Source organism: Erythrobacter sp. NAP1 (genome assembly GCF_000152865.1).
GTDB lineage: Bacteria > Pseudomonadota > Alphaproteobacteria > Sphingomonadales > Sphingomonadaceae > Erythrobacter.
Genome location: NZ_CH672390.1, coordinates 2,644,770 through 2,699,354, shown reverse-complemented (window position 1 = coordinate 2,699,354; position 54,585 = coordinate 2,644,770). Strand labels below are relative to the sequence as shown.

The 54,585-nt window shown below is 59.3% G+C and carries 61 protein-coding genes (1 of these 61 cut by a window edge); 31 read left to right on the top strand and 30 right to left on the bottom strand.

What is annotated here, in order from left to right; genetic code table 11:
* The first annotated feature begins 196 nt into the window (after positions 1–196).
* The 3 genes from NAP1_RS12915 (at position 197) to rpsI (ending at position 1,967) form a co-directional block, all read left to right on the top strand.
* On the top strand, positions 197–757 hold the full coding sequence (locus tag NAP1_RS12915) for a hypothetical protein (RefSeq protein ID WP_156777274.1): 561 nt from the start codon (positions 197–199) through the stop codon (positions 755–757).
* A gap of 233 nt (positions 758–990) precedes the next feature.
* A complete protein-coding gene (gene rplM, locus NAP1_RS12910; protein WP_007165757.1) occupies positions 991–1,440 on the top strand; it encodes a 50S ribosomal protein L13 in 450 nt (149 codons plus the stop codon).
* A gap of 50 nt (positions 1,441–1,490) precedes the next feature.
* The gene (rpsI, locus tag NAP1_RS12905) at positions 1,491–1,967 is read left to right on the top strand and encodes a 30S ribosomal protein S9 (protein WP_040465037.1); all 477 of its coding nucleotides are present in this window, start codon (positions 1,491–1,493) and stop codon (positions 1,965–1,967) included.
* 81 nt (positions 1,968–2,048) lie between these two features.
* On the opposite strand, the gene NAP1_RS12900 is transcribed toward rpsI, so the two are convergent.
* The 3 genes from NAP1_RS12900 to NAP1_RS12890 form a co-directional block, all read right to left on the bottom strand.
* Complete coding sequence (locus NAP1_RS12900) at positions 2,049–2,246, bottom strand: hypothetical protein (RefSeq protein ID WP_007165754.1); 198 nt, start codon at positions 2,244–2,246, stop codon at positions 2,049–2,051.
* Positions 2,247–2,401: 155 nt separating this feature from the next.
* Positions 2,402–3,148 (bottom strand): metallophosphoesterase, encoded by a 747-nt coding sequence (locus NAP1_RS12895; RefSeq protein ID WP_007165753.1) that lies wholly within the window; start codon positions 3,146–3,148, stop codon positions 2,402–2,404.
* Between the two features lie 47 nt (positions 3,149–3,195).
* Positions 3,196–3,522, bottom strand: coding sequence for a hypothetical protein (locus tag NAP1_RS12890; protein ID WP_007165752.1), 327 nt, complete (start codon positions 3,520–3,522; stop codon positions 3,196–3,198).
* 175 nt (positions 3,523–3,697) lie between these two features.
* Here NAP1_RS12890 and NAP1_RS12885 point away from each other — a divergent pair, with 175 nt between their 5' ends.
* Complete coding sequence (locus NAP1_RS12885; protein WP_007165751.1) at positions 3,698–4,006, top strand: UrcA family protein; 309 nt, start codon at positions 3,698–3,700, stop codon at positions 4,004–4,006.
* A gap of 131 nt (positions 4,007–4,137) precedes the next feature.
* On the opposite strand, the gene NAP1_RS12880 is transcribed toward NAP1_RS12885, so the two are convergent.
* The 3 genes from NAP1_RS12880 to fumC form a co-directional block, all read right to left on the bottom strand.
* Positions 4,138–4,908, bottom strand: coding sequence for a LytTR family DNA-binding domain-containing protein (locus NAP1_RS12880; protein WP_007165750.1), 771 nt, complete (start codon positions 4,906–4,908; stop codon positions 4,138–4,140).
* A gap of 21 nt (positions 4,909–4,929) precedes the next feature.
* Entirely contained in the window at positions 4,930–6,186 is a 1,257-nt protein-coding gene (locus NAP1_RS12875) for a sensor histidine kinase (protein WP_040465035.1), read from the bottom strand.
* A 136-nt stretch (positions 6,187–6,322) separates the two neighbouring features.
* A complete protein-coding gene (gene fumC / locus NAP1_RS12870; RefSeq protein WP_007165748.1) occupies positions 6,323–7,774 on the bottom strand; it encodes a class II fumarate hydratase in 1,452 nt (483 codons plus the stop codon).
* A gap of 237 nt (positions 7,775–8,011) precedes the next feature.
* Between fumC and NAP1_RS12865 the strand changes: the two genes are divergently transcribed.
* The 5 genes from NAP1_RS12865 to NAP1_RS12845 all read left to right on the top strand — a co-directional run bounded on the left by NAP1_RS12865 (position 8,012) and on the right by NAP1_RS12845 (position 13,236).
* Positions 8,012–8,611 (top strand): protein-L-isoaspartate O-methyltransferase, encoded by a 600-nt coding sequence (locus NAP1_RS12865; RefSeq protein WP_007165747.1) that lies wholly within the window; start codon positions 8,012–8,014, stop codon positions 8,609–8,611.
* On the top strand, positions 8,608–10,083 hold the full coding sequence (locus tag NAP1_RS12860) for a TolC family outer membrane protein (protein ID WP_156777273.1): 1,476 nt from the start codon (positions 8,608–8,610) through the stop codon (positions 10,081–10,083). Before NAP1_RS12865 ends, NAP1_RS12860 begins: the two co-directional genes overlap by 4 nt.
* 50 nt (positions 10,084–10,133) lie before the next feature.
* Positions 10,134–10,604: a DUF2497 domain-containing protein gene (locus tag NAP1_RS12855; protein ID WP_007165745.1), complete on the top strand. Its 471-nt coding sequence runs from the start codon at positions 10,134–10,136 to the stop codon at positions 10,602–10,604.
* Between the two features lie 185 nt (positions 10,605–10,789).
* Positions 10,790–12,826 (top strand): S9 family peptidase, encoded by a 2,037-nt coding sequence (locus tag NAP1_RS12850; RefSeq protein ID WP_241761219.1) that lies wholly within the window; start codon positions 10,790–10,792, stop codon positions 12,824–12,826.
* Positions 12,823–13,236, top strand: a complete 414-nt coding sequence (locus tag NAP1_RS12845; protein WP_007165743.1) for a ferredoxin — start codon at positions 12,823–12,825, stop codon at positions 13,234–13,236. The genes NAP1_RS12850 and NAP1_RS12845 overlap by 4 nt, the downstream gene beginning before the upstream one ends.
* Here NAP1_RS12845 and NAP1_RS12840 read toward each other — a convergent pair.
* Complete coding sequence (locus tag NAP1_RS12840; protein ID WP_007165742.1) at positions 13,233–13,547, bottom strand: hypothetical protein; 315 nt, start codon at positions 13,545–13,547, stop codon at positions 13,233–13,235. The two genes, NAP1_RS12845 and NAP1_RS12840, sit on opposite strands and share 4 nt — an antisense overlap.
* 149 nt (positions 13,548–13,696) lie before the next feature.
* Here NAP1_RS12840 and NAP1_RS12835 point away from each other — a divergent pair, with 149 nt between their 5' ends.
* The 3 genes from NAP1_RS12835 to xth are packed head-to-tail and all read left to right on the top strand — an operon-like array spanning position 13,697 to position 15,363.
* Positions 13,697–14,128 carry a CBS domain-containing protein gene (locus NAP1_RS12835; protein ID WP_007165741.1) on the top strand — a complete coding sequence of 144 codons (432 nt, stop codon included), beginning with the start codon at positions 13,697–13,699 and terminating at the stop codon, positions 14,126–14,128.
* A gap of 49 nt (positions 14,129–14,177) precedes the next feature.
* Entirely contained in the window at positions 14,178–14,507 is a 330-nt protein-coding gene (gene erpA / locus NAP1_RS12830) for an iron-sulfur cluster insertion protein ErpA (protein WP_007165740.1), read from the top strand.
* 49 nt (positions 14,508–14,556) lie between these two features.
* On the top strand, positions 14,557–15,363 hold the full coding sequence (xth, locus tag NAP1_RS12825; protein WP_040465031.1) for an exodeoxyribonuclease III: 807 nt from the start codon (positions 14,557–14,559) through the stop codon (positions 15,361–15,363).
* A gap of 63 nt (positions 15,364–15,426) precedes the next feature.
* Here xth and NAP1_RS12820 read toward each other — a convergent pair whose 3' ends face one another.
* The 10 genes from NAP1_RS12820 to NAP1_RS12775 all read right to left on the bottom strand — a co-directional run bounded on the left by NAP1_RS12820 (position 15,427) and on the right by NAP1_RS12775 (position 21,979).
* Positions 15,427–15,975 (bottom strand): cell wall hydrolase, encoded by a 549-nt coding sequence (locus NAP1_RS12820; RefSeq protein ID WP_007165738.1) that lies wholly within the window; start codon positions 15,973–15,975, stop codon positions 15,427–15,429.
* A 317-nt stretch (positions 15,976–16,292) separates the two neighbouring features.
* Entirely contained in the window at positions 16,293–16,628 is a 336-nt protein-coding gene (locus NAP1_RS12815; protein WP_007165737.1) for a DUF1491 family protein, read from the bottom strand.
* A 16-nt stretch (positions 16,629–16,644) separates the two neighbouring features.
* A complete protein-coding gene (locus NAP1_RS12810; RefSeq protein ID WP_007165736.1) occupies positions 16,645–17,112 on the bottom strand; it encodes a PaaI family thioesterase in 468 nt (155 codons plus the stop codon).
* Positions 17,102–17,563 (bottom strand): PTS sugar transporter subunit IIA, encoded by a 462-nt coding sequence (locus NAP1_RS12805; protein WP_007165735.1) that lies wholly within the window; start codon positions 17,561–17,563, stop codon positions 17,102–17,104. Before NAP1_RS12805 ends, NAP1_RS12810 begins: the two co-directional genes overlap by 11 nt.
* Before the next feature lie 164 nt (positions 17,564–17,727).
* Complete coding sequence (hpf, locus tag NAP1_RS12800) at positions 17,728–18,291, bottom strand: ribosome hibernation-promoting factor, HPF/YfiA family (protein ID WP_007165734.1); 564 nt, start codon at positions 18,289–18,291, stop codon at positions 17,728–17,730.
* A 27-nt stretch (positions 18,292–18,318) separates the two neighbouring features.
* Entirely contained in the window at positions 18,319–19,023 is a 705-nt protein-coding gene (dnaQ, locus tag NAP1_RS12795) for a DNA polymerase III subunit epsilon (RefSeq protein WP_007165733.1), read from the bottom strand.
* 52 nt (positions 19,024–19,075) lie between these two features.
* A complete protein-coding gene (coaE, locus tag NAP1_RS12790; RefSeq protein WP_007165732.1) occupies positions 19,076–19,684 on the bottom strand; it encodes a dephospho-CoA kinase in 609 nt (202 codons plus the stop codon).
* A complete protein-coding gene (gene aroE / locus NAP1_RS12785; RefSeq protein ID WP_007165731.1) occupies positions 19,681–20,544 on the bottom strand; it encodes a shikimate dehydrogenase in 864 nt (287 codons plus the stop codon). Before aroE ends, coaE begins: the two co-directional genes overlap by 4 nt.
* On the bottom strand, positions 20,541–21,137 hold the full coding sequence (locus NAP1_RS12780) for a nucleoside triphosphate pyrophosphatase (protein ID WP_007165730.1): 597 nt from the start codon (positions 21,135–21,137) through the stop codon (positions 20,541–20,543). The genes aroE and NAP1_RS12780 overlap by 4 nt, the downstream gene beginning before the upstream one ends.
* Positions 21,134–21,979, bottom strand: a complete 846-nt coding sequence (locus tag NAP1_RS12775; RefSeq protein ID WP_007165729.1) for a pyruvate, water dikinase regulatory protein — start codon at positions 21,977–21,979, stop codon at positions 21,134–21,136. Before NAP1_RS12775 ends, NAP1_RS12780 begins: the two co-directional genes overlap by 4 nt.
* Before the next feature lie 330 nt (positions 21,980–22,309).
* Between NAP1_RS12775 and hemE the strand changes: the two genes are divergently transcribed.
* From hemE to rho, 3 genes are all read left to right on the top strand, one after another.
* Positions 22,310–23,338 carry a uroporphyrinogen decarboxylase gene (hemE, locus tag NAP1_RS12770; protein ID WP_007165728.1) on the top strand — a complete coding sequence of 343 codons (1,029 nt, stop codon included), beginning with the start codon at positions 22,310–22,312 and terminating at the stop codon, positions 23,336–23,338.
* 2 nt (positions 23,339–23,340) lie between these two features.
* Complete coding sequence (locus NAP1_RS12765) at positions 23,341–23,796, top strand: CopD family protein (protein WP_007165727.1); 456 nt, start codon at positions 23,341–23,343, stop codon at positions 23,794–23,796.
* A 245-nt stretch (positions 23,797–24,041) separates the two neighbouring features.
* Positions 24,042–25,307: a transcription termination factor Rho gene (rho, locus tag NAP1_RS12760; RefSeq protein ID WP_007165726.1), complete on the top strand. Its 1,266-nt coding sequence runs from the start codon at positions 24,042–24,044 to the stop codon at positions 25,305–25,307.
* A 43-nt stretch (positions 25,308–25,350) separates the two neighbouring features.
* Here rho and NAP1_RS12755 read toward each other — a convergent pair whose 3' ends face one another.
* Together NAP1_RS12755 and NAP1_RS12750 are read right to left on the bottom strand one after the other, a co-directional pair.
* On the bottom strand, positions 25,351–25,755 hold the full coding sequence (locus NAP1_RS12755; RefSeq protein ID WP_007165725.1) for a nuclear transport factor 2 family protein: 405 nt from the start codon (positions 25,753–25,755) through the stop codon (positions 25,351–25,353).
* The gene (locus NAP1_RS12750; protein ID WP_040465029.1) at positions 25,752–26,450 is read right to left on the bottom strand and encodes a dienelactone hydrolase family protein; all 699 of its coding nucleotides are present in this window, start codon (positions 26,448–26,450) and stop codon (positions 25,752–25,754) included. The genes NAP1_RS12755 and NAP1_RS12750 overlap by 4 nt, the downstream gene beginning before the upstream one ends.
* Before the next feature lie 138 nt (positions 26,451–26,588).
* Between NAP1_RS12750 and NAP1_RS12745 the strand changes: the two genes are divergently transcribed.
* From NAP1_RS12745 to NAP1_RS12705, 9 genes are all read left to right on the top strand, one after another.
* Positions 26,589–26,858 (top strand): DUF6489 family protein, encoded by a 270-nt coding sequence (locus tag NAP1_RS12745; RefSeq protein WP_007165723.1) that lies wholly within the window; start codon positions 26,589–26,591, stop codon positions 26,856–26,858.
* A gap of 24 nt (positions 26,859–26,882) precedes the next feature.
* Entirely contained in the window at positions 26,883–28,169 is a 1,287-nt protein-coding gene (gene mnmE / locus NAP1_RS12740) for a tRNA uridine-5-carboxymethylaminomethyl(34) synthesis GTPase MnmE (RefSeq protein WP_007165722.1), read from the top strand.
* A gap of 62 nt (positions 28,170–28,231) precedes the next feature.
* Entirely contained in the window at positions 28,232–30,085 is a 1,854-nt protein-coding gene (gene mnmG / locus NAP1_RS12735) for a tRNA uridine-5-carboxymethylaminomethyl(34) synthesis enzyme MnmG (protein ID WP_007165721.1), read from the top strand.
* Entirely contained in the window at positions 30,082–30,723 is a 642-nt protein-coding gene (gene rsmG / locus NAP1_RS12730) for a 16S rRNA (guanine(527)-N(7))-methyltransferase RsmG (RefSeq protein WP_007165720.1), read from the top strand. Before mnmG ends, rsmG begins: the two co-directional genes overlap by 4 nt.
* 62 nt (positions 30,724–30,785) lie before the next feature.
* On the top strand, positions 30,786–31,562 hold the full coding sequence (locus tag NAP1_RS12725) for a ParA family protein (protein ID WP_040465028.1): 777 nt from the start codon (positions 30,786–30,788) through the stop codon (positions 31,560–31,562).
* Positions 31,559–32,545 carry a ParB/RepB/Spo0J family partition protein gene (locus NAP1_RS12720; RefSeq protein WP_007165718.1) on the top strand — a complete coding sequence of 329 codons (987 nt, stop codon included), beginning with the start codon at positions 31,559–31,561 and terminating at the stop codon, positions 32,543–32,545. The genes NAP1_RS12725 and NAP1_RS12720 overlap by 4 nt, the downstream gene beginning before the upstream one ends.
* 244 nt (positions 32,546–32,789) lie before the next feature.
* The gene (locus NAP1_RS12715) at positions 32,790–33,329 is read left to right on the top strand and encodes a DUF4402 domain-containing protein (RefSeq protein ID WP_007165717.1); all 540 of its coding nucleotides are present in this window, start codon (positions 32,790–32,792) and stop codon (positions 33,327–33,329) included.
* Between the two features lie 251 nt (positions 33,330–33,580).
* Entirely contained in the window at positions 33,581–34,372 is a 792-nt protein-coding gene (locus NAP1_RS12710; protein WP_007165716.1) for a molecular chaperone, read from the top strand.
* A 30-nt stretch (positions 34,373–34,402) separates the two neighbouring features.
* Positions 34,403–37,183: a carboxypeptidase-like regulatory domain-containing protein gene (locus NAP1_RS12705; RefSeq protein ID WP_007165715.1), complete on the top strand. Its 2,781-nt coding sequence runs from the start codon at positions 34,403–34,405 to the stop codon at positions 37,181–37,183.
* A 9-nt stretch (positions 37,184–37,192) separates the two neighbouring features.
* On the opposite strand, the gene NAP1_RS16045 is transcribed toward NAP1_RS12705, so the two are convergent.
* A complete protein-coding gene (locus tag NAP1_RS16045; RefSeq protein ID WP_156777272.1) occupies positions 37,193–38,014 on the bottom strand; it encodes a hypothetical protein in 822 nt (273 codons plus the stop codon).
* 252 nt (positions 38,015–38,266) lie between these two features.
* Positions 38,267–38,764 (bottom strand): GAF domain-containing protein, encoded by a 498-nt coding sequence (locus NAP1_RS12695; protein ID WP_007165713.1) that lies wholly within the window; start codon positions 38,762–38,764, stop codon positions 38,267–38,269.
* Positions 38,765–38,853: 89 nt separating this feature from the next.
* Between NAP1_RS12695 and NAP1_RS12690 the strand changes: the two genes are divergently transcribed.
* Positions 38,854–40,338 carry a sorbosone dehydrogenase family protein gene (locus NAP1_RS12690; RefSeq protein WP_040465024.1) on the top strand — a complete coding sequence of 495 codons (1,485 nt, stop codon included), beginning with the start codon at positions 38,854–38,856 and terminating at the stop codon, positions 40,336–40,338.
* On the opposite strand, the gene NAP1_RS12685 is transcribed toward NAP1_RS12690, so the two are convergent.
* Both NAP1_RS12685 and NAP1_RS12680 read right to left on the bottom strand, forming a co-directional pair.
* Positions 40,335–41,159 (bottom strand): DUF815 domain-containing protein, encoded by an 825-nt coding sequence (locus NAP1_RS12685; protein WP_007165711.1) that lies wholly within the window; start codon positions 41,157–41,159, stop codon positions 40,335–40,337. The genes NAP1_RS12690 and NAP1_RS12685 overlap by 4 nt on opposite strands.
* A 6-nt stretch (positions 41,160–41,165) precedes the next feature.
* Positions 41,166–42,908: an acyl-CoA dehydrogenase gene (locus NAP1_RS12680; protein WP_040465023.1), complete on the bottom strand. Its 1,743-nt coding sequence runs from the start codon at positions 42,906–42,908 to the stop codon at positions 41,166–41,168.
* Positions 42,909–42,989: 81 nt separating this feature from the next.
* On the opposite strand from NAP1_RS12680, the gene NAP1_RS12675 reads away from it, so the two are divergent.
* Positions 42,990–43,937, top strand: coding sequence for an L-threonylcarbamoyladenylate synthase (locus tag NAP1_RS12675; RefSeq protein ID WP_007165709.1), 948 nt, complete (start codon positions 42,990–42,992; stop codon positions 43,935–43,937).
* A gap of 2 nt (positions 43,938–43,939) precedes the next feature.
* Here NAP1_RS12675 and NAP1_RS12670 read toward each other — a convergent pair whose 3' ends face one another.
* From NAP1_RS12670 to NAP1_RS12640, 7 genes are all read right to left on the bottom strand, one after another.
* Positions 43,940–44,233 carry a hypothetical protein gene (locus NAP1_RS12670; RefSeq protein ID WP_007165708.1) on the bottom strand — a complete coding sequence of 98 codons (294 nt, stop codon included), beginning with the start codon at positions 44,231–44,233 and terminating at the stop codon, positions 43,940–43,942.
* A gap of 90 nt (positions 44,234–44,323) precedes the next feature.
* Positions 44,324–45,091 carry a head GIN domain-containing protein gene (locus NAP1_RS12665; RefSeq protein ID WP_050750429.1) on the bottom strand — a complete coding sequence of 256 codons (768 nt, stop codon included), beginning with the start codon at positions 45,089–45,091 and terminating at the stop codon, positions 44,324–44,326.
* 157 nt (positions 45,092–45,248) lie between these two features.
* The gene (locus tag NAP1_RS12660) at positions 45,249–45,785 is read right to left on the bottom strand and encodes a CarD family transcriptional regulator (RefSeq protein WP_007165706.1); all 537 of its coding nucleotides are present in this window, start codon (positions 45,783–45,785) and stop codon (positions 45,249–45,251) included.
* 218 nt (positions 45,786–46,003) lie between these two features.
* Positions 46,004–46,801 carry a YihY/virulence factor BrkB family protein gene (locus NAP1_RS12655; RefSeq protein ID WP_040465022.1) on the bottom strand — a complete coding sequence of 266 codons (798 nt, stop codon included), beginning with the start codon at positions 46,799–46,801 and terminating at the stop codon, positions 46,004–46,006.
* Positions 46,802–46,859: 58 nt separating this feature from the next.
* Positions 46,860–47,198: a ferredoxin FdxA gene (gene fdxA / locus NAP1_RS12650; RefSeq protein ID WP_007165704.1), complete on the bottom strand. Its 339-nt coding sequence runs from the start codon at positions 47,196–47,198 to the stop codon at positions 46,860–46,862.
* A 123-nt stretch (positions 47,199–47,321) separates the two neighbouring features.
* Positions 47,322–47,600: a S4 domain-containing protein gene (locus NAP1_RS12645; RefSeq protein ID WP_007165703.1), complete on the bottom strand. Its 279-nt coding sequence runs from the start codon at positions 47,598–47,600 to the stop codon at positions 47,322–47,324.
* The gene (locus tag NAP1_RS12640) at positions 47,597–50,266 is read right to left on the bottom strand and encodes a helicase-related protein (protein ID WP_007165702.1); all 2,670 of its coding nucleotides are present in this window, start codon (positions 50,264–50,266) and stop codon (positions 47,597–47,599) included. Before NAP1_RS12640 ends, NAP1_RS12645 begins: the two co-directional genes overlap by 4 nt.
* 215 nt (positions 50,267–50,481) lie before the next feature.
* On the opposite strand from NAP1_RS12640, the gene NAP1_RS12635 reads away from it, so the two are divergent.
* The 5 genes from NAP1_RS12635 to NAP1_RS12615 all read left to right on the top strand — a co-directional run.
* Positions 50,482–52,215 carry a M23 family metallopeptidase gene (locus NAP1_RS12635; protein ID WP_007165701.1) on the top strand — a complete coding sequence of 578 codons (1,734 nt, stop codon included), beginning with the start codon at positions 50,482–50,484 and terminating at the stop codon, positions 52,213–52,215.
* A 72-nt stretch (positions 52,216–52,287) separates the two neighbouring features.
* Positions 52,288–53,283, top strand: coding sequence for a porphobilinogen synthase (gene hemB, locus NAP1_RS12630; protein ID WP_007165700.1), 996 nt, complete (start codon positions 52,288–52,290; stop codon positions 53,281–53,283).
* A complete protein-coding gene (locus tag NAP1_RS12625) occupies positions 53,276–53,833 on the top strand; it encodes a GNAT family N-acetyltransferase (protein ID WP_007165699.1) in 558 nt (185 codons plus the stop codon). Before hemB ends, NAP1_RS12625 begins: the two co-directional genes overlap by 8 nt.
* Positions 53,826–54,383 (top strand): GNAT family N-acetyltransferase, encoded by a 558-nt coding sequence (locus NAP1_RS12620; protein ID WP_007165698.1) that lies wholly within the window; start codon positions 53,826–53,828, stop codon positions 54,381–54,383. The genes NAP1_RS12625 and NAP1_RS12620 overlap by 8 nt, the downstream gene beginning before the upstream one ends.
* A protein-coding gene (locus tag NAP1_RS12615) for a gamma carbonic anhydrase family protein (RefSeq protein ID WP_007165697.1) crosses the window boundary here: on the top strand, positions 54,380–54,585 show its start. It continues 361 nt past the right edge of the window; the window shows 206 of its 567 coding nt (coding positions 1–206); its start codon is at positions 54,380–54,382; its stop codon lies off the right edge, out of view. The genes NAP1_RS12620 and NAP1_RS12615 overlap by 4 nt, the downstream gene beginning before the upstream one ends.

The window sequence follows — 54,585 nt, the reverse complement described above, 5'->3', positions numbered from 1 at the left end:
CGGGTCCAAGAGCAAATTGGTCGAGACAGCAAAGATTGAAATGGTATCTCGTCGGGGGGCGTTAACCTCAATGGGGGCCGTGGGCGCGTTTCTTGCGATGCCTCCTGCCCTAGCGGGGACATCGAGCAGGCTCGCAATTCCTGCATCCACCATGGTTTTGCGGCGTCGGGTCGAGCGATCGTTGCGCGATGGCAATATGGTTCGCGTGGATCGCACGTGGGCAGTCACTTTCAAGCGTCAGGACCAGGCCATTTCAATAGACGGGGCACAGATTGGCGCTCGCGTCGATGCGCCCCCATCGCTCGCCCAACTCGCAAAGGTCGAAGAAGCACGCTCTACAGATGATATGTGGCCGATGCTCGTGTCGCAGGACGGCATACTGGTTGCGTCGGGCGGGCGGATAAGTGACGAGGATCTCGCATCGGCCATCGCCATTGCCAAGGACATGATGGCCAAGCGAAGGGACGGCGCGCAACCGAGTCAGGCCGAGGTGCAATATCTCGCAGATTTGCAGAGAGCGGGGTCAACGCTCCTCGATCGTTTGCCGGAAGACCTGTTCTACCCGCGATTGGGCCCAGTCCGTGCTAGTCGACAGATGACATTGCCCGACGGAATGATTGGAGAGTTTGAGGTTCGCTATGAGGGGGTTGCTGATCCTCAGGGAGGGTGGCTGTCGCAAGCCGAGCGCAGCGTAACCTCTCGTATCGGTCACAGCGAGCAAACAGCGCGCGAGACGTGGCGGATGCAAGCCGAATAAGCTGCCGACGATCTGTTTGAATAGCTCATCAAAGGCCTAGAGGTATTATTTTACCTCCCCCGAAACCCCCGGTTTTGGTTGACTTCCGCCCAGTTTGGCGACAAATGCGCGCCTCCTAGCTGTGAGGGCAGATGTCCAAGCCAGCGATTCGCTCGACCGAGGCCGAACCAGTCGGCCGGCAGTCGGTGAGGAACAGATTACCGCAATCCCTTTGATTGAAGGACAAACGAGCCATGAAGGCGCTTAGCAAACAGACCCAGTCGGTGAAGCCGGCAGAGGTCGAGAAGAAATGGCACCTGATCGATGCCGACGGCCTTGTGGTCGGTCGCCTTGCCTCGATCATCGCCAACCACCTGCGCGGCAAGCACAAGCCGAGCTACACCCCGCACGTCGATTGCGGCGATCACGTGATCGTCATCAATGTCGACAAGGTGAAGTTCACCGGCAAGAAAGCCACCGACAAGGTTTACTACAAGCACACCGGCCACCCCGGCGGCATCAAGGAAACAACTCCGGCCAAGGTGCTCGAAGGTCGCTTCCCCGAGCGCGTGCTTGAGAAGGCTGTTGAGCGCATGATTCCGCGTGGCCCCCTCGGTCGTGCGCAGATGAAGGCGCTGCACCTCTACACCGGCACCGAGCATCCGCATGACGGCAGAGCCGGCGTGCTCGACGTCGCTCGATGACGCAGACAGGTCACGCATAATGCTGACGAGACACACGTTTCCGATCTTCGATCTCAGACATCGCGCGACGCACTGCTGCGGACGCTGCTGAAATCGCTCAGAACCCGGCTGCGCCGCTTCGCGAGCAGGAGCTCGACTCACAGGGCCGCGCCTACGCGACCGGTCGTCGTAAGGACGCCACGGCCCGCGTATGGCTCAAGCCCGGCACCGGCAAGATCACCGTCAATGGCAAGGACCAGGAAGTTTACTTCGCACGTCCGACCCTGCGTCTGATCATCAACCAGCCGTTCGGCATCACCGAACGCACCGGTCAGTACGACGTCGTCGCCACCGTCAAGGGCGGCGGTCTGTCGGGCCAGGCTGGCGCCGTAAAGCACGGTATCAGCCAGGCTCTCACCAAGTACGAGCCGGAGCTTCGCAGCACCGTCAAGGCAGCTGGCTTCCTGACCCGCGACAGCCGCGTGGTCGAGCGTAAGAAGTACGGCCGCGCCAAGGCACGCCGCAGCTTCCAGTTCTCGAAGCGCTAATCGCTCGCGAACAGATCAGCTTACGAAAAAGGGCGGCTTCTCTTCGAGAGGCCGCCCTTTTTCTTTGCCGTCCGGGTATCGTCAGCGCTGGATTATAAGCAGGGCCCAGAACAAGCCTGTGCCTCCAAGGAACATCGGCCAAGACCAGTATACCTTGAAATCAGCAATATCGAGCGCGTGGATGGCGAGCGCGCCCCCACTTGATCCCTGCGTGCCTACAACCACCGCGATGCAACAGGTGATCAGCGCGCCAAATCCCATAGCTTTCAGCAGGTCCATTCCACGACCTCCCCGTCTTCGCCCTTGCCTTGCACCAAACCTGCAGCCTGAGTTGAGGACCGGCTGCAAGCTTTGATGCTCATACGACTATCACCAACAAAGTCTTAAAGCGGAGCCGCTAAAAAAGGTTAAATCATGTGCCTGCTATCTTACGATCAGGTCGCGGCAAGTTCACGCAACTCCACCTGCATCTCTTCGCCGCGGCGACAATTAAGGACGCGGTAGGATGGCGGCGCTCCGTGGCGTAAGCGGGTTGAAAGAGTTCCTGCTCCGATCATCCGCATGGAAGCGCCCGCCATTTCGCGGGTTTCATCGAACGGGCGATGGACATGACCTGTCATGATCGCATCGGCCCCCGCAGACGCCAGTGCCGCAAAAGCCCTATCGCCTCCGATCGTCGGATTGCCCGCATCCTCCTTTGGGCCAAGCAGAGGGTGATGGGCGGTCACGATCACATGGCGCGGATCGCCGCTTAGCTTCCTAAGCTCTGCAAGCGTCCTTTCGAGCGACCGCTTCGTCACGATCCCGTCAGACCATGGAAAGCGCGGCTGGGCACGCACAGTGGACTTCAGGGAGACAAGTACGACGTCGTCGTTTTCGAAGCGGCTGCCCACCTCAGAATCAAGCCTGCGGAAGCGGCGGTAAGGATCCGAGAACCGCTCGAGCAAATTGTAGTAAGGCATGTCGTGGTTCCCGGGCTCGAGAACCACCGGCACTCCCAGACCCGCAAACCATTCAGCGGCAGCTGCATATTCCGAGTGCTTCGCTCGCTGAGTGACATCTCCGGTGCAGACCAGTGCATCGGGCCGTTCATCACGTATTGCTTTTGCGACGTGCTCCAGAGCTTCGCGGTTTTCGACCCCGAAGTGAACATCGCTGACATGGAACAGGCGTGTGGTCATAGTGAGATAGGCTCAAGCGCGATTGCAGGAGGCTTGCAACCGCTATTTCAAATGCGCCCGCTGAGGATCAGCCAAGCAGACACGGCATTAAGCGCGCTGTATGCGCCATACGCCCAAGCAAAGCCTTGCCACCCATTTGCGACAAGCAACATTGCGGCGAGAAGAACAAGGAACTCAGCCAGCAATGTCAGGCGTCCGCCAAGCGCTTGAACAAAAGACGGCATCTGTCCCAGCAATCGGTGACCGCTTGAAAGAACAGCGCTGTGAAGAGCGAAGTTCACGATACCGAGCATGAAAATGGCGATCAAAGCGGCAATCACACATGACAGTATGGCGTAAACGTCCGTCGGTTTGAAGGTGCCGTTGATCGGCAATACTCTGACATTCGTAATTCTGGCTGCTGCCAATCGAAATGGATCGACGGGTTGGTCGAGTCTGAAATGACTGGCCGGGCCACCCTCGGTATTTCTTCAATCACGGCAAACGGATGGCATCCCCGGTTCGAACTCCCCGATCGAACTCCATCCCTTTGTCAGGAGGAGAAATGAAATGAAGACTCTTGCAATCGCGACGGCCGCCCTGGGCCTCGCTTTCACCGCATCACCGGCTCTGGCTGGGAGCAACGAATACCAATCCATGGATGTCAGCTATGCTGGCCTCGACCTTTCGACCATTGAAGGCCAACGCCTGCTCGAACAGCGCGTTGAAATCGCTGCTCGCAAGGTGTGCGGCTACGATGACCGCCAGGTGGGCACGCTGATCCGCTCGAAGGATGTGCGCGACTGCGTCGCCAACGCTCGCGCCAGCGCCCGCCAGGACGTCGCCACCATCCTTCAAGAACGTCAACGCGGCGGCTGAACCGCGTTCACGACCTGCACTTCCTCGCAAGTGCAGACATTGCGGCTCGAACCCTACTCAGTCCCGGGGTTCGGGCCGCTTCTTTTTGTGGTGGGTTTTGACCGAGCAGTGACTGGCTCGAGCCAGGAGGCCTAGCGCCCGGCCATGGCCTTCACCTTGGAAAGGTATGTGCGTCCGATCCGCAGCGCCTCACCATTTTGAAGTTCGGCTGACCAAACACCCAGCCCGTCGTGGCGCAGGCCGCGAATATTGTCGCGGCGCAGGATGGTGGAGCGGTGGATGCGGATGAACTGCTCTGGATCGAGCCTCGCTTCCAGTCCGGCAATCGTCTGCAAGAGCAAGTAGGAGCGGCTCGGTTCGCCATTTTCTGACGGTTCACCGACATGCAGACGAACATAGTCGCGCTCGGCATCGATCTGGTGAACTTCGCTGACCGCAATGCGAAGCAATTCGCTGCGATGAGGGACCCAAAGTTCGTCCAGCCACTTGCTTTGCGGTTCCTTGCGTTCGCCGCGGCGCGCAACGGCGCGTTCTATCGCGCGTTCGAGTCGGTCGGCAGAAACGGGTTTGAGAACGTAGTCGATCGCCTCAAGATCAAAAGCTTCAACCGCGAAATGGTCGTGGGCTGTGACAAAGATCACGGCAGGCGGTTCTCCGTCGCTTTCCGCAAATTTGCGGGCAACGCCAAGACCGTCGAGTTCAGGCATGGTCATGTCGAGCAGGACCAAATCCGGCTCAAGCTTTTCGGCAAGCCGCAGGGCGGCAGCACCATCGCTTGCCGTGCCGACGACATTGATGGCGGGAAGCTCCGCGCAAATCACCTGAATGCGCTCAACCGCGAGTGGCTCATCATCAACGATCATCGTCCGAAGAGCCTGGGTTTTGGTGTCTGTTTCGCTCATGTCAGCCCCTCCCTATATGGATCAATTGCCGCGTCGGCGGGTGCTTGCCGGACGCGACAGGGGAATTCGCATTTCTGTCTTATAGCCGCCGGGGATCGGTGCTGAGGTGAAAGCAATGTCCGAACCGAAGCGCGCTTCGAGGCGTTCGCCCACATTGGCAAGTCCGATCCCAAAACCGTGCGGTGAGCCTTCCGGCACGCCTGGCCCATCATCTGTGACAGTTACGACGAGCCGGTCGAATTCCTCGCGCGCTGAAACCGTAATCGTGACCGGACGGGTTACAGCCGAAACCGCGTACTTGACCGAGTTCTCCACCAAGGGCTGCAAGATCATGCCCGGAACCCGGGCTTCTTCCAGATCTTCCGGAAGATCGAACTTGGGGATGAGGCGCTCTGGGAAGCGCACAGCCTCGATGTCGAGGTAGAGCTTCTGCAGATCGAATTCGTCCCTGAGCGCGACATCGCTCGTCGGCTCGTCGGCCAGAGAATGGCGATAAAAGCGGCTGATGGTCTGGATCATCCGCTCCGCGCGTTCGGCCTTACCCGTCATGACGAGCGCAGAAAGCGAATTCAGCGTGTTGAACAGGAAATGCGGATTGACCTGATAGCGAAGCGAACGAAGTTCAGCCGCCTTTGCAGCGGATCGGAATTCCTGTTCACGCCGTTCGGCGGCGCGAGCCTGGTAGCCCGCTAGCAGGGCAAAGTAGGTCGATGCCCAGGCCAGCAGCAGAAAATATCGCCCGATCGCAATCTGGAATACGGCTTGCCAGGTTTCATCGCGCGCTTCGGCTGGAGCGATTATGAGTGATTCTGAAACCTTGTAACCGCCCGATCCATCCGGCGCGGGTGCCTTGATCGCGACGCCTGCAGGCAAATCATAGAGCAGGTTTCCTTCATCATCGAAACGGAAGCCCCGCTCCTCAGCATAGCGTTGCTCCAGTTCCTTCTGGATGTCTGCGAAAACATACTGGTTGATATGGCCGGTCGCTGTCGCAACGGGGATCGCAAACAAGCTGGCCGCCCCGATCTTGACCCACAGGGCCTGTCGATCAACCAGCCTGAGCATGCCCCACAGCACAATGGTGAGGCCGATGCCGGCGATTGTCACCGCCGCACGGCGCATCAGCATCTCGGACTGGAAGTCCATGTCCAGAATGTAACTGCGCGCGCTGATGAGGACGAAATAGGTCCCCCACAGCAGCACCATCGACAGCAAAACCGTGCGGAACGGTACGCTTACTGGCGCCTTCTTTGCAGGCGCTTTGGGTGGTGAGCTCATTTCCATAGTCTTGGCTGCCAGATAGCGCCTATTGCTCCGCAGCGCCAACCGGTCGTCGGCCTGGATGATCGCTTGGTCGATGGAAATCGACGCCGAACGACCAATCTCAGGCTGACTTAGCCCGGTAATCCAAGACTCAGTCGCGCGGCTTGATCATGTCTGCCGGGACTACCCATTGCGCAAATTGTTCTTCGGTGAGCAGGTCAAGCTCGAGCGCGGCTTCTTTCAACGTTGTCCCGTCTGCATGGGCCTTCTTCGCAATTTTCGCCGCATTGTCGTAGCCAATATGCGGATTGAGCGCGGTGACGAGCATCAGGCTTTCGTTCATCAGCTGGTCGATCCGGCCACGGTTCGCCTCGATTCCGACGACACAATTGTTCGTGAAGCTGATCGACGCATCGCTCAGCAAGCGGATCGATTGCAGCACATTGTAGATCATCACTGGCTTGAACACGTTGAGCTCGAGATGGCCGTGCGAGCCGGCCACACTGACTGTAGTGTTGTTGCCCATGACCTGCGCGCACACCATGGTCAGCGCTTCACACTGGGTCGGATTGACCTTGCCCGGCATGATCGATGAGCCTGGCTCATTCGCCGGGAGCGCAATCTCGCCAAGACCCGAACGCGGGCCAGAGCCGAGCAGTCGGATATCGTTCGCGATCTTCATCAGGCTGACCGCGATAGTGTTGAGCGCTCCTGAGAGCTCGACAAGAGCGTCATGCGCAGCGAGCGCTTCGAACTTGTTTGGAGCGGTGACAAAGGCATGCCCGGTTGTGTTGGCGACATGTTCGGCGAATTTTTCAGCAAATCCGGCCTTCGAATTGATGCCTGTGCCGACTGCCGTGCCGCCTTGAGCGAGTTCAAGAACTCGCGGGAGCGCGCTCTTGAGACGGGCGATGCCGTATTCGACCTGCTTCGCGTAGCCCGAAAACTCCTGACCCAGCGTCAGCGGCGTTGCGTCCTGCAGGTGCGTGCGGCCAATCTTGACGATGTCGCCAAAGGCATCGGCCTTGTCATCCAATGCGCCGTGGAGGTGCGATAGGGCCGGGATGAGGGTGTCGATTGTCTCGCTCGCTGCAGCAATATGCATCGCAGTCGGGAAAGTGTCGTTCGAGCTCTGACCCATATTGCAGTGGTCATTGGGGTGCACCGGTTCCTTACCCCCGTGCTGGCCGGTGAGAATCTGGTTGGCGCGGCTCGCAATCACTTCGTTGGCATTCATGTTCGACTGTGTGCCCGAACCAGTCTGCCAGACGCTGAGCGGGAACTGGTCGGCGAGCGTTCCATCGATCACTTCGCTCGCTGCCTGCACGATGGCTTCGCCCAGTTTCGAATCCAGGACGCCAAGATCCATGTTGGCCTTCGCCGCAGATTGCTTCTGGATACCTAGCGCCTTGATCAACGGTGCGGGCATCGTCTCAGTGCCGATCGCGAAGTTTGCAAGGCTGCGCTGGCTCTGGGCACCCCAGTGGGCGTCCACCGGGCAAGCCACATCGCCTAGCGAGTCGGCTTCGATGCGAACCTCCCCCGTTGCACCAAAAATGGATCCGTCGTTGTGGACGACTTTCGCCCCACCCTCGTTGGTCATGTCACTCATCGAAGCCCTCCTTATTTCGGTCGATCCGGCACGCCCTGTCTCTTGGCCGGTTTGATTGCGGCGTTCATATGCCGCCCCAGTGCATGAGGTCAAAGAGAAGCTGACCAATTGGAGCGCCTTAATTCGTTGTCACAATTTTGGCGCAAGTATCTTGGAAGTCCGAGCGCCGATGGCTAGGAAGGGTTGACGAACTGTATTGCGGTACTAATACAGCTCAACGGAGTAGTTATGAGCAACCAGACCATCTCGCACGATACCTTTGCTGCTCGCAAAGCGATGATCGACAGCCAGCTTCGCACCAGTGGCGTGAATGAGGAATTCGTCCTTGCCCGCATGCAGAGCGTTGCTCGCGAGGAATATCTTCCGCAGGACAAGGCCGCGATTGCCTATATCGATCGTTCTATCGCGCTCGATGAAGGTCACCTCGCGTCGCCGCTCTTCTACGGCAAGCTGCTGCTTGAGGCAGCACCCAAGCCCTCCGATCGCGTTCTGGTCGTTGAAGGTGGCACAGAATATCTCACCGATCTTATCCGTCCATTGGTGACCGATCTCGAAACCGTTTCCGCAAAGGACGCCGCTGAAGGCAAGCTTCCCGAAGGCACCTTCACGCTGATCCTTGTCGATGGCGCCATCGAAGCGTTGCCGGACGCGATCGCTGATGTGGTCGAAGAAAACGGCCTGATCGTCTCCGGCCTTGTGCTGCGCAAGGTGACCCGCCTCGCGTCGGGCCGCAAGGTTGCAGGCCAGGTGTCGCTTTCCGTGGTGGAAGATCTCGGCATTCCTGTTCTTTCCGCATTCAACAGACCCAAGAGTTGGACCTTTTCGTGACGCACACTTCCCGCCTGTTGACCACTGCTGCCGGGATCGGCGCTCTGACACTGGCGGGAACGGCAGTCCCGGCGCAGGCCGAGACGCTGCGCGATGCGCTCGTCGCGGTCTACAATACGAACCCGACTCTCGAAGCCGCGCGGGCGAACCAGCGCGCGACCGATGAAGGCGTGCCGATTGCTCGCGGGCCTGGTCTGCCCAGCGTCAATGTTACCGCTACCCATATCGAGTTCCTGCGCCAGTCGGGCAACTCGTTCACCGCGCCGGAGCGCAACCTCGGCGTTAACACCCAGTTGCAGGTCCCAATCTATTCGGGCGGCTCGATCAGAAACGGGATCAAGGCGGCAAGGGAACGCGTGGCTGCGGGTCAGGCGGATCTGCGCGGGACCGAAAGCTCGGTTTTCAGCCAGACTGTCGCTGCATACATGGACGTCCTTCGCACCGAGGCGCTAGCCCAGCTTGCTGCGAACCAGGTCGAGGTTCTTGAAGTCACCTTTCAGTCGACGAGTGACCGGTTCGAGATCGGCGACCTCACCCGAACGGATGTAGCGCAGGCGCAGTCCCGCCTCGCTGTTGCACAAGGCGACCTGCGGACCGCTTACGCAAACCTCGTGACCGCGCGCGAAACCTACATCCAGCTCGTCGGACGCGCTCCGATGGGACTTGAAGCCCCTCCCCCGCTACCTGGACTACCCGGTAATGTGGGAGATGCAGTAGTCACCGCGCTTGAGAACAATCCTGACCTTATCGCAGCGAAAGAAAACGCCGAGGCGGCAGGGTACGACACCGAGGTTGCCGGTGCCGGTCGCCTTCCGACCGTCGGGTTCTTCGCGAATTACGACTACAGCGATTTCTTCGGCACCTTGGGCGGTCCTGTTTCGGCAAACTTTCTTCAGCGGGAAACGACAGCCAATGCGGGTGTGCGCGTGACCATCCCGATCTTCCAGGGCGGTCTCCCAGCCGCGCGTCAGCGCCAGGCAGGTGCGCGCGAAAGCGCAGCGCTTGAGCAATTGATCGCAACCGAGCGCAGCATCATCCAGCAGACCCGTGCCGCCTATGCGAGTTGGGAGGCGTCGAACGCAGTCATCGAAAGCTCGCGCGCAGCGGTAGAAGCAGCCGAGGTAAGCCTTGAAGGCGTGCGCGCTGAAAACTCGATCGGCAATCGGACGATCATCGATGTCCTCAACGCCGAGCAGGAATTGCTCTCGGCACGCGCCCAGCTCGTGACTGCTCGGCGCAACGCATACGTTGCCGGATTCACGCTTCTTGCTGCCATGGGCAAAGCCGAGGCGCGCGATCTGAATCTCGACACTGGCGGCCCGCTCTACGATCCTGAAGTGAACTACGAACGTGTTCGCGGACGTTTCTGGGACTGGGATCGTGATCCCGAACCCGCGCCGAATTCGACGAGAACCGTTGACATAGAGGCAGCGGACGCATTCATTGGCCCCGTTCTCAATCCGGACGAATGACACTAAAGTAGTGATTCGAATGGTTAACGCGCGTTTGCGAAGGATTTGTCGTGGCGAATGATGGTGGCGCTTCGGATACCGGGGCATCGGTTGAAGAAATTCTCGAATCGATCAAGAAAGTGATGGATCGCGACAGCCGCGAAGCCGCATTCAAGACGCGGGCACGCGCTACGCCAAAGACCGAAGAAGCGCGCGAAGAATCCGAGCCCGAGGAAGAAGTGCTCGACCTCGCGGAGATGGAACTTGACGAGGTTGTCGAGGTCGAAGGCGAGGATGCAAGCGAACCGCTCATCACCGAGGCCGTTCGCGGCGCCATGCAGGAAAACCTTGCGGCGCTTGCGATGCTGTCAGAGCCACCCGCCAAGCCGCAGATTGTTCGATCGGGCGAAACCTCGCTGGAGGGACTGACGCGCGAGTTGCTTCGACCGATGCTAGCCGAATGGCTGGATCAGAACCTGCCGGGAATGGTCGAGAAGATGGTCCAGGCCGAGATCGCGCGGATCGCTGGCAAGCGTAGCTGATTCCTCACACGGGACTTTCGCTGGAATATCTGAGCGAGGCACGTTAACTCCCCTTTATGGGATGGAAGCTTCTGACAGGAGCCGCCTTCACGGCTCTGGCATCGTTTGGCTCAGCCCCTCTGCTTGCAGAGGATCATGGCGAGTCGGTTTCTCACAAAGCTATCGAAGGCGTCAGCAAGACGCCCATGTCCGCTCGCGATCTTGTGACGATGCCGCGGTTAGGCGGTCCCACTGCGACGAGCGACGGTCGATACGCTGTCTATTCGGTTACGATCACCGACCCTGACACTCTCAAGCGAACGCCGCGCCATTTCATTATTGATCTAACTCAGCCGGGAAGCGAGCCAATCTCTTTCGATCTCGGGATCTCGGGTTATGGTCTAACATTTGGTCCCGATGATTTTCTTTATTTTCTGAGCGCAGACAACACGGACGAAGAGGCTGAGGATCGCGTTCGCGTGTGGAGAGTTGCGCTTGAGGCAAACGGCAATGTCACAGGCCCCATGCCTGTCGCTGATATCGAGGGTACGGACATTGGCGGCTTCAAGCTTGCCCCGACAGGCGATGCGATTGCGCTCTGGGCCGAGATAGATCGCGATTGCGAGCAACTTGAATGCGAAAGTAATGAAGGAGCGACAGGCAGCGGTCGGCTCTACGATGGAAATAATGGTTTCTATCGCCACTGGGATACCTGGACGCGGCCGGGCCACTTCAACCGTGTTTTCGTATTCAGCTTGGAGAACGGCAAAGTTACCGGCGACGGCACGCCATTGGACGGCGGCAGCGCCGACAACGCACTGGTTGGCAATACTCCGACGAAGCCATTTGGCGGCAGCGGAGATATTGCCTGGGCACCGGATGGGTCGGGCGTCTATTTCGTCGCTCGCCGAGCGGGCGCAGAGGAGCCGACCTCCACCGATCTCGACATTTACTGGTCTGACCTGTCGGGAAGTGCACCGGTCGAGCTGACATCAGCCAATCCCGCGCATGATTCCTCACCTGCACCGTCGCCCGATGGGTCAACGCTCGCTTATCTCGCCATGGCGCGCCCCGGTTACGAATCAGACCGCATGGTGGTGCACCTTCGCGATCTTCAATCAGGGGAGACCCGCGCTCTTACACAGAACACTGACCTGTCATTCGGCAGCCTCAGCTGGAGCGCAGACGGGTCATACCTGCTGGCTACCGCTGCGGACGTCTTGGATACGCCGGCATTTCGTATCAATCCCATGAGCGGCGAGGTTACCGAGCTCAACCTTATCGCCGGAAACGAAGCTCATATCGGCAGTTTGAGACCATTGCCGGGCGATAGGATGCTCTTCACGCGCGATTCGATCGGTGTGCCCAATGAGCTTTACCTTGCAGTAGGGAGCAGCGAAGCGCGCCCACTGACTGATGCGGTCACGACGCGGATGGGAGAGTTCGCCTCGACCGTGACCACCCGCTTCAGTTTCACAGGCGCCAACGGAGATACAGTCCGGGGCCAGATCACAAGGCTGGAGGAACAGGAAGGTCCGATCCCTGCGATCCTTTACATTCATGGCGGCCCGCAAGGCTCTTTCAGCGACGGCTGGTCATCACGCTGGAATCCCCGTGTGGTCGCGAGCCAAGGCTACGCTGTGATCTCGGTCGATTTCCATGGGTCGGCCGGATACGGGCAGGAATTCATGGACTCGATCAACCGCGATTGGGGCGGCAAGCCGCTGGAAGACCTCCAGAAAGGTCTGGCCGCTGCGCTTGAGCTAGATCCCCAGATTGACGGCTCACGCGCCTGCGCGATGGGAGCAAGTTACGGCGGATACATGGTCAACTGGATCGCCGGGCGCTGGCCTGAGCGTTTCGATTGCCTTGTCCAGCACGATGGGCTGTTCGACTTGCGCAGCTTCTACTATTCGACCGAGGAATTGTGGTTCCCGCGCTGGGATTTCGGCGGCTCCTACAGCGAAGCGCGCGAGACTTATGAACGCTGGAACCCCGTCAATCACGTAGACAACTGGCAGACGCCCATGCTTGTCATCACGGGCGAGCTGGATTTCCGCGTTCCATACACTCAGGGAATTCAAAGCTTCACCGCCTTGCAAGAGCGCGGAATTCCTTCGCAATTGCTCGTATTTCCCGACGAGAACCACTGGGTCCTAGGCGCGAGAAACTCGCTACAGTGGCATGAGACGGTGTTTGCCTGGCTCAATCGCTGGCTGAACAAAGAAGATGATACCGAATGAGTGAGATTGACCGGCTTGCAGCCGAAACGGCGCTGGCCAAGAAATACGGTTCGAACGACGAGAACCGGATTGAGCGACAGATCTTCCTGTGTGCGCTTTCGGAAAAGCAAAAATGCTGCTCACGAGAAGAGGGTGAAGTCGCTTGGCAGCACCTCAAAGACACGCTCAAGAACCGTGGTCTGGTGGGGCCTAAGAGGACACAGGGGCACCCAAAGGGGCCCGGTGGCATTCAAAGGACGAAGGCTGATTGCCTTCAGATCTGCTCGCACGGACCGATCGCGGTCGTATGGCCTGATGGCGTCTGGTATCATTCTTGCCGTCCAGAAGTGCTTGACCGGATTGTCGATGAGCATCTCATTGGCGGGCAACCTGTCGAAGAATTCCGACTGAAGGCTCCGGGGGCGTCCTAGTCGTTGTCCTTCGGGGACCAGAACTCATCTTTGCCCGGCAACCGATTGTCGACCGATTCGTCGTGGCCGGTTCCGTTTGACAGAAACACGAGACCCATCAAGCCTCCGCCGAGCAGCATGGTGAAGCTGATCCCCAACGCGACCGCGATGTAGAAGTGAACCGACACCATGCCGTTGAATGCGTAGAGAATCCCAATCGCGAGCAAAACCGTCGCAATCGTCACGCCGAGCAGCACTTTCATGATGCTGCGATAGCGCGCCCATGCGTGGGCGGCGTTCTCGGGGTCGTCGAGGGGGGATTTCTTGACCATCGGTGTCACATGCGGCTCGCGTCGTTACATTGCAATGCGAAAGCTACGGACCGAGCGGCAAAGTGGAGGCAATGCGGGCTAAATCCACGCCAGACTCGCCTTTTGGCTGCATTGGTGGCATTTTCGTTGAGGTAGAGAGGAGCACCCCAATGACTATCTCCAAAATTATAGGGGACCGGGACGCAACCGACATCATCTCCTGCGAAGTCACAACACCTGTTGCCGAGGCAGTGAGTCTGCTGGCCGGCAAGCGGATCGGTGCCCTACCCGTCATGCGGGACGGCAAAATCGCTGGGATCATTTCGGAGCGCGACGTTGTCTATCGCCTCGCCGAAAGCGGCCATGATGCGCTCGACATGACCGTTGGCGACATCATGACATCGCCCGCCGTCACGGTTGAGCCCACGACATTGATCGATGACGCGCTCGCGCTGATGACGAAGCGGCGCTTCCGTCACTTCCCTGTGGTCGACAACGACAAACTTGTCGCGTTCATCTCAATCGGTGATCTGGTGAAACACAAGATTGACGAGGTCGAGCATGAGGCTGCGGCGCTGCGCGACTATATTCAGCACGCCTAACAGCACCGCACAGACTTGTGATTCAATCTGACGCCCCTAAATCGCACTAATGAGCCAAACACTCACACTGACCCCTGCCGCGGCCAAGCGCGTTGCCTGGATTGCCGAAAAGCAGACCAAGCCAGCAATCCTTCGCCTGTCGGTAGAGGGAGGGGGCTGTTCTGGCTTTCAGTACAAGTTCGACCTCGCCGATGGTGCCGACAGCGATGATGCGGTGAGCGAAACCGACGGCGTGAAGCTGGTTGTCGATCCGGTCAGCCTCGACCTCGTCGACGGCAGCGTCGTCGATTTTGTCGAATCGCTGGGCGGTGCCGCTTTCCGCGTCGAAAATCCCAATGCTGCTGCCGGTTGTGGCTGCGGCTCGAGCTTCGGGATCTAGTCTCACCAAGCGATAGACGCGCTCGCCACTATCCGTCATGGATAGCGCCATGAAAATCGCGACCTACAACATCAACGGTATCAAGGCGCGCCTGCCGCGGCTCAAGGAATGGCTCGAGGAAACGCGGCCCGCAGTCGCTTGCCTTCAGGAAGTGAAAAGCCAGGACAAGGACTTCCCCGCCTCCGAATTCGAGGAACTTGGCTATCAGGCGATCTGGCATGGCCAGAAAGCCTTTAACGGCGTTGCGATCCTCGCGGATACCAAGGCGGGTTACTCGGCCAAGGAAGTCCAGCGCGGGCTCGGCATCGATGGGCCCAAGGAAGGTGAGGGTGAGCAGGCGCGTTATCTCGAAGTCGACGTTACGCGCGAAAGTTCAACCTGCCGGATTGTCTGCATTTATCTGCCCAACGGCAATCCGCAGCCTGGTCCGAAGTTCGACTACAAGCTCGCCTGGATGGAAAAGCTCCGCGGCCGAATGGCGCAAATCTGGGAAAGCGAGGTGCCTGCCGCAGTCCTTGGCGATTTCAACGTCATTCCCGAAGATGACGATGTATTCTCGGTGAAAGCGATGGCCTCGGATGCCCTCATGCAGCCGGAATCGCGCGCTGCGTACGCACGTCTCCTTGCCGACGGATGGACCGATGCTCTGCGCACCCACAATCCGCGTGGGGGGGTGTGGACTTACTGGGATTACCAGGCCGGTGCATGGCAACGCGATCATGGCTTTCGGATCGACCACATTCTTTTGTCACCCGAACTTGCCGATCGACTGGTGAGCGTAGGCGTCGATCGAGAGCATCGCGGGCGCGAAAAGGCGAGCGATCATGCGCCGACCTGGGCAAAACTGAACTTCTGATCTGACGCACAAAAAACCCCGCCGGTTAGGGCGGGGTCTCCTGTTTTCAGTGCGAACCAGGGCTCAGCGATAGAAGATGTGCGTATCGATCTGGGCGAGCCGAGTCTTGCGACGGCTCCAGCCTGGGCGAACGTAATTGGCGTGGAAGTAGACCGCGTCGGACGCTTTCGATTCCCACAGGCCTTCATGTGCGATCTTCGCGACGGCTTTTGCACGCTTCCAAGCATTGGAAGACTTGTTGATCTGCGGCATGCGGCCACCGCGAACGAAAGAGAACTGGGCTCGCTGGTAGACAACACCGCAATAACTCGCCGGCCATCGGCGATCTTCGGAGCGGTTGATCACGACTTGCGCGACGGCCAGCTGGCCATCAAGCGGCTCACCGCGCGATTCGAAATAGACGGCACCAGCAAGGCAGTGCATTTGCTCGGAAAGCTTGTCAGGCGTGGTGACCTTGCCAACGAGCTCACGGAGCGTAGAGGCCTGAAGTTCTGAATCAGCAATTTCGTCGGCGCTCGCGTCTTCGAGCGGCTGCACGACTTCTTCGGAAACGAAGACCGGCTGCTGGGGCACGATCTCGACGGTCTCTTGGACCGGCTGTGCAACGTCCATCTGGGACACTGCAGGTGCATCTTGGGCGGATGCGACAGCGCTATCTGCGCTGGAGAAACTCAAACTGGCAGCCGCTGCTACTGCGACCGCACTCAACGAGTACGTCTTATGACCCATCGGTTGTACTTTTTATGCGGTGAGCAAGCTCCGACGCAGGTGAGGACCATGACGATTTTTCGTCTTGAGAGGTAGGTCCTGGTTGTGCCTGCCGGCTGCCCCCCGTCTGCGTGCCAAGACAAGCGATCGAATTATCGCTCGAAAAGGCCTGCGCGTCTGGAAGCTCGCGGCCAAATAGTCACAACTGAAACTAAGTCAAGTTAACGAGGGAGAAGTTCGACGAACCGTTCTCCACCGTCGATATCCACCTCAATAATCCAGATGTCGGGGTCCTGGCTTTTTCGGCGGTCGAGATACTCTGAAAATTCCATCGGTTTTTCAGGATCTTGTGCTTTGGTTGAAATAAATGGCCGAGTGCCGTCGAGTTGCGGCATTCTTTCGAAAAGCGTGGCATCCTGCCCGCGATGCATGGTTACTATAAGGACAGTCCCTGCGTCTCGCTCCCCCTTGGCTAGCACCATGGCGCTGCCACCCTGCGATTCGACGAGACGGATCAGCCCCGCCACTTCGAGGTGAGTGGGCAGTCTTTCACTCATTGTGGGGTCGCACGCCTCAAGCCGAATAGCCGTCGAGGCTCGACAGCGCGATACGTGAGCGCATGAAAGTGCCGGTCCCGCGACCGATCTCATCGCCTTCTTGGTCGATCAGGCGACTTTCGGCAACGAACACCCGGCGCTTGCCGCTGACCCAGCGACCTTCTGCAATCACCTCGCCCACTCTCACCGGCTTGGTAAAATGAAGGTTGAAGCTGGTGGTGAGGAGAAATCGATCGGTAGCAAGCGTGTTCGCCGCATAGAACGCGGCATCGTCGAGCATCTTGAAATAGATTGTCCCGTGCGCAGCGCCTGCTGCGTGGTAGACATCTTCTGTGATCGAGAATGTCAGCCGCGAGAGCCCTTCACCCGAAATCTCGAGGCGAGAGGCAAACTTATCATTGATCGGAGCCGACGCATAGAGTCGCTCAAGCGCGCGGTAATGCTGGCTCGCGCCGTCTTCCATCTGGCCTGCGTCAGGCGGCATCGCGCAGAAGCTGATTGGTCAATAAGCCAAACAGGGCATCGGGATCAGGCGCTTCCGTCAGCGCGCTGAGCATCGTTTCGTCGCGCACCATGCGCGAAATCGCAGCAAGCGCGTGTAAGTGGGTTGCACCAGCGTTCTCAGGAGAAACGAGGCCGAACGCGAGGTTCACTGGAACAGCATCTGCCGCCTTGAAATCGACCGGCTGCTCCAGCTTCAGGATCGCCATTGTCGGACGATTGACCGACGCACTGCGGCAATGCGGGATAGCGACGCCTCGGCCAAAACCTGTGCTGCCAAGCGATTCACGCTGTTCGAGACCATCAAGAATATCCGCAGACTCTAGGCCGTAAGCCTTCATGTAGAGCTGCGAGAGCTGGTCCAGCACCTGCTGACTGGTTGTAAGGCGAGCGAAGCCAATAGCCTCAGGCTCGAATTTGATGTTCACGTCCATTGTGTTCACGAAATCCCGGTCACTTCAATCCGTGGGACCAAAGCTCATCATTCTCCAAACATGGCGCGAGACCGCACATGACGCGGCCGTTCTGCCAAGTTCAATGGGTTGGACCTCCCTCTCAATCCTCGTGATTACCTATTCGGTTTCACGTTATCGAGGTCCTAACGCGGCTCAACCCATCCGATCGAGCCATCTGCGCGGCGATAAACCATATTATGTCTACCAGTTCCAGCATTTTTGAAGAAGAGAGCCGGAGTATCGCGCAAATCCAGCATCATGACTGCATCGGCGACGCTCGATTCCGGGATATCAACGCTGGTTTCCGCAATAACGGGCGGCGCATCTGCGGGCGCCTCTTCTTCGGCTTCGTCTGCGGCAAATATCGTGTAGGCAGCTTCTTCTTCTGCCCGCACCTGCAGAGCGCGTTCGTGGCGATCCTTGAGCCGCCTTTTGTAGCGACGCAGTTGTTTCTCAATCTTGGCCGCCGCTTCGTCGAGCGCATGGTGAGCATCGTGCGCGCTGGCCTGCGATTTGAGGATCATGCCCTGCGTCACGTGCGTGACGATATCGCAGGAAAATGCTCCGGCAGGTGCCTTTCCGAAGGTCACATGCGAAGAAAGCGCTCGGTCGAAATACTTGTCGACGATACCCCCCAGCCGGTCCGAGGCATGCTCCTGGAGCGCTGCGCCGGTTTCAACCTGATGTCCTGAAATCCGGATATCCATCGTCACCACTCCTCCTATTGGATAGTCCTATCGAGCCCAGATCGCGTCCTTGATCCCCTCGACAAATTCGCGATGCCTGGCCAGTTCATTCTCGCTCGCCGCATGCGGCCTGGGTTCGCGAAACGGTTGGTCCGACCGCCTGCCGATGACGGTTTCGACCACCTTCTCTGCAGCAGCGTGTGGGTCTTCGACGGTGTCCGCGGCCAATTCGAGGCCGATTTGTCGGCCGCCTGTTAGTTCGACATAGACCTGCGCGAGCAATTCGGCGTCAAGCAGTGCGCCGTGCTTTACGCGGTGGCTGCGGTCGATCCCGTAGCGCGTGCAAAGCGCATCCAGCGATAGCTTCGCGCCAGGATGCTTCTTGCGAGCGATAGCTACGGTGTCGACCATCCGGTCCATCGCGATCGATTCGCGCCCGATGCGTTCTAGTTCTGCATTCAGGAAGCCGAAGTCGAACCCGGCATTGTGCGCCACTAGGGGTGCATCGCCGAGAAACTCCAGCAGCTCGTCAGCGGTTTCGGAAAACCTGGGCTTGGTTTCGAGGAACGAGATCGAAAGCCCATGAACCGCTTCTGCGGCAGATGGCATATCACGTTCCGGATTGTAGTAAGCGTGGTAGGACCGCCCGGTTTCGACCCGTCCGACCATTTCGACACATCCGATTTCTACCATTCGGTCCCCGGTTTTCGGATCGAGGCCGGTCGTTTCGGTGTCGAAAATCACTTCACGCATTTGAAGCGTTATTCACCCAAGCGGGCGGCATGGCAAGAGGGGAGGGTGCGGCTCAATCAGCCGCGCCAGCTTCGCTGTGCAATTGCTTGATGAGCGCGTGCACTTGAGATTTGGTTTCCTCAAGCGTGGCGCCCGTGTCGATCACATAATCGGCCCCGGCTCGCTTATCGGCATCAGGGGTCTGAAGTCCGAGGATATGCTCGAACTTCTCGATGGTCATGCCAGGCCTTGCGAGCACTCGTTCGCGCTGCACTTCCGCAGGCGCCGATACGACAACGACCACATCGACGGCCTTGTTGCCGCCGCCTTCGAACAGGAGGGGTATGTCAAAAAGAACGAGAGGCGCTTGTGCATTCTCTTCAAGGAAAGTCGCGCGTTTGCGCCCGACTGCCGGGTGAACAATCGCCTCGAGTTCTGCAAGTTTGTCCTTGTCACCGAAGACAAGCTTTCCGAGCGCCTCGCGATTGACGCCTTTAGGGCCGGTTGAGCCGGGAAATGCCGCCTCGATTGCGGGTAGAAGCTCCCCATCTGGGCCTTGCATGGCACGAACCGCAGCATCGGCGTCGAAAACCGGCACGCCTGCCTCCTCGAACATCGCGGCGACAGTCGATTTTCCCATGCCGATCGAGCCGGTGAGTCCAATGATTACCGGTCGTCTCATTGCGAGAGCCGCTTCATGAGCTCGGCGTCGTGAGCGCGTGGCGGAGGGGTACCGTAGAACTTCTCAAATGCGATTGCTGCCTGACCGATGAGCATCGCCAGGCCGCCAATCGTGCGAAACCCGGCGGCCTTGGCCTCTGTCAAGAGCGCCGTTTCGACCGGGCTTGTCACGATGTCATAGACAATCGAGCGCGGAGGAGCATGACTGAGATCGAAGGCGAGAGGCTCATTGCCTGTCATTCCGAGAGGCGATGCGTTTACGATCAGGTCCATACATCCTTCGCGATCGTCAAAAGCAAAGTCGGTCGTATCTGCAAAGTGCGACAAGTGGATAGCGTGATGCTCGCCTTCTGGTGCGAGCTTATCGAGTAATGCCCGCGCTTTCGCCGGATCGCGCCCGGCCACTACGAGGGTGAAGCCCTGGTCGGCAAGAGCGGCAATAATCGCCCGCGCTGCACCTCCGGTGCCCAAGATCCTTGCCATGCGAAACAGGTGGTTGTTCGCGAGTTCTTGGCGAAGCGGTTCGAGAAAGCCGCCAGCATCGGTGTTATACCCGGTGAGCAACCCATCGTCGCTCCGAACGACCGTGTTCACTGCCCCGAGTTTGGCGGCAGTTGGATCCAGAGCATCGAGGAGGGGAATTATGTCTTGTTTATGCGGCATAGTGACGTTGCAGCCGACCCAGCCGGATTTCGTGCGAGATGTGCCGAGATAATCGGCGAGATGTTCTGCGCTGACATGCGCCGCTGTGTAATCGCCAGAAAGGCCGAGCTTCTCCAACCAGAAGCGATGGATAATCGGCGATTTGGACTGCGCAATCGGATCTCCAATGACCTGCGCCAGGGGAGGTAGGCTTGTCACGACAGCAACACGCCTTGGTCGCGCAGTGCCTCGAGAACCGCCAGCAATGGCATTCCGAGGACGGTGAATTGATCGCCTTCTATCGATCCGAACAGTTGAACGCCCATTGCCTCGATCCGGAAACAGCCGACTGTATATCCCACTTCAGGCCATTCCTGCGCCAGGTAGTGCTCGATGAATTCATCGGAAAGAATGCGCACAGATAGCCGTGCACAATCTGCATGGCTCCATTCGCATGTATCGCCGCGCACAAGTGCTGCCGCACTGTGCAGTTCGAGCGTCTTGCCGGAGAAAAAGCGAAGATGCTCTGCGGCGTTTTCGCGCGAGGTTGGCTTATCGAAGCGTTTGCCATCGACCACAACAAGGGAGTCGCTTCCAAGCACTAGCGCGTCTGGGTGTTCCGCAGTCAGTGCAGCGGCCTTGGCAACGCTCAAGGCTTCGGCGATCTCTGGCGGTGTTGCATCCTGAAGGCCCGCTTCAATGGCGCGTTCATCCAATTCAGCGGGCAGGGCGCGATACTGTACCCTTGCTGCATCGAGCATCGAGCGGCGCGACGCGGATTTCGATGCGAGGATCAGTTCAGGCGAATTCATATTGGCTTCGCAACCCCGTCGACCTGCCGGTCCTTTCGCTCACGCTCTTGTACGAGCCGGATGATCGCAGCCGCGCTCTCTTCAATCGAGCGTCGCGTCACGTCGATCACCGGCCAGCCGTTGTCCGCGAACATTCGCCGCGCAAACTGGAGCTCTGTTTTGACCTTCTCACCATCGACATAAGAGGTCTCAGTTCCCTCATTTAGCGACAGCAGGCGATTGCGGCGGATCTGGACGAGACGTTCGGGCGCGGTGGTGAGGCCAACGACAAGCGGATGCCTCAGCCCAAAGAGCGTCTTGGGAGGCGGGCTTTCCACCACCATCGGAATGTTCGCGACCTTATAGCCACGATTAGCCAGATAGATGCTGGTGGGAGTCTTCGAGCTGCGCGACACCCCAGCAAGGACGATATCGGCATCCTCCCAATCCTCATGCCCGACCCCGTCATCGTGAGCTATCGTGTACTGGATCGCCTCGACGCGCTTGAAATAGTCAGCGTCCATCATGTGCTGACGCCCAGGCCGGCCGTGTGCCTCCTGACCCAATTGCGCCTCAAGCGCAGCAGTCACTTGATCGAGAACCGGGACAGCCGGAAGGCCAAGATGCCGGCAATGCTCTTCCAATCGCGCGCGAGTCTCGGGATTGACGAGCGTAAAAAGCACCAGACCCGGATTGACGGCGAGATCAGGCACGATCCGGTCGAGATGCTGGCGTGAACGCACCATCGGCCAGAAATGGCGGCTCACCTGCGGATCGTCGAATTGCGCAAGCGCCGCCTTCGCGATCATCTCCAGCGTCTCACCGGTTGAATCCGATACAAGGTGCAGGTTCAGGCGGTTCATCGGATGATTCGCTAGCCGCGATTGCGACCTGTGGAAAGTGGGTGGCATAAACTAAGGGAGAGAAGTGTCGACAAGCATGGGAGAGGAAAATGTGCCCACAATTCGAAATTTCGCAGGGCGACTTCTCGACACGGGATAGACGATGTCGACAGCCTGCGAACAGTGGGGATAGTTCGCGCTTGACTCAATCTGACTGCAGAGTCGCGAAACGCACAAGATGCTTCTCAGCGCGGGAGAAATCAGGCAGGGCCTGGTAATTCCCAGTATCCACAGGGCCAACAGACTCCTTCATCCCTTTTATAATTACATTTTATTTGATTAGAGAGACGCATGCCTGGACCTTTGCTCGAAACCCTTAAGGGTAACCGCCAGAAGATCGCTCCTGTCTGGCTCATGCGTCAGGCCGGTCGCTATCTCCCTGAATATCGCGAACTTCGTGCCGAGAAGGGGGGGTTTCTTGAGCTGGTCTATGACAGCGAGGCTGCGGCCGAGATTACGGTTCAGCCAATCAGGCGGTTCGGGTTCGACGGCGCAATCCTGTTTTCCGATATCCTGATCGTGCCGCATGCAATGGGACAGGGACTGGAGTTTCTCGCAGGAGAGGGTCCAAAACTTAGCCCCACCTTGCTCGAAACGACGATGGGTTCGTTCGAGCCGCAATTCGAGCGCTTTGAGCCTGTATATGAAACGGTGCGCCAAACTCGCGCGCAGATTGCCGATACTGTCACGATGCTGGGCTTTGCGGGGTCGCCCTGGACGGTCGCAACATACATGATTGCAGGCGAAGGCTCCAAGGATCAGGGCCCAGCGCGCTTGCTCGCATATCGCGATCCGGGTCTGATGCAGGACATCTGTGATCGCATCGCCGAGGTGTCGGTCGAATATCTGCGCGGTCAGATTGATGCCGGTGCCGAGGCCGTTCAATTGTTCGACAGCTGGGCGGGAAGCCTAGCCCCTGATGAGTTCGAACGGTGGGTTGTCGCTCCCAATGCGAAGATCACGGCGGCGATCAAGCGATCGCATCCTGAAACCCCTGTCATTGGTTTTCCGAAAGGCGCTGGCGCGAAACTGCCCGGTTACGCGCGCGAAACAGGCGTTGATGCAATCGGCTTGGACGAAACGCTTGATCCGGTTTGGGCTCATGAGGTGTTGCCGGACGGCATGCCGGTTCAGGGTAACTTCGATCCGCTGCTGATCGAGGCAGGCGGACCGGCGTTGGCTGTGAGGGCTCGCACGATCCTTGAAGCCTTCGAAGATCGCCCGCATGTCTTCAACCTTGGGCATGGCATTGGGCAATTTACGCCGATCGAACATGTCGAGCAGCTGCTCGCAGCCGTTCGCGGCGGGGAAGGGGCGTAAACATGGATATCTTTCCGACGATTTACCCATGGGTGAAGGCAGGACACGTCATCTTCATGGTGTTCTGGCTTGCCGGGCTTTTCATGTTGCCGCGTCAATGCATCTACATCCTGGACACAGAGCCTGGTTCGGCTGACGAGGCGAAGTGGGCGCATCGCATGGGATTGCTGCGCAGAGTGATTCTGACGCCGAGCCTGATCGTCGTCTGGCTGCTCGGGCTTTATCTCATGTACGGCCTTTTCATTGCATCGGGCACGCTGGGTCAAAATGGCTGGCTACACGCCAAGATTACCCTCGTGCTTGTTCTCTCCGGCTACCATGGGTGGCTGGTCGCTCAGACCAAGAAGATGGCGTGTGGCGAGCGTCCTTTGACCGAAAAGCGTTTGCGCATGATCGGCGAAATTCCAGGCCTGCTTCTCGTTCTGATCGTTGTATTGGTTTACGTTAGACCGTTCTAACAGCTTCGATCGCCGCATTGATCAATTGAACGATTGACCTTCCCTTGCACGAATCTTATTTTGTGCGAGCCCACCACCGGTATAGGCAGCGCATCCAACGCGCGGCCAGGTCTGCTTTCACCAAGCCCATACCCTCACCGTTGGACGCAAGAGATGAAACAACTTGCTCAGCTCAGGTTTGAGGGGGCCTCGTCCAAAGAGGCTTCGACCCGCCGGCCACCCCTACATTACGGAATAGAAAACCAATGCATCTCAAAGACTTGAAAGAACGCACACCGGCCGATCTGGTGGCGATGGCTGAGGAGCTCGGCGTCGAAGGTGCTTCGACCATGCGCCGGCAGGACCTGCTCTTCAGCATCCTTCGCGAACTGGCCGAGGATGAAGAATACGAAGAAAAAATCATGGGCATCGGCACTATTGAGGTGCTGCAGGATGGCTTTGGCTTCCTGCGCTCGCCCGAAGCAAATTACCTCGCCGGTCCCGACGACATTTACGTTTCGCCTAATCAGATCCGCAAATGGGGTCTGCGCACCGGTGATACGGTAGAGGGTGAGATTCGCGCGCCCAGGGAAGGCGAGCGCTATTTCGCGCTCACCAGCCTTGCGAAGGTCAACTTCGAAGATCCCGCCGCCGTTCGCATGCGCACCAACTTCGATAACCTGACCCCGCTCTATCCGGACCAGAAGCTCAATCTCGACACCGTGGATCCGACCGTAAAGGATAAGAGCGCGCGCGTGATCGATATCATCTCGCCGCAGGGCAAGGGACAGCGTGCGCTGATCGTTGCGCCCCCGCGCACCGGTAAGACGGTTCTGCTTCAGAATATCGCGAAGGCGATCACTGACAATCACCCTGAAGTCTTCCTCTTGGTCCTGCTCGTCGACGAGCGGCCTGAGGAAGTCACCGACATGCAACGCAGCGTGAAGGGCGAGGTTATCTCCTCGACCTTTGACGAACCGGCCAATCGTCACGTTCAAGTTGCTGAAATGGTTATCGAAAAGGCCAAGCGTCTGGTCGAGCACAAGCATGACGTGGTGATCCTGCTCGATTCAATTACCCGTCTGGGCCGCGCTTACAACACCGTTGTTCCGAGCTCGGGCAAGGTGCTGACCGGCGGTGTGGATGCGAACGCACTTCAGCGTCCCAAGCGCTTCTTCGGTGCTGCACGAAATATCGAGGAGGGCGGTTCGCTCTCAATCATTGCAACCGCGCTGATCGACACTGGTAGCCGAATGGACGAGGTTATCTTCGAAGAGTTCAAGGGCACCGGTAACTCGGAAATCGTCCTCGACCGCAAGGTTTCGGACAAGCGCATCTTCCCGGCGCTCGATGTAGGTAAATCCGGCACCCGCAAGGAAGAGCTGCTGGTCGAGAAGGACAAGCTCTCGAAAATGTGGGTGCTTCGCCGTATCCTCATGCAGATGGGCACCGTCGACGCGATGGAATTCCTCCTCGACAAGATGAAGGATTCCAAGACCAACGAAGACTTTTTCGATACGATGAACCAGTAATCTACGGTTCGGTGATCAGGCGAGGGTGGGCGATCCGAAAGGATCAGTCCGCCTTTGCTTTTCCGAGCTGGCGTCCCATCATCTCCCAGACCTTGTTCACGGCCTTGAGTGGTCTGACCATTACCTTGAAATCCTTGATCATACCTTCCTCGTCGAAAGTGATCATGTCGATCCCGTTGACCTTGATACCCTCCATCTCACACGCAAACTCCAGAACGGCGGTATCGCCGTCAGCGACTTCGCGCAGATAATGGAAGGTGTCGTTACCAAGGGTCTGGCCAGCGGCCGCGAGATAGGCGACGACGATTGCACGACCTTCTTGCGGTGTGTGGACCACGGGCGAGTGGAAGACAGCATCCTCGCGGATGATTTGGGCAAGGGCGTCACGCGTGCTGCCTCCCTCGATGACCGCGTGCCAATTCGCGAGGCCTTTTGCCGCGCTGCTCATGCCAGATGTGCTTTGAAGAACGCGGACGTACGACTGTCGGCGAGATTTGCGGCTTCCTCGTCACGGCGCTTGCCTATCTCGGTCGCAAATCCGTGGTCGAGACCTTCATAGTCGTGCAGTGTTGCCTTGGGGTGGTTGTCCAGGCCTTCATGCATCGCGGCCTGTGTTTCCTTATCTACGAATCCGTCCTCGGTCGGAATATGGAGCATCAGAGGCTCTGCGATCGCCTCTTTTTCGCTAAGCAATCCATCGATCCCAACACCGTAATACCCGACGGAAGCATCGACGTCCGTGCGTGCGGCTGTCATGAATGCGAGCCGACCGCCCAGACAATATCCGACGCAGCCGACCTTGGGCACAGCTTCTGCCTGGCGCAAATGGTTGATTGTCGCCTGAATGTCTTTGATGCCTGCGTCCTGGTCAAAATTGTTCATGTGACCCAGAGCCTCCTGAAATTCAGGTTCAACGTCCGAGTCTAGCTCGATTCCAGGCGCAAGGCGCCAGAAAAGGTCTGGCGCGATCGCGAGATAGCCTTCGTTGGCCAGCTTGTCGCATTTCTGGCGGATGCCGGTGTTTACGCCGAAGATCTCCTGAATGACGACGATTGCTGCCCGTGGTGTTCCCTCGGGCCTCGCCACGTAGGCATTGAAGCTTTTGCTTTTGTCCAGGGTCGAGATCGAAACTGTGTCTGACATGGCTTGGTTATCCTCTCGAATCATGATGCTTTCAGCGTGGATCAAGGCCTAGCTACTGTGTTGGGACTGGCCAAACGCATTTATCTGCTGAATATACCAAAGGGTTGAACCCGTGCCGCTGGATGAGAGGACAAGCCCATGAAGGTCAATATCGAGATCGATTGCACACCTGAGGAAGCGCGAAGCTTCATGGGGCTTCCAGACGTGAGTGAGGCCAACACGATCTACGTCGACAACATCAAGAAAGCGATGCAAGGGGTGAGCAATCCTGCGCAGATGCAGGAATACGCCCAAGCTTTGGCTCCAATGGGGCAGGTGGGGCTCAAGATGTTTCAGAGTTTCGTCGAAGGCGGCATGCGTGCAGCCGGGGGCGGAGGGAAGAAGTCACGGGATAGCGCCGGAGACTGATTTGCCGACAGAAATGACGCTGTAATGAGCAGCGAAAGTTCGACAATTTTTGCGGTGTCCAGTGGATCGCCGCCAGCAGCCATTGGGGTGATCCGGATTAGCGGTCCGTCAGCAGGTTTGGCATTGCGTCAGCTGGCGGGCCGCAGCTTCACGCCGCGCAGAGCCAGTTTGGCTGTCTTGCGCGATGCAAACGGTGATACTCTCGACCAAGCGCTGGTGCTCTGGTTCGAGGGGCCTGCGACAGCAACCGGCGAGGATTTGGCAGAGCTTCACTGCCACGGCGGTCGAGCGGTGCTCCGGGCTGTTACGAAGGCGCTGGGGGAGATCGACGGATTGCGCCCCGCCGAGGAGGGCGAGTTCACGCGGCGAGCCTTTGCCAACGGAAGAATCGATCTCGCGGAGGCAGAGGGACTTGCCGACCTGCTGGAGGCAGAGACCGAGCTTCAGCGCGCAGCCGCAGTTGCTAACGTAAGCAGCGCCTTGTCGTCCAAGATCAACGAGTGGCGCGAGCAAGTCCTGCGTTTATCCGCTCAAGTCGAAGCCGCGCTCGATTTTTCGGATGAGGACGATGTGTCCGATCTTCCGGAAGGTTTCACGTGGAACATTGAAGAGCTTTCGCTGGGACTAGGTGAGTGGCTTGAGAGGCCGAAGTCAGAAAAGCTCAAAGAAGGGTTCAGGGTTGTCCTTGCTGGACCGCCAAATGCAGGAAAATCGACCCTATTCAATGCTTTAATTGAGAGCGAAGCCGCTATTACATCACCGATTGCGGGTACTACACGCGATGTCATTGAGCGCAGTGTAGCGATTGGTGGTGTGCCGTTCACCTTTGTCGACACGGCTGGACTTCGTGATGACAGCGATGAGGAAATTGAGGTTATCGGTATCGAGCGCGCACGTGACGAACTCGCTCGAGCCGATCTTATACTGTGGCTAGGGGTAGAGGGCCAGGGTCCGGAAGGCGCCTGGGAAATCGGCGCGCGTACAGATGCACAAGACCATGTAGCCAAGCGCTCTGCCCGCCACAATTGTTCGGCAATTTCGGGGCAGGGCATTGAGGAGTTGAAACTTGATCTCGTGCAAGCCGCACGATCTTCGCTCCCGCGGCCGGGCGAGGCTGCGCTGAATGCTCGCCAACATGCGCGATTGCGTGAGGCGTTCGATGCCTTGGAATCGGCTCGCACCCAGTCTGATCTGCTTTTGATCGGAGAGGAGCTTCGTCGCGCTCGGGTCGCGTTCGACAGACTGGTTGGACGAGCAACCACTGAAGACATGCTCGATGCTTTGTTTGGTCGGTTTTGTATCGGCAAATGAGCGGCGGTGTTTCACGTGAAACAGCTTTGACGATTGAGGGGCGAAGTCCTATTTGCCCCCGCATGCATGAATTTGATGTCTTGGTGATTGGCGGCGGGCACGCCGGTGTCGAAGCGGCCTGCGCCGCAGCGCGAATGGGCGCGCGCACGGGGCTCGTCAGTTTTGACCTCGAAGCGGTTGGGGCCATGAGCTGCAACCCTGCCATTGGCGGCCTTGGTAAGGGGCACCTCGTTCGCGAGGTGGACGCCCTCGACGGCGTTATAGGGATAGCCGCAGACGCGGGGGCCATCCACTATCGGATGCTCAACCGCTCTAAAGGAAGCGCGGTTTGGGGACCTCGCGTTCAAGCTGACCGGGTCATGTTCAAGGCAGCGGTCCAACAGATCGCCAGGCAACAACGAAACTTGACGCTTGTGGAAGGTGAGGCGGCCGCCTTGTCGATCAAGGGCGGCGCTGTCGCAGGCCTCGAACTGGCCGATGGCACCTTGCTTCAGGCACCGCGAGTGATCCTTTGCACCGGAACATTCCTAGGCGGCGTACTATTCCGCGGCGAAGAGCGTTTCGAGGGCGGCCGAATAGGCGAAAACGCGGCAACGCGGTTGGCAGCGCAATTGCGCAGTGCCGACCTACCCATGGCTAGGCTCAAGACCGGCACGCCCCCGCGGTTGGACGGACGCACAATCGATTGGTCACAGCTCGAAGAACAACCTTCGGATGACGAGAGTTGGACCATGTCGCCCCTGACGAAAGAGCGACAAAACCCTCAGGTTTTCTGTGCGATCACGCGCACGACGCAGGTCGCGCACGACATCATCCGCGACAATCTCGACCGGTCACCGCTGTTTTCCGGAGCAATCGATGCCGCTGGACCGCGATATTGCCCGTCAATCGAGGATAAGATCCATCGATTTGGCGATCGTGACGGCCACCAGGTGTTCCTCGAGCCAGAAGGGTTGGGGACCCATCTGGTGTATCCGAATGGAATTAGCACCTCGCTGCCGGTTGATGTGCAGCAGGCGATGCTTCGGGCAATGCCTGGCTTGGCGTCCGTAGAAATGGCTGTGCCGGGTTACGCCGTCGAATACGATCACATCGATCCCCGCGCGCTCACCCCCGATCTTCAGCTTCGTGCAATCCCGGGCCTTTACTGTGCAGGGCAAATCAACGGCACAACTGGCTACGAAGAGGCGGCTGCTCAGGGCCTTGTGGCGGGTCTTGAGGCTGCGGCTTCGGCGCTTGGGGCGATGGCGCCCGCGCTCAACAGGGCCAATTCTTACATCGCGGTGATGATTGATGATCTTACTTTGCAGGGCGTGAGCGAGCCTTATCGAATGCTTACCTCTCGAGCTGAGTATCGTTTGCGGCTGCGCGCCAACAACGCATCTTCGCGCTTGACGGGGCTCGGCCTTGAAGCTGGTTGCATCGGTGACGATCGAGCAAAGTGGTTCTCGGAGCGACAGTCTTCGCAAACGACCGTGATGGAGGCTTTTTCCTTGTCGATTCGTGCTCGCGAACTTGCAGATGCAGGTTTGAACGTTCGACGCGATGGGGGAGAGAAGACGATCGAAGAATGGTTGCGCCACGACGGGGTGACGATCGATACTCTTCGGCCATGGCTCCCTGATGCGACCTTGGAGGATCGGCAGATCCTCGAGGAAATGGCTGAGGATGCCGCATACGCCCCTTATCTCGCGCGGCAAGAAGCGGAGTTGCGCGATTTGCGGGCAAGCGAAGAGCTCCCTCTGGCGAGCGATTTCCCCTATGGGGAAGTGCCGGGCCTCTCGAATGAGATGGTTGAACGTCTATCATCTGCTGCACCAACAACTTTGGCAGCTGCGGGGAGGGTGCCTGGCGTGACTCCTGCGGCATTGTCGGCGCTCTTGGTCCACGCCCGTCGCTGGCGACGTGCGGCGTGAGCGAGCGTCGAAGGATAGCGGGCGAAGCGGACGCTCGCGCTTATGTGGAAAGTTGGGCTGACGACCGCGCCGTTGGGCGGCTTCACGAATATGCAGGCCTGCTTCTCGCTGAAAACCAACAACAAAACCTGATCAGCAAACCCAGCGAAGAACAGCTTTGGGAGCGCCATATTGCTGACAGTGCGCAGCTATTGGAGCATGTTCCACGTGAAACATATGGGGATGGTGCACCAGGCCCATGGTTGGATCTTGGCACCGGGCCTGGGCTTCCCGGCCTCGTAATTGCGATCCTTTGCCCCAAAATCGATGTCGTTCTCGTCGAGTCCCGTGGCCGGCGCGTGGAGTTTCTGGAGGACTGCGTCACCCGGCTCGGTCTCAAAAACTGCAGGATAGAGGGCCAGCGCCTTGAGCGCGTTAGTCCATTCGAAAGTTGGGTCATTTCGGCACGCGCATTTGCGTCCTTGGACAAACTCATCGCGTTATCCGCACCCTTCTCCACAAAGCGAACACGCTACCTCTTGCCCAAAGGGCGCTCCGCAGAGCACGAATTATCTCAGGCTAAACCTGCGATTCGGAAGATGTTTCACGTGAAACATTCGTTGACCGATGATGAGGCGGGTATCATCGTGAGTAAATGAGCTCCGAACGTGCCGAGTATGATGAAACCGCCCGTCTGAACGGGCAAATTGGGAAGCGCCCTATGCTAACGATTGCGATTGCGAACCAGAAGGGCGGGGTGGGCAAGACCACGACCGCAATCAATATGGCGACGGCAATGGCAGCGACAGGATGGCGCACGCTGCTGATCGATCTCGACCCCCAGGGCAATGCATCAACTGGTCTGGGTGTTGGTGCGGATGCACGCGACATTTCCAGCTATGATCTCTTGGTAGACGAAGTGCCATTGGTCGATTCGATTGTCCCGACAAGTATTCCCGGCCTCGATATCGTTCCTGCCACCGTCGATCTGAGCGGTGCGGAGGTTGAGCTTGTCTCCGTCGAAGAGCGGACTGCGCGGTTGCGTACCGCTCTGAGCAACCATGGTGGTCATGAAGTGTGTTTCATCGACTGCCCGCCCTCCCTTGGACTTTTGACCCTTAATGCTCTGTGTGCCGCTGACACATTGATGGTGCCCCTGCAGTGTGAATTCTTTGCTCTTGAGGGACTTAGTCAGCTTCTCAAGACCGTTGAGCAGGTGCAGCAGCGGTTCAACCCAACGCTTGATATCATCGGGGTCGTCCTAACGATGTACGACCGTCGGAACCGTCTCACCGATCAAGTTTCGGAAGATGTTCGCGATTGCCTCGGTGGATTGGTCTTCGAAACGGTCATCCCTCGCAACGTGCGGCTTTCCGAGGCTCCCAGCCACGGGCTGCCCGCGCTTGTTTACGATCATTCCTGTGCCGGCAGCCGCGCTTACATTGCGCTTGCGCGTGAGTTGATCGGGCGATTCCCTCCTGAAAGGAAGGCTGCATGAGCAAGCCATCAGACCCCATTCGTTTCTCCGTCCCGCAACGCAGCCCCGCCGATCGCAAGAAGAAACTCGGCAAAGGGCTAGGGGCCCTTTTGGGTGAAACCAAGCGAGAGGAACCTCTGGTTCGAAGCGATTCGGAAGTTGCGGCCCTTCAGATAGGATCGGAGGAAGCTGTTGCCGCTTCCCCGCTGAAAGTGCTGCCGATCGCCAAGATTGAGCCTCTCCCGGGTAATCCTCGCAAGCACTTTGATGAGACTGCCCTCGACGAGCTTGCCGCCTCCATCTCGACGCGGGGCGTTATCCAGCCAATTATTGTTCGCCCACACGGGGCAGGACGATATCAGCTCGTTGCGGGCGAAAGGCGTTGGCGTGCTGCGCAAAAAGCTCGCCTGCACGAGATTCCAGCACTTGTCAGAGAATTGTCCGAGCGCGAAGTGATAGCGCTGGCCCTGATAGAGAATTTGCAGCGCGAAGATCTCAATCCAGTTGAAGAAGCACGGGCATATCAGAGGCTTAGCGGGGACGAGGGGATGACCCAGGCTGAGATCGCCAAGATGGTCGAGAAATCGCGCAGCCATGTTGCCAATCTTCAAAGGCTTCTCGGTTTGCCAGAGGATGTTCTGGATCTCGTCGAGAATGGTCGTCTTTCTATGGGCCATGCGCGTGCGCTCATCGGTCAGGACGACGCGGCAAACCTCGCCGCCAAAGCGGTCAATGACAATTTGTCGGTGCGCGAGATCGAGAAGCTTGTTCGCACAGTCTCCAAGGGCGTTAAGGCCGGGGCAGCTAGCGCAAAGGCGCATCCGAAGGCAGAGCATGAGAATGCCGACATCGTCGCGGTCCAGCGCCATCTTGAAGAGTTTTTGGGCCTCACCGTGCGGATCAAGGCTGATGCAGACCCCAAATCTGGCGCAATCACGATCAAGTATGGCTCGCTCGACCAGCTCGACATGCTTTGTCAGCGCCTCACTGGCGGCGATATTTAATGGGTTTTTCCAACCGGTAAGCCGTCCGGAAAGCCCGGAAAATCAGGCATTTTTGGCACTCGCGCCGCAAATCTTGCGCGGCCATTAACCTTTTCCGAAAACGAAAGAGGAACTGGGTAATCCTACCTAAGTGAGGCGAGCGGGGTGACCAACCCGTTCGGCAGGCATGATTCGGCTCAAGCGATTCGGGTTGCTTATCGAACATGCGTGCATCGGGAATAGACCACGCTTGGAAGGACTTATAATGACCAAGACCATTCGTTTCGGCGCAGCTGGCATCGCCATGTTCGCTGCTCTGGGCATGGGCACCGCGGCTCACGCAGATACTGCAACCGCAGACGCCACCGCAGAGGTGCTTGACGCACTGATCCTCAATAACGACGCAGCACTCGACTTCGGCACCATGGTTGTGACCGGTGCCGGCACGGTTACCATCGAAAGCGACGGTTCGGTCGATTGCACCGCGGCCGATATCGTTTGCTCGGGCACGACCAGCGTTGCAGCTTTCTCGGTAGAGGGCACCGCAAACAAGGCCGTGACGATCAGCCTCCCGGGTGCGGGTGTTGAACTGCGTCACCCCGATTACACGCTTGCAACCGCTGCAGAGCACACAATCGAGCTCGGCACATTCACCTCGAGCGAAAATGGTGCAAGCGGCCCGGAAGTTGGCCTCGACGGCACCGGCAACGCGACTTTCGACGTTGGTGGCACCATCAACCTCGACGGCACTGAAGCCGCAGGCGTTTTCTCGGGTTCGTTCGACGTTTCGGTCGAATACTCGTAAGTCTCACGGGCTGCGCTCCAGGGCGCAGGCAGAGATATCGGTTCGAGCCGCGCTCTCCCCCGAGAGCGCGGCTCTGCTATTTTCGCGAAGGACCCAGTTAGCCTGAGTTTAAGCCTTCTTAACCCTGATCGCTTACCAAGATCCGTGAAAATACGCGGGTCCGTGCGCTTTGTGCACTCGTCCCTGCATCAGGGAGTCAATAAGAAATGTCATTCAAAACACTTCGGAAATTGGCGAAAGGGAGCGCGGCGATGGCTGCTTTCTCGACGCTCGCTTTGGCTACGCCAAGCCAGGCGCAGGGCGACCTTCTTGTCGCTCCAACGCGCGTAATTCTCGATGGATCACGCGGGACCGAAGTTATCCTGAGCAATATCGGCACAGAAGAAGCGACGTACCGCATCGGACTTGAGCTTCGCCGGATGCTCGACAATGGCCGGCTCGAGCCGGTTGAAAAGACCGATGCCAACTCGGCAGAAGAGGCGGCGCTGGGCATGATCCGCTATGCGCCCCGCCGTATCACGCTTCCGCCGGGCCAGCCGCAGGCCGTGCGTCTCGCGGCGCGCCCCGGAGCGGATCTTCCCGATGGGGAATACCGGGTGCATATGTCGTTCAAGGCGATCCCGCGCACGCGCGCGGTAGCCGATGAGGCGCAGCCCGGTGAAGGCGTTTCGATCCAACTCATCCCGATCTACGGTGTCACTATTCCAATTATTGTGCGGCACGGCCGGGTGGAGGCACAAGTTGCGCTGTCTCAGCCGACGCTTGTCGATGGGCCCGATGGTCCGGAACTCACACTGACAATCAATCGCGCGGGCGACAGCTCGACCTACGGTGTCCTTCAAGTGACCAAGCCAGGACTGGACGAGCCGCTTCTCAATTTGCGCGGCCTGGCTGTTTATCCCGAAGTCAACGAGCGCGAAGTTCGAGTTCGCCTCACGCCCGAGCAGGCAGCCAGTTTTCGCGGCCAGCTGCGCATCGAGTATCGCGAGATGCCAAATGCCGGCGGCGGGCTGATCGCCGCGATCGATAGCTTCATCGGCTAGGGCCTCGCGAACGAGCCTGGATAGCTAATCATGATCTCGCTGCGCCAAAAAACCCTGAGCGCCGCCGCGACTTTCGCGGTGGCGCTTGGTGCGTTTTCGGGCGCAACACCTGCGTCGGCGCAGGAACAGCCCGAAACCTTGCAGTCCACTGCAGGTTCGGCGGGTTGGCAGGCCACCGATGACGATTTCCTCTTCCTTCAGCTCGTCATCAAGAACTTCAAGTTGAATTACGATGTGCGCGGCTATCAAACCGATCGCGGCGTATGCCTTGATCTTGCCGATGTCATTCAGTCGCTCGATCTTCCCATTCGCATCGACAAAGAGTCGCGCCGCGCAACTGGCTGGTTGTTCGCGGAGGACCAGAAATTCACGCTTGATCGAGACTCTGGTACAGTACAAAACGTGAACACCGGTGCTGCGCCGGTGTCCTCTGACATTTATGACACCCCAGAAGGGTGGTGCGTTGATACAAATGCCCTGTCTCGTTGGTTTGGCATTGAATTCCGTCCCGACCTCTTCAACGCGATCGTCAGACTGGAAACTGACGAAGATCTTCCCTTCATGCAGGCCATCGAGCGTAGAAGTCGCGCGGCGCGACTTCGCTCTCGACCCGCAACTTTCGATCTGTCGCAGTATCCCAGTGCGGAAATGGAGTATCGCCCTTGGCGCACACCGTCGGTCGATGTCGTCGCGCAGGCGGGGTTTCGCGCGGGCGAGGGTGGCCGCAATGGAGCCGAGGGCCGTGTAGAGTTTTATGCTGCCGGTGAGGCGCTGGGTGCGAGCTACTTTGCCCGCGTCGCGACCGATGATCAGTTGAGCCCGCAGGCTGTCCGCCTACGCGCGTACCGCAACGACCCGGATGGCGGTCTTTTGGGTCCCCTCGGCGCCACACAGGTTGCTGCAGGTGACGTAGAAACGCTCCCTGGGCGTTTGACGGGGCAAACCGCCGTCGGGCGGGGTGCTTTCATCAGCAACCGTCCACTGGGCCAGGTATCCCGGTTCTCTGCGACCACATTGCGCGGCACGCTGCCGGCAGGATGGGATGCAGAGCTTTATCGTAACGGCCAGCTGATCGCCTTCCAGGACGATCGCGGTGACGGGCGATACGAGTTTATTGAAGTCGAGCTGTTCTTTGGCCGAAACGACCTGGAGGTCGTGCTTTACGGCCCTCAGGGACAGATCCGCCGCGACCGAACATCGGTTCCAGTGGGCTTCAACCAGATCGAGCCGGGTGAGACTTACTATTGGGCTGGAATCCTCCAGACAAACCGGGACCTGATTGACCTCGGCACGGGCATTCGTGATGGCCCGCAGGCCTGGCGCTGGGGCATGGGGGTCGAACGCGGCCTCGACGAACGAACCAGCGCCGCGCTCGGCATCCAAAGCCTAGTCGTAGATGGCGCGCGCCGCAGGTTTGCGGAGGGCGCCGTTGCGCGCACATTTGGCGCCATGCAGCTAGAAATCGCCGCTGCACACGAATTCGGGGCCGGTTCGGCCCTCGAAACCAATGCGCTTGGCCGAATAGGAAGCAATTTCAACTTCGGAGCGAATGCGTTGGTGGCATTTGGCGACTTCACGAGCGAATTCACCGAGGGTGAGATCGACTATCGAGGCGGGTTCAACTTCTCGACCTCGCTGGCGATGGGCAAGATCGTGCTGCCCGTGCAGGCGGAGGTGAGCCATTCGGCGCTGAAGGACGGCTCAAAGGTTAACGAATTCCTAATGACGACCTCGCTCACGGCGGGACGCTTCGCTGTATCCGCGCAACTGAGCCACCAGCAGCGAACCGAAGGCGATCTTACGCCAGCTCGGAACGAGACACGGGTGAGGTTGCTTGCAAATGCGCGCTTCAAGGATTTCCGTGTGCGCGGCAACGCCACGTTCCTTACCGGTGGCCGCGAGCAGGGCCTCGAGAGTGTCACCGTGCGCGCCGACATGGATATCGGGGAGGACGCCGATCTGCAGGGACAGATCGACTACACGGCCCGGGTCGACGAATTCCGCCTGACCGGTGGCTACACGCACAACTTCGAGGAGTTCTCGCTTCGCGGTGACGCCTTCGTTACGTCACGTGGCGGAGTCGGAGCTTCTGTCCAACTCGCTTTCAGCCTGGGCCCAGATCCGGTCTCCGGCGGTGTTCGGGTTACGGGCAGCAAGTTGGCTCGTAGCGGCCAGGCGGCCGTGACCGTGTTCAGGGACGATAACGGCAATGCGCGCCGCGATGAGGGCGAAGAAGTTCTGCCTGATGTGATGGTCGAAGCCGGCTTGCGCAGCACGGACGCGATTACCGGCGAAAATGGCCGCGCGATCGTCGATGACCTGCGACCATTCCGTCCAGTGCTGGTAGGCATCGATACATCCTCGCTGGACGATCCGTTCCTGGCGCCTTCGGAGAAGGGTATCGTTCTGACCCCGCGCCCCGGAGTGGTCGCGCAGATCGAGCTCGCTGTCTCACCCACGGGCGAGGTCGAAGGAACCATTCGCAGTTCGTCCGGTGTTGAGCAGCCTGGTGTCCGCCTGGAGCTCGTCGACAATCGCGGGGCGGTTATCGCACAGGCAATCAGCGAATTCGACGGGTTCTTCCTGTTCCAGCGCGTGCCCTATGGCCAGTACCGCCTGCGAGTGGATGAAGATACGGCAAGGACGCTCGGCGTGCGCCGTGAGGTGAACCTCAACGACGGCCGCTCGCAATTTACACTTAATCGCGACGAAGACGTGGTTCGCTACGGAACCGTAAGTCTCGTCCCTGAGAACAGGGACAACCAAGCACCCGAAACTGGCCCGGTCATTGCGGCGGTAAAACCTGAATAACTAAAGGCTTCAGTTGCCCTTGATATAGCGCGGCGGGTTGGGCCGCGGGACAGGGCGAGGCTCTGGAGTGGGGGCGGGGATCGTGCGCGCTGCGCCAGGAATGACCTCTTCGCGCACTGTCTCGCGCACGATTACGCGCTGCTGCTGCTCGTATCGTACGGGCACATATACAATCTGTTGAGGGGGCGCGTAGCTGTATTGGTACGCTGGCGCATATCCATAGCCGTACCCATACGGGGCCGGCGGCGCATATCCCGGGTAGGCCGGTGCAGGAGCAGGGATTGTACGGTAAGCATAGCGCGGACCGGAGTGGCCATATTGCGAAAGGTAGCTGTCGAGAGCAGCCTCGCAGTCATAGTCACCGCGGTCATTGCGTCCTCCGCCGATCAGGCTGCCAAGGAGCACCCCACCGATACCGCCAGCGCCAGCACCGATTAGAGTGCCGGCAAGCCTGTCACCGTCGGCGACGCGGTTTCCGATGATGCCGCCGGCGATCGCGCCGAGCAGGCCGCCGATGATGCCGCCCTTTTCGCGGTCATCGCGCCCATTCGTGCGGCGCTCGCACTCGGCGATCCACTGGTCGCGCTCGAAAACGCTTGCTGCCGGGGCGTACCCGTATGAGTGACCTTGAGCAGGAATGGCACGGTGAGCATTGCGCTCATCACCGCGATACTGCTGATATTCCATCGCATAGGGCGCTGTGCTTTCGATACGCCTTGTGCGCGTGATCGTCTCGACACCATCTGCGTCAACGGTAGTCTCCGTGAGGTCAGTGATAGTCGGCGCAGTGCGATATTCTGCAGGGAGTGCTTCGACTTCGGCGACACTCATTGGTGTAGGATCAGCAATTTGGGCCTGCGCCGTGGCCGGCATCATGAGCCCGCTCATTGCTACACCAGCCACTGCCAGACTTGAGAACGCCTTGATCGTCATAACTAAACCCCCGAAAACTGGGCGCGCGACTCGCATGGAGCGATGCACGACGCGTGATTTGGCGCAGGTTTACCATTGGCTAACTAAAGCAACCAAGCGCGCTTGGGGCCTTGTCTCGTTTCGGGGCGATCTTGCGCGGGAGGCTAAGGCTCAGATTCGATCTGCGAGCAGTTCGGCCAGCCGTTCCAACCCTGCGGCATCATCTTTGCCGAAGCGTGCAGGCGAAGGGCTGTCGAGATCAATTACTGCGACGACTTTGCCTTCACGCACGACTGGGACCACCACCTCAGAGCGGCTGGCGGCATCGCAGGCTATGTGACCCGGAAAAGCATGCACGTCCTCGACCAGCTGGGTTTGCGCTTTCTCCGCGGCAGCACCGCAGACGCCGCGTCCGATTGGAATGCGAATACAGGCAGGACGTCCGACGAACGGTCCGAGCACGAGTTCTTCTGCACCGGACTTGCTCTCGCCAACGCGGTAAAAGCCTGCCCAGTTAAGGTCGTCCACGAACTCCCAGATCAGCGCGGCAACGTTCGCCATGTTGGCAACGGCGTCCGGCTCGTCGGAAGTGAGCGCGTCGGCCGCATCGACCAACTGGCGATAGCGCTCCGCGACATCGATTGACGGGTCGGGTTTGAAATCAAACATGGTTCTTCCTGGTGAGCGTCCAGCTCTGGAAAACTGAAACGCAGAACAATCGGGTTGTCGGCAGCGATGCTCCGACCTATTCCGCCTACATGGGAATTCTACGCAAACTCGCAATCGCTCTCGTCGTCTTTATCGCAATATTGGGCGCCGGTTTCTTCTTCCTGTCGCGCGGCGACACTGCGGATCTGTCGGTCGATGCAGTCGCAGGAACTGACCCCACCCTTCAGGCACCTGAAGCCGAAAGCTTCCCAACGGTGCAGATCGCCAAGCCAATAGGCTGGGAAGAAGGGCAATTGCCCGACGCTGCAGAAGGTCTGACCGTCGGCAGGTTTGCAGAAGGCCTCGAGCACCCGCGTGTCCTTTATGCGCTGCCCAATGGCGATGTTCTGGTTACTCTCACCCGCTCTCCCAAAAGCGCCGATGACGGCGAAGGCGGCATCATGGCCACAATCCGCGGCTGGGTTGCAAGTTATCTCTTCTCCGAAGCAGGTGCGGCGGGGGATTCTCCGAACCAGATCATCCTGCTGCGCGATGCGGACGGTGACGGCGTCGCTGAGATCCAGGAAACGATACTGAGCGATGGGCTGGATTCCCCGTCAGGTATGAGCTGGCATGACGGAACGCTGTTCGTCGCAAATCATGACGCCGTGCTGGCGTGGGATTACGAGCTTGGGAGCGAGGCCGTCACCGGCTCACCGCGCAAGCTTATGGATCTGCCCGCTGGTGGTGGCCACTGGATGCGCAATATGGAGATCCATCCCGACGGCGATCGGCTCTATGTGGCTGTCGGTTCGGTCAGCAATATTGGCGAATCTGGCATGGAGGTCGAGGAAGGGCGCGCTGCGATCTGGGAATACAACTTGGAGAACGAAACGGCTCGTCCCTTCGCTGCTGGCCTTCGCAATCCCAATGGTCTCGATTTCAGCCCCTGGTCGGGCGAGCTTTGGACGACGGTAAACGAGCGTGACATGCTCGGCTCAGATCTTGTGCCAGATTATCTCACCAACGTACCGCTTGGTGCGCAATATGGTTGGCCTTGGGTGTACTATCGCGAGAACATCGACCGCCGTGTCGAAGCGCCTATGCCGCGATTCTTGCTCGAATATGCGCGTAATCCTGAATTCGCTCTCGGCCCGCATGTCGCGGCGCTCGGACTGGTTTTCACCGCTGAAGGCCACCGGATGGGCGAAGACATGGCGAGCGGCGCTTTCATTGCCCGCCATGGATCGTGGAACCGCAAACCACCATCTGGCTACGATGTAGTCTACGTCGCCTTCGACGAGTTCGGAAAACCACAGGGCAAGCCCGTCCCCGTACTGACAGGCTTCCTAAATGAAGATGGCACGACGAAAGGTCGCCCCACTTGGGTTGAATGGGCGAGCGATGGCTCCCTTCTGGTTTCCGATGACACGGCAGGGATAATCTGGCGGACCTACGCACCTGATTCCGAGCCTGGCGCAGCGATCGCGCGGCGCACGGGCGCTCCGCTCAGGCCGCAAGGAGAGTTGGTCGACCCGCGTGCCACCTTCGAGGAAGATTATCTGCGGCAACAGGCCGGACAGGAGATTCGTTAGAGCGCTTTTCCTGCTCTGCCTGCGACTTCGTTTGCAAACTGATAGGCAATTCGGCCCGAGCGGTTGCCGCGCGCAACGGCCCATGCCAGCGCTTCTTCTTCGTCGAACAAGAGGGCCAGCGGATCGGTATAGGCGCGCACGATCTCAAGGTAGGTGGCCTGATCGCAGGGGTGAAAGCCAAGCGTAAGGCCAAAGCGATCGGCGAGAGCCAGGGCATCGTCGCGCTCGTCGCGTTCGTGCCGCGCGGCGTCTTCTTCGTGACCACGCTGAACAATGGCCCGCCGGTTTGATGTGACGGCAAGCCGGACGTTGGGTGGACGAGCGACCACCGTCCCATCGAGAAGGCTGCGCAGTGCCAGGTTTTCGTGTGGTTTGCCTTGTGCAAACCCCAGGTCGTCGAGGAAGAGCAAGTAGGCACGATCCTGCTTTGCCAAGGTGTCAATCAGTCCTGCAATTGAGCCAAGTCCATCCGATGCGACCTGGACAAGTGCCAATGCGCCTGGGTGCTCTTCGCCCTGCCATACGCTTGCCGCGCGGATGAGCGCGGATTTTCCCATGCCGCGAGAACCCCATAGCAACATATCATGCGCGGCAGCGCCTGTGGCGAGGCGCTCAAAATTGGTGCAGACCGCCTTCTTCTGCCGGTCGATACCGCGCAAAGTCGCAAGCGGCACAGTCTCGAGGCTGCCGATTGCGGCAACCGTGGTCCCGCTCCACACATAGGCGGGTGCGCCGAGCCAATCGATCGGCGTGGTCACCGGCGGCGCCAACCGCTCCAGCGCATCAGCAATACGCTCAAGTGGTTCGCGGCGTTCGGTCATTCGGGTTCAGCCTGCCAGCTTGTCGGAAGGGAGAGTGTAAAGCAGATCGGCGCCGGCCATTGCGCCCGCCTTAAGGCCAGCGGCTTCAGGTACGATCCTATCGAGGAAGAAGCGCACCGTGACCGGTTTGGTCTCTGCCAGCGAAGGCGCCGCACCTTGCGCGACTGCCTTGTCCTGTTTCATCAACTGCCAGCCAGCTACCGCAACTGCCGCCATGGTGCAGAAAGGAACGCTTCCCGCAAGACGATCATCGAGGCTGGCTTCGTCCTGCATCCAGCGGGCAATGTCGGCGCAATCCTTCGCCAACGCGGCGAGCCCTGCTTCATCGCCCGCATCGCGCGCGATCTCTTCGAACAATGCAATCATGGCTTCACCGCCCTCAAGGCCGAGCTTGCGCGTCACCAGATCGGCGGCCTGGATGCCATTCGTGCCTTCATAAATCGGGGCAATCCTGGCATCGCGCCAATGTTGAGCTGCGCCCGTTTCTTCGACGAAGCCCATGCCGCCATGGACTTGCACGCCGATCCCGGCGACCTCGACACCGATATCGGTGCCCCAGGCCTTGAGAAGCGGCACCAGAATTTCCGACCGGTTCTTCGCATCGGCGTTTCCGATTGTGCCCCGGTCAACCTGTCCTGCGCAGTAATAGAGAAGCGCTCGGGCACCCTCGGTGAGAGCCTTCATGCGCAAGATCATGCGGCGCACATCAGGGTGTTCAATGATTGCGACTGGGTTTTTGTCCGGCGAACCGGCACGTGCAGATTGCACACGGTCGGTGGCGTAAGCGATCGCCTGCTGGGTCGCGCGCTCACCGATTTGTACGCCTTGGTTACCGACATTGATGCGGGCGTTGTTCATCATCGTGAACATCGCCATCAGTCCGCGGTTTTCCTGTCCGACCAGCTCACCAATACATTCGCCATTGTCACCATAGCTCATGACGCAGGTAGGCGAGGCATGGATGCCGAGCTTGTGTTCGAGGCTCACCGGGCGAAGATCGTTGTGCGGACCAAGCGACCCGTCGTCATTTACGTGATACTTTGGCACCACGAAGAGCGAGATCCCGCGCGAGCCTTCTGGTGCACCGGGAAGGCGGGCGAGCACCAGGTGAATTATATTCTCGGCAAGCTGGTGGTCGCCCCACGTTATGTAGATCTTCTGACCCGCGATCCGATACTTGCCAGCATGCTCGCCTTCGGTGATCGGTTCTGCGGTTGAACGAAGCGCACCGACATCGCTGCCAGCGGCTGGCTCGGTCAGGTTCATCGTACCCGACCACTTGCCGCTGACGAGGTCGGGCAGGTACATGGCTTTCTGCTGGTCGCTGCCGTGATGCTCGAGAGCCTCGATGGCGCCGACCGACAGCATCGGCAGTAGGCTGAATGCCATGTTGGCCGACCCGAGATTCTCAAGGACATTGCAGGCGAGAGTGAAGGGCAGGCCTTGTCCGCCATGCTCAGTCGGGCTCGCAATCGCGTTCCAACCTTGCTCGACATAGCCCTGATACGCTTCGGCGAACCCGTCCGGCAGGCGGACCACGCCATTCTCAAGCTTCGCCCCTTCAAGATCTCCGATCCGATTGAGAGGAGCGAATTCGCCGGCAGCGAACTGACCCACCCCCTCGACGATAGCTTCGACCAGATCGGCTTCCGCGTGAGCAAATGTTTCTGTTTCAGCGAGCTGTTCGATGCCTGCATTGACTCGGATGGCGAGCAACTGGTCCTGGGTGGGAGGCGTGTAAGGGGTCACGTTGCGTTGGTCCTCTTTCTCGTGCGGCCATGCAGCCAAAGTCTGCTTGGCAAGTTGACGCTTCAGATATAGCGCGCAGGCATGACCGACAAGGACGCTACGGAAATCATATCGCCTGACGCGGCTGGAATCGCGAGGGCCGCAGATCATCTCACTTCAGGTGAACTTGTCGCAGTGCCGACCGAGACCGTCTATGGTCTCGCAGCACGCGCCGACAGCGCAGACGCGGTCGCGAAGATATACGCGGCTAAGGGGCGACCGGATTTCAACCCGCTCATCGTGCACGTTCGTGACATTGAGCAGGCGCAGGGATTGGCCGAGTTTGATGATAGAGCAATCGACTTGGTCGAAAGGTTCTGGCCCGGACCGTTAACGCTCGTTCTTCCAATACGCTCCGATGCCGCTATCGCAAAGGCGGTGACAGCTGGCCTACCAACGATTGGTCTGCGTCAGCCGTCACACAAAGTCATGCAGGCAGTGCTTAAATCGGTCGGCGTGCCTCTTGCCGCTCCGTCGGCCAATCGAAGCGAACATATCAGTCCGACCCGCGCCGAACATGTGACCGCCTCGCTGGGTGATAACGCTCCACTGATCCTCGATGGAGGACCAAGTCAAAGCGGGCTTGAATCGACGATCGTTGCTTTGAGACAGTCGGGTGATTGGAATCTTCTGCGTCCTGGCCCTGTCACCAAGGAGACTCTTGAGCGCATTCTTGGCCCGGAAAGCGAAATTGAGGGATCTAGCATCGAAGCACCCGGCCAGATGGAGCGGCACTATTCGCCGGGCAAGCCGATGCGGCTGAGCGCGTCAGAAGTTGCGCAAGAGGAGTTCTTTATCGGCTTTGGATCGCTCGAAGGTGACTGCAATCTCTCGGAAGCCGGTGATCTCAACGAAGCGGCTGCTCGCCTTTATGAGTGCCTGCATCTTGCCGCAGCATCAGACAAGCCCGCCATATCGGTCGCGCCTATACCCTATGGTGAAGTGGGCCGGGCCATCAATGATCGGCTGAGGCGTGCAGCGACGCAGTAGTGTCAGCGAGGCTCGACCGGGACTGTTGGAAGCAGTTCCTGTATCTCGGCATAGACTTCGCGCGCCTCTTCGCAGGCTTGGCGGTCACCGTTCTCGCAATCCTCGCTCAATTCACGATATTCGCGCTCCAGCTTGCCGAGACGTTCTTCGCGGCGGCGAATTTCGCGTCCTCGCGCTTCATCGGCTTCCGACTGGCTGGTCGTAGCAAGATCGACCGCTTTGCCTGCCGCACGCACCGGTGCGGTGACGACATTTGCTGCGGTTTTCACCAGGCAGCCAGACAGCATTAGCGACATGGCCACTAGGCCCAATACAGCAGGAGCGCGCATGGCAATCACCTTGCGCGCTCCCAGTGATAATGCAAGCCGGGAGTTGCCCGGAAGTGCTTAATCTGCGGCCACTTCTTCGGTCGCGCCAGCGTCAGCTGTCTCCGGACCAGGGCGGCAGGTCAGCGAACCCGAGCCGGCCGTCGACACGGTGCAGGTGGCAGAGCCAACCACGACCACATCGCCCGAACCGGCGATCTCCGCATCGACCTTGCCGTTCGAAGCAAGAGTAACATTACCCGAGCCCGCGATTTCGACGCTCACATCGTCAGCAGTGAGCTCTGCGAGCCGGACATCGCCAGATCCGGCGATCTCGATTGAGAGGACCGAAGCGGTTCCCGCAGCCATCACATCGCCCGAGCCCGCGATTTCGACATCGAGCCGGTCGGCTTCAATGCTGTCGACCGTGATCGCACCTGACCCGGCGATTTCGATCTCTGCCGTACTTGCCATGCTGGCGGCTTCGATCGTGCCACTGCCGGCAATCCCGAGAGCGCCAGGCGCGGGCATGGTCATGCGCACTATTGCAGGGCGCGAGCCATCATAAATCTTGCTGTCGCGCGCAATCGTCAGCCGGTTTCCGTCGCGATCAAAACGTAGCGCATCGCCGGCTTCGTCATGGCCTTCGAGTGTGATCGTGAGCGCATCGCCTTCTGCGATCATCACCTTGTCTGGGCCTGCCAGCGTTATTTCGGTTGGGGCATCGCCTGACATGTCGAGCTCAGCAAGCGGAACGCCCTCAACTTCGCCCCAGTCGTTAATGTAGGCACAGCCGGAGAGCGATGCTCCAAGCGCAAGCGCTGCCAGCGCACTTGCGCCCTTTTTCATGTTTTGCCCAAATCCACGGAACATCGAACCCTCCAAGTATAAACAATGTGTATTGCCGATATAATACACTGGCAGAGGGCTTGCAAGACGGCTTCGTGCCCAAAACGAGAAAGGGCCACCAAAAGGCGGCCCTTTCGAATTTCTGGACAGACGCGACTTACTTGCTGTCGTCGTCGTTGTCGTAATATTGCGGAGCATGCTCGCGAAGCACTTCGAGAATCTTCTCAAGTGCGGTCGGCTCGTCGGTTTCTTCCATCGCAGCAAGCTCGCGTGCGAGACGGCTCGATGCCGCTTCGAAGATCTGGCGTTCGGAATAGCTCTGCTCGGGCTGGTCGTCCGGACGGAAAAGGTCGCGGGTGACCTCTGCGATCAGAACGATCTCGCCGGAATTGATCTTCGCTTCGTATTCCTGAGCGCGCCGTGACCACATGGTGCGCTTGACTTTCGGTTTGCCCTTCAGCGTGTCCATCGCCTCTTTCAGGGTCTTGTCCGAAGACAGCTTGCGCATGCCGATCGATTCAACCTTGTTGACCGGAACGCGCAGCGTCATGCGCTCTTTTTCGAATCGCAGAACATACAGCTCAAGCTGCATGCCGGCGATTTCTTCGCTTTGCAGTTCAATCACACGGCCAACGCCGTGCTTGGGGTAAACAACATAGTCGCCAACGGTAAAGGCGGGCGCATTGCTTGCCATGCGAGTTCCTTTCATGCGGCCCAACAACTGTCAGAAAATGCAACATCTTTCCTCTGCGGTTCAGCAGCTCGATATCGAGAGCTGGACCGGGGCGATGCGTTCTGGAGCTGTTTTAGCTGGTAGCGGGCCTTTCTGGTTTCACGTCCGCGATCGGGTCCGACCGGCGCGGTTGCCTCATTATATAGCACAATCGCAACAATATTGCGAGTCTGACGTATTTAGTGAGCGTTGCGCCGAGAAGCGGCGGCGATATGAGCGCCGAGCAGCAACAGATATGCTGACAGGTACAACCATGTCAGGAATACGACAATCGCACCAAGCGATCCGTAAGTCGCGTTGTAGTTTCCGAAATTCGCAGCGTACCAGGCAAAACCAGCGCTCGCGATCATCCATCCAACTGCAAAAGGCAGCGCGCCGCGAAACGCTTCGCGCAAGGTTACGTCGTCGACGTTAGGAACGATACGATAGGCGAGAAGTGCCCCGCCGAGCCCTGCGATTGCAGCAACAACAAGACTGGCTGCTGCTTCACCCGAGTTGGAAATTGCATTGGTAGCCAGTGTTGTCAGGGCCGCGACCAGCCCGAAAGCGATGATTGCTCCAACAGTGATGCACAAAGCGAGCAGGTTGGCCTTGATGAAGCCCCGGCTTTCCGCCGCAGCAAAGGCTACGTTGAAAGCGGTGATGACAGCTCCCGCGGCAACGCGAGCTGCGAAGATTGATAGAGCAATAGCCAGAATCAAACCCAGCCCCGATGTGTCGGTGCGATTGTCGGTGATGTCTTTGAGCTGATCGCCGATCAATTCTGCAGCCGAAGGCGGAAGCGTTCTGGCGAGCTCTCGCGAATTCTCGGCAACAAGCGCCGGGTCGGCAAGCAACCCGTAAGTCAGCACGATTGCTGCAAGAAGCGGCATGAAGGACAGGAAAGCGTAATAGGTGACGCCTGCCGCTAGCAGCCCGGCATTGTTCGCCTGAGCCTTCGTCCAACCTGCTTTCAAAATGTGTAGGTAACTATGCATGCTCACCGAACGCGCCAAGGCGCCCGGCTGTTCCATGGCTTAGCGGAAGCCTAGCTTCTTAGTCGCCTTCGCCCGGCTCTGCGCTGAAGTACTTTTCGAACTTGTTCTCTTCGCCCTTGTGCTCGTCTGCATCGGCGGGCGGGTCCTTCTGGCTCGTAATATTCGGCCATTCGGCAGAGAACTTGGTGTTGAGCTCGAGCCATTTTTCAAGGCCGTCCTCGGTGTCCGGGAGAATTGCCTCAGCAGGGCATTCCGGTTCGCAGACGCCGCAATCGATGCACTCGCTGGGATTGATAACCAGCATGTTGTCGCCCTCATAGAAGCAATCGACCGGACATACTTCGACACAGTCGGTGTATTTGCATTTGATGCAGTCTTCGGTGACGACGTAAGTCATGTGAGCGCTATTCCGGTTGGTGATGCGATATTGAGCGCGCCTGCTATGGGCATTTTCCAAGGCGGGTCAAGGCCAGTATCGTTTTTGAAACGTGTCCCACCGTTTGGACAGCGCGATCCTGGCCTAGGCCATGCGGCTCCACGCTCGCTCAGCCTCACTTGGCGAAAGGCGGCGGTCGGGTAGCTTCTCTATTCGCGCTACGCAGATTTCGCCACGATAGGCGAGTGTCAGGACATCGCCGACACCCACCTCGCAGCTGATCTTTGTTATGCGCGTTGAATTCAAGCGCATCCGGCCGCTCAGGATCATCGCCTTCGCGATAGAGCGTGTCCGGGCAAAACGAAGAAAAACGAGCAGGCGGTCGAGGCGCATTGTGCCTTCCTCGCCGCTCGTCGAATTCATCCTTTCAGGAGGTCCGCAAGGCCGTCAAACGCACCGCGTGCACGCGCAGGTCCAGTATCGTGCCGCGGCGCCGGTTTGCCCTTGCCGCCTTTCTGGTTGCCCCGGCCAGGTTTGCGCTTTGCGTCCGCGTTTCTCTTTCCCGATTGGGGCCCACGACCTTTCCCCTTGCGCGCTTCGCCTCGCTTTGGTCGGCGCTCGTCACTTGCTCGGCGCGGTCTCCAGGTCCAGCTGTCGGGCGCCGCAGGGCCGAAAGCCCCTTCTTCCAGCTCGCGTGCGCGCCGGAGGCGGAAACCCGCGCTGCCGAGCAAGCGACGGGCGTTGTCCTCTTCAAGACCGATAGATACCGGCAGCGAAAGATCGAGGGAGAAGCGCGGATTGCGCTCCTTGCCTGCTTTTTCGTTCGCCTTCGCTCGCGCCTCGAACGCTGCGCGGAGGATCTTCTCTGCCAAGTCGACCCGGATCAACTGCTTGCCTGCGAGGCGATACCCTGCAGGAATTGCATCGCTTTCCGGAAGCACGGGCAGCATTGCTTCCTGAAGTGGCCTAGTGTCGAGCGCCAGTTTGTGAAGCAGCTGGCGCGGTGCCGGCTTGAGCAGATCGCGCGCAAAGATGTCCAGCGCGCCAAAGGTCACGCCCAGCTTTCTCAGGAACGGACGCATTTCCTTGGGCAAATGTTCAAGCCCGGCTTTCTCACGTCCGACCACACCGCGTGCGTCGATCAGCGTCACAAGCAAGGCGCGCGCCTGGCTGCCGGCTTCCGGATCGTTTGCGGCCTCTGCCAGTTTTCGCAGCGGGGCAAGCGGCTCAAGCTGGACCGTCAGCCAATTGCCGAGCCCTGCTTCAAGCCGTGCTTTTGCGTCCTCGGGAATGGCAGCGGTCTCGCGTGTGAACTCCAGCCGGGGTGCAGCGAAATCATCAGGCACAACGATCCTGGCTAGCTCGCGCCCTTGCCAAACGATCGCTCCGCCTTCGATCGCAAGGTCCTCCATTCCAGCAGCCAGCAATTGGTCAGCGCGTTGCGCCAGAATAGCGGGCAACGCTTTCTCGCCGGCGGCGAGCAGCATCTTGCGGTCTGCGACGCCAGCATCGGGGTCGACGCTGAAGCGGAAACCGTCGAGCTTCCCGATCGTCTCACCCTCAACAGTCAGGCTGTCGTCGGGTTCTAGTGTTACGGGAAGGGATCCTCCGTCCTGTCCCAGCGATTTCATCAAAATTGCAGTCCTCCGGTTGACGAACCGTTCCGTGAGACGCGCATGCAGCGCGTCTGAAAGTTTAGCTTCGACCGCACGCGCGCGTGCCGCCATTTCGTCGCGCGCCAGAACCCAATCGGGCCGCTGGCAGATATAGGCCCAGGATCGGATCGCGGCGATCCTGCCCTGGAGTGTGTCGATATCGCCCTGCATCCGGTCGAGTTCTGCGATGCGGGCGGCCACGAAGTCGGCGCCAATATAGCCTTGTTGCAGGTCTTGCCAGAGCCTCGCGACAAATCGCGCATGAGGATCGACGCCCAGCTGTCGAAAATCAGGCAGAGAGCAGGCCTCCCAGAAACGGCGCACGCTGCCCTTTCCCTTGACCGATTGCGCGATTGGCTCACTTGCAAGCCGTTTGAGAACCGCCAGATCAATGGCTTCGGGAGCGGCGCGCAGAGCCTCGTGCTCGGGTCGCGATTCGAGATCGCCCATGAGGGTCGCGAGCGTGTCGAAGCGCGGCTCAGCTTCTCGCCAGTGTAGCTTTGTCAGCGGGGCAAACCGATGTTCCTCGATCGCGTAGATCTCCTCCTCCGAGAACTCGATCGGAGCGCCAGAGCGGCTGCCACCACCAGTCAACACGCCAAAGCTGCCGTCGGTCTGATGTCGACCTGCCCGCCCGGCGATCTGAGCCATCTCCGAGGGCGTGAGCCTGCGTTTGCGCCGCCCATCGAACTTGGTCAAAGCGGCGAACGCTACGTGCTGGAGATCAAGGTTGAGCCCCATGCCAATCGCATCAGTGGCCACGATGTAGTCGACTTCTCCTGACTGAAAGAGCTCAACCTGCTTGTTGCGGGTTTCCGGCGAAAGCGCTCCCATGACCACCGCGGCTCCGCCTCGAAAGCGCCGCAATGCTTCCGCCATTGCGTAAACCTGCTCTGACGAGAAGGCGACGACCGCGCTGCGCCGAGGCAGCCGCGATAGCTTGGCGCTCCCGGCGTGAGTGAGGGTGGAAAACCGCGGGCGCTCGACCATTTCCGCACCCGGGATCAGCTGTCGCACCAGCGGTTCCAGCGTCGCGGACCCGAGGATCATCGTCTCTTCACGCCCACGCGCGTTTAGCAGTCGGTCGGTGAAAATATGACCGCGCTCCGGGTCCGCACCGATCTGCGCTTCATCGATCGCTACAAATGCGTGGCCTCCGCCAAGCCGGTCCATCGCTTCGGCAGTACAGCAGAAATAGCGGGCATCGGGCGGTTCGATCCGTTCTTCGCCGGTGATCAGGGCGACTTGCGCATCGCCCTTGATCGCGCGAACCCGGTCGTAAACCTCCCGTGCGAGCAGTCGCAGAGGAAAACCCATCATTCCCGAGGAATGCGCGCACATTCGCTCGATCGCGAGGTGGGTTTTACCGGTGTTGGTGGGGCCAAGCACCGCTCGCACATGGCCGCCTGAGTCATTGAAATTGTTGCGGGTCACGTCACCGCTTGTGTCAGCCGCGCCGCCTCGGGGCAATCCCAAGTTGGGATTGCGTGTAGATGGACGTTTGCCGACGCCGGGCATGTAGGTAAAACGCCTTATCGCACGAATGACTCGACTGAGCGCGAGTTAAGTGGACATTTACCTTAATTGGCCATGGATTAGAGGCGCGAGAGACGGGTTGGGGACAGCCTCCGCATTTGAGAAGCAGACAGTTGGAACACTCAGGCGAAATTGCGGAAGGCAGCGAGGCCGAAGGCCCGGACGAAACATCGTCCGAAGGCGCGCTGGTTCCTGTTCCCCATAGCGCCGCGAGCCCTGTCGGCATTGATGCAGAGACGGCACGCGAATTTGCGCCCTATTTCAACCGATCTAAGAAATCCGCAGGGCCTACGCCTCAAAGCAAGGTCAAGCGCCAGGTACTTGAGCGCGTCGGAGGCTGGAGTGCGCGCTACGATGAATGGAAGTTGCGCGCGGGCGCAAGGCTGGAGGGACTAGACCTTGCACCTGACCTTGCAGAAAACATCGGCAGTCGCCGCTGGTTTCGCGGGCTTGGAACGATGGTCGCCCTCGGAGCAGTAGCGCTTGCATTCTGGCCTAGCCTGACCCCGCTCGAAGCACGCGCCGCCATGCCCGAAGGCGAGGAAATCCGCGACGAGTTCCGCAGCCAGATGATCATGCCGCTCGCATTCGGAGCAGACAGTGGCCGCCGCATGGGGCCGACGGCTGACGTCATTCCACTCGCAAGCGCTCCCGAGCGCCCGCAGATCCAGCTGGTCGCAACGCTCGCTCCTGGCGACAGTTTCGCGAGCATGCTGCGCCGCGCAGGTGTTTCGGCGAGCGATATCGGCAATGTGAGCAGCCTGGTTGGCGAGGCTATGCCACTCTCCGAGATAGAGCCGGGCACCAAGATCGATATCACGCTCGGTCGCAGAGCCGCCACCGAATCCGCGCGTCCGCTCGATGCGCTGAAATTCCGCGCCCGCTTCGATCTCGAGCTTGAGATCGCGCGGCAGGGGATGAATCCCGAAACCGGTCAGGGCGGTACGCTCTCGCTCGCTCGCAACTTCATCCGCGTCGACGACACGCCCTTGCGCGTGCGCGGCCGGGTTGGATCGAGCTTATACCGCTCGATGCGAGCAGCGGGCGTACCTGCCAGCGCCGTGCAGGATTACCTGCGCACCGTCGATGATCAGATCGACATGGATCGGGAAGTCCGCGCCAGCGACGAATTCGACGTCATCATAGCCTATCGCCGCGCTGCAACCGGCGAGCGCCAGGCGGGACAGCTGCTCTATGCCGGGATCGACAGAGGCGGTGAGCCCAAGACGCAGCTGATGCGCTGGGGCAAGGATGGCCGGTTTTTCGAAGCGTCAGGCGTCGGCGAACAACGCCGTGGCCTTGTCGCTCCCGTGCCAGGGCCAATTTCCTCGCGCTACGGTATGCGTCGCCACCCGATCCTTGGATATCGCAGGATGCATGCCGGAATGGACTTCCGTGCGCGTCATGGGACGCCGATCGTGGCCGTGACCGATGGACGGGTATCGTCCGCTGGTCGTGCTGGCGGTTGCGGGATTGCCGTAAGATTGGACCACGGAAGCGGGCTTTCGACGCGCTATTGCCACATGAGCCGCATGTCCGTGCGCCGCGGGCAGAGCGTGCGGCGTGGACAGGTCATCGGCTATGTCGGTTCGACCGGCCTGTCGACCGGGCCGCACCTCCATTACGAGATGTATCGCAACGGTCGCCACATCAATCCTGCGAGCGTCGACTTTGTCACCCGCGCAGTCCTTTCGGGCAGCGAGCTCGTCGATTTCCAGGAGCGCCTCCTAACGCTACGCCGGATCGAGCCGGGAGCAGCGCTTGAGGACCTCGTGCCGCTGCCAAGCGAGGTCGGCGAACCCGAGCGCGAGATCGAGAAGATCGACCTAGCCCAGCGTGTCTCCTGACCGACAAGGCTGACACCGGCAGCTGACAAGTGCGATTGATTAGCCGCACGAATTCCGGCAAGCCTCTCCTTTATGAGAGCAAGCTATCCGAATATCCGCCTGCGCCGCACGCGAGCATCTGCTTGGAGCCGCTCGCTTCACCGCGAGACGCTGATTACGCCGGCGGACTTGATCTGGCCGCTTTTCGTGACAGACGGCGAGGGTGTCGAAGAGCCGGTGGGCTCGCTTCCCGGCGTATCGCGCTGGTCGGTCGACGGAATTGTCGCGCGGGCAAAGGAAGCCGTCGATCTCGGCATTCCGGTTGTGGCGCTCTTCCCGAACACGCAACCCGATCGCCGGTCGGACGATGGAGCGGAGGCGCATAACCCCGACAACCTGATGTGCCGCGCGATCCGTGCGATCAAGGATGCTTGCGGTGAGGACCTCGGGGTCCTGACCGATGTCGCGCTCGACCCTTATACGAGCCATGGTCAGGATGGCCTGCTCGATGAGCATGGCTACGTCACCAATGACGACACTGTAACAGTGCTGGTAGATCAGGCGCTCAACCAGGCCGAAGCCGGTGCGGACATCATCGCTCCGTCCGACATGATGGATGGCCGCGTCCACGCCATCCGGATGGCGCTCGAAATGGGCAACCACCATAACGTCCAGATCATGAGCTACGCCGCCAAATATGCGAGCGCCTTCTACGGCCCGTTTCGCGATGCGGTGGGTTCCGGCGGCCTGCTGAAAGGCGACAAGAAAAGTTACCAGATGGACCCGGCCAACAGCGACGAGGCGCTGCGAGAAGTCGAACTCGACATTGCCGAGGGCGCGGACAGCGTCATGGTGAAGCCGGGTCTCGCCTATCTCGACATCATCTACCGCGTGAAGGAAGCTTTCGGCGTCCCGGTCTTCGCTTATCAGGTGAGCGGCGAATACGCGATGATCGAGGCAGCGCAGAGCGTGGGCGCAGGCGACCGCGATGCGCTGCTGATGGAAAAGCTGCTTGCCTTCAAGCGCGCCGGGTGCAGCGGGGTCTTGACCTATCACGCACCGGTGGCTGCGCGTCTTTTGAATGGCTGAATTCCGGCACGAAACCGACCGACTGATCCTGCGCGATTGGCGCGAGGATGACTGGGAGCCGTTCTGGAAGGGCGTGAATACGCCTGCAGTCGCCAAATGGGTCGGTGGGGTTGCGAGCGAGGCGGCCATGACCGAAGGGCAGGCAAGGCTGGAACGCTATGCGCGCGATTTCGGCCACACCTTCTGGTGCATCGAGCGCAAGGCAGACGGTGAAATTCTCGGGTTCTGCGGGCTCAAACGCTGCACCGACGAGGAAGGTCCATTCGGCGAGATGGAGGCAGGCTGGCGTCTTCGCGAAGATGCCTGGGGCAAAGGTTATGCAAAGGAAGCGGCTATCGCTTCGCTCGACCTAGCATTCACCCGCTTCGGCGCGGAGCAGGTCATCGCCATGACCTTCAAGGGCAACGAGCCAAGCTGGGGCCTTATGCTGAGGCTCGGCATGTCGCGGCGCGAGGATCTCGACTGGATCGATACGATGTGGGAGCTCGATGACCCCAAGGTCATCATCTACGCGATCACGCGCGAGGAGTGGCAACAGCAGCATGCCTGAGATTGTTCTCGAAACCGGGCGCCTTGTCCTGCGAACCATCGGTGAAGGGGACGCGCTGGAACAGGACCGCGTTCTCAACACGCCAACCGTCATGGACCACCTCGGCGGCGTGAAAGAACTGCATGAAATCGAAGCCAAGCACGCGAAATCGATGCAACTTCACGCGCGCGAAGGGTTCAGCTTCCTTTTCCTGATCGAGAAGGCGACCGGCGAGATGGTCGGCACTTGCGGGATCAAGCGTGTCGACAATGATCATGCACCCAACCATGGCGATCACGAGATAGGCTGGCTGGTGCGCGAGGATCGTTGGAGGCGCGGTTACGCCTATGAGGCCATGCGCGCGGTGATTGACTGGGCCTTTGGGCGTGTCGCAGCGCCCCACGTCGTCGCGCTTACGAGCGAGGCGAATGTCGGCAGTTGGAAGCTGATGGAAAAGCTGGGTATGGAGCGGCGCAAAGACCTCGATTTTGTCGACCCGGATTTTCCGGAGAAGGACAATCCGATCATCCAGTATTCGTTGACCAAACAACAGTGGGAGCAACGCACATGACCGCTCATCCCGGTGCCAACATTATCCCGATCCACGGGAAAGCGCCGAAAATTCACGAGACTGCTTTTATAGCTCCGGGATCGACGATCATCGGCGATGTCGAGATCGGGGCAGGGTCATCAATCTGGTACAATTGTGTCGTGCGCGCTGATGTGTTCAAGATCCGCATTGGTGAGCGAACCAATGTGCAGGACGGAAGCGT

Excerpts from the sequence above, each read along its gene's own strand:
- NAP1_RS12915 (WP_156777274.1), top strand. The coding sequence starts at position 197 with ATGGTTCGCGTGGATCGCACGTGGGCAGTCACTTTCAAGCGTCAGGAC.
- rplM (WP_007165757.1), top strand. The coding sequence starts at position 991 with ATGAAGGCGCTTAGCAAACAGACCCAGTCGGTGAAGCCGGCAGAGGTC.
- NAP1_RS12900 (WP_007165754.1), bottom strand. The coding sequence starts at position 2,246 with ATGGACCTGCTGAAAGCTATGGGATTTGGCGCGCTGATCACCTGTTGC.
- NAP1_RS12895 (WP_007165753.1), bottom strand. The coding sequence starts at position 3,148 with ATGACCACACGCCTGTTCCATGTCAGCGATGTTCACTTCGGGGTCGAA.
- NAP1_RS12885 (WP_007165751.1), top strand. The coding sequence starts at position 3,698 with ATGAAGACTCTTGCAATCGCGACGGCCGCCCTGGGCCTCGCTTTCACC.
- NAP1_RS12880 (WP_007165750.1), bottom strand. The coding sequence starts at position 4,908 with ATGAGCGAAACAGACACCAAAACCCAGGCTCTTCGGACGATGATCGTT.
- NAP1_RS12875 (WP_040465035.1), bottom strand. The coding sequence starts at position 6,186 with ATGAGCTCACCACCCAAAGCGCCTGCAAAGAAGGCGCCAGTAAGCGTA.
- fumC (WP_007165748.1), bottom strand. The coding sequence starts at position 7,774 with ATGACCAACGAGGGTGGGGCGAAAGTCGTCCACAACGACGGATCCATT.
- NAP1_RS12865 (WP_007165747.1), top strand. The coding sequence starts at position 8,012 with ATGAGCAACCAGACCATCTCGCACGATACCTTTGCTGCTCGCAAAGCG.
- NAP1_RS12850 (WP_241761219.1), top strand. The coding sequence starts at position 10,790 with ATGTCCGCTCGCGATCTTGTGACGATGCCGCGGTTAGGCGGTCCCACT.
- NAP1_RS12845 (WP_007165743.1), top strand. The coding sequence starts at position 12,823 with ATGAGTGAGATTGACCGGCTTGCAGCCGAAACGGCGCTGGCCAAGAAA.
- NAP1_RS12840 (WP_007165742.1), bottom strand. The coding sequence starts at position 13,547 with ATGGTCAAGAAATCCCCCCTCGACGACCCCGAGAACGCCGCCCACGCA.
- NAP1_RS12835 (WP_007165741.1), top strand. The coding sequence starts at position 13,697 with ATGACTATCTCCAAAATTATAGGGGACCGGGACGCAACCGACATCATC.
- erpA (WP_007165740.1), top strand. The coding sequence starts at position 14,178 with ATGAGCCAAACACTCACACTGACCCCTGCCGCGGCCAAGCGCGTTGCC.
- xth (WP_040465031.1), top strand. The coding sequence starts at position 14,557 with ATGAAAATCGCGACCTACAACATCAACGGTATCAAGGCGCGCCTGCCG.
- NAP1_RS12820 (WP_007165738.1), bottom strand. The coding sequence starts at position 15,975 with ATGGACGTTGCACAGCCGGTCCAAGAGACCGTCGAGATCGTGCCCCAG.
- NAP1_RS12815 (WP_007165737.1), bottom strand. The coding sequence starts at position 16,628 with ATGAGTGAAAGACTGCCCACTCACCTCGAAGTGGCGGGGCTGATCCGT.
- NAP1_RS12810 (WP_007165736.1), bottom strand. The coding sequence starts at position 17,112 with ATGCCGCCTGACGCAGGCCAGATGGAAGACGGCGCGAGCCAGCATTAC.
- NAP1_RS12805 (WP_007165735.1), bottom strand. The coding sequence starts at position 17,563 with ATGGACGTGAACATCAAATTCGAGCCTGAGGCTATTGGCTTCGCTCGC.
- hpf (WP_007165734.1), bottom strand. The coding sequence starts at position 18,291 with ATGGATATCCGGATTTCAGGACATCAGGTTGAAACCGGCGCAGCGCTC.
- dnaQ (WP_007165733.1), bottom strand. The coding sequence starts at position 19,023 with ATGCGTGAAGTGATTTTCGACACCGAAACGACCGGCCTCGATCCGAAA.
- coaE (WP_007165732.1), bottom strand. The coding sequence starts at position 19,684 with ATGAGACGACCGGTAATCATTGGACTCACCGGCTCGATCGGCATGGGA.
- NAP1_RS12780 (WP_007165730.1), bottom strand. The coding sequence starts at position 21,137 with ATGAATTCGCCTGAACTGATCCTCGCATCGAAATCCGCGTCGCGCCGC.
- NAP1_RS12775 (WP_007165729.1), bottom strand. The coding sequence starts at position 21,979 with ATGAACCGCCTGAACCTGCACCTTGTATCGGATTCAACCGGTGAGACG.
- hemE (WP_007165728.1), top strand. The coding sequence starts at position 22,310 with ATGCCTGGACCTTTGCTCGAAACCCTTAAGGGTAACCGCCAGAAGATC.
- NAP1_RS12765 (WP_007165727.1), top strand. The coding sequence starts at position 23,341 with ATGGATATCTTTCCGACGATTTACCCATGGGTGAAGGCAGGACACGTC.
- rho (WP_007165726.1), top strand. The coding sequence starts at position 24,042 with ATGCATCTCAAAGACTTGAAAGAACGCACACCGGCCGATCTGGTGGCG.
- NAP1_RS12755 (WP_007165725.1), bottom strand. The coding sequence starts at position 25,755 with ATGAGCAGCGCGGCAAAAGGCCTCGCGAATTGGCACGCGGTCATCGAG.
- NAP1_RS12750 (WP_040465029.1), bottom strand. The coding sequence starts at position 26,450 with ATGTCAGACACAGTTTCGATCTCGACCCTGGACAAAAGCAAAAGCTTC.
- NAP1_RS12745 (WP_007165723.1), top strand. The coding sequence starts at position 26,589 with ATGAAGGTCAATATCGAGATCGATTGCACACCTGAGGAAGCGCGAAGC.
- mnmE (WP_007165722.1), top strand. The coding sequence starts at position 26,883 with ATGAGCAGCGAAAGTTCGACAATTTTTGCGGTGTCCAGTGGATCGCCG.
- mnmG (WP_007165721.1), top strand. The coding sequence starts at position 28,232 with ATGCATGAATTTGATGTCTTGGTGATTGGCGGCGGGCACGCCGGTGTC.
- NAP1_RS12725 (WP_040465028.1), top strand. The coding sequence starts at position 30,786 with ATGCTAACGATTGCGATTGCGAACCAGAAGGGCGGGGTGGGCAAGACC.
- NAP1_RS12720 (WP_007165718.1), top strand. The coding sequence starts at position 31,559 with ATGAGCAAGCCATCAGACCCCATTCGTTTCTCCGTCCCGCAACGCAGC.
- NAP1_RS12715 (WP_007165717.1), top strand. The coding sequence starts at position 32,790 with ATGACCAAGACCATTCGTTTCGGCGCAGCTGGCATCGCCATGTTCGCT.
- NAP1_RS12710 (WP_007165716.1), top strand. The coding sequence starts at position 33,581 with ATGGCTGCTTTCTCGACGCTCGCTTTGGCTACGCCAAGCCAGGCGCAG.
- NAP1_RS12705 (WP_007165715.1), top strand. The coding sequence starts at position 34,403 with ATGATCTCGCTGCGCCAAAAAACCCTGAGCGCCGCCGCGACTTTCGCG.
- NAP1_RS16045 (WP_156777272.1), bottom strand. The coding sequence starts at position 38,014 with ATGAGTGTCGCCGAAGTCGAAGCACTCCCTGCAGAATATCGCACTGCG.
- NAP1_RS12695 (WP_007165713.1), bottom strand. The coding sequence starts at position 38,764 with ATGTTTGATTTCAAACCCGACCCGTCAATCGATGTCGCGGAGCGCTAT.
- NAP1_RS12690 (WP_040465024.1), top strand. The coding sequence starts at position 38,854 with ATGGGAATTCTACGCAAACTCGCAATCGCTCTCGTCGTCTTTATCGCA.
- NAP1_RS12685 (WP_007165711.1), bottom strand. The coding sequence starts at position 41,159 with ATGACCGAACGCCGCGAACCACTTGAGCGTATTGCTGATGCGCTGGAG.
- NAP1_RS12675 (WP_007165709.1), top strand. The coding sequence starts at position 42,990 with ATGACCGACAAGGACGCTACGGAAATCATATCGCCTGACGCGGCTGGA.
- NAP1_RS12670 (WP_007165708.1), bottom strand. The coding sequence starts at position 44,233 with ATGTCGCTAATGCTGTCTGGCTGCCTGGTGAAAACCGCAGCAAATGTC.
- NAP1_RS12665 (WP_050750429.1), bottom strand. The coding sequence starts at position 45,091 with ATGAAAAAGGGCGCAAGTGCGCTGGCAGCGCTTGCGCTTGGAGCATCG.
- NAP1_RS12660 (WP_007165706.1), bottom strand. The coding sequence starts at position 45,785 with ATGGCAAGCAATGCGCCCGCCTTTACCGTTGGCGACTATGTTGTTTAC.
- NAP1_RS12655 (WP_040465022.1), bottom strand. The coding sequence starts at position 46,801 with ATGCATAGTTACCTACACATTTTGAAAGCAGGTTGGACGAAGGCTCAG.
- fdxA (WP_007165704.1), bottom strand. The coding sequence starts at position 47,198 with ATGACTTACGTCGTCACCGAAGACTGCATCAAATGCAAATACACCGAC.
- NAP1_RS12645 (WP_007165703.1), bottom strand. The coding sequence starts at position 47,600 with ATGAATTCGACGAGCGGCGAGGAAGGCACAATGCGCCTCGACCGCCTG.
- hemB (WP_007165700.1), top strand. The coding sequence starts at position 52,288 with ATGAGAGCAAGCTATCCGAATATCCGCCTGCGCCGCACGCGAGCATCT.
- NAP1_RS12625 (WP_007165699.1), top strand. The coding sequence starts at position 53,276 with ATGGCTGAATTCCGGCACGAAACCGACCGACTGATCCTGCGCGATTGG.
- NAP1_RS12620 (WP_007165698.1), top strand. The coding sequence starts at position 53,826 with ATGCCTGAGATTGTTCTCGAAACCGGGCGCCTTGTCCTGCGAACCATC.